The sequence below is a fragment of the Sphingobacterium sp. 1.A.4 genome (assembly GCF_002734245.1).
Classification (GTDB): Bacteria; Bacteroidota; Bacteroidia; order Sphingobacteriales; family Sphingobacteriaceae; genus Sphingobacterium; species Sphingobacterium tenebrionis.
Map to the genome: position 1 here is coordinate 1 of NZ_PEAZ01000053.1, position 41,881 is coordinate 41,881.

Here is a 41,881-nt window from a genome sequence, read left to right on the forward strand (position 1 = left end):
ATTCTGCGTGAACCGATATCGATCCCCGCAGCATGATCGTGAATGATTTTCATGGCACATCAATTAAAATGTGAAACCATTAAGCCCATAGAGGAAAAATAAACGGCAGGCTACCATACGGACAATCTAAAAGATGTACCAAACTCCAATGCCTCAATCTATGGAACCAAGCTCAGGGACAGGCAAGATGCACTATACGATAGTCCGGTCAAACTGCAGAATGGTCAATGAACTAAGTTACTAAATGTCATCACCTTCCGATAAATTTAGTTCAAATTTTTAATTCTCAGGATGACAAAGGCTGCTCAGGATGACAAAGTTCAAAGATTGCTTCGTCGTACCTCCTCGCAATGACGGGATGTCCTCCTCGCAATGACGGGGAAATCCAAATAAAACTCTTAATTTTAAAACAAAAAACATGTTATTCACTTCCCTTCCTCTTAAAAACCTAACCCTCCCCAACCGCATCGTTGTTTCCCCTATGTGTCAATACTCCGCGGAGAACGGCTATGCCAACCACTGGCATCTTACCCATCTCGGTCAATTTGCCATTGGGCGTGCTGGAGCGGTGATCCAAGAAGCAACGGCCATATCCCCTGAAGGAAGGATTTCCTATGGCGATTTAGGCATTTGGGAGGATGAACAAATAACCATGTACAAAAACATCACCCAATTCATCAAATCCCAAGGGTCCATCCCTGGAATCCAATTGGCACACGCCGGCCGAAAAGGCAGCACCGATAAACCATGGATCAGCCGAAAACAATTCCTTCCGAATGAAACACATGGTTGGCAAACCTTGGCACCATCCGCCATCCCCTACCATGAAGAGGAACATCCTCCAAAAGCACTCCACCTGGAAGAAATCAAAAGTTTAATAAAAGACTTCCGAAAAGCGGCAAAAAGAGCTGTAACTGCTGGATACCAGATCATCGAAATCCATGCCGCACATGGCTACCTGATTCACCAGTTCCTTTCTCCATTGGTCAATAAAAGAACAGATATCTACGGCGGCGCATTTGAAAATAGGATCCGGTTTCTTCTGGAGATCGTTCAAGAAATTCAACTGGAGCTTCATGAAAACCATTCCCTTTGGGTTCGGATTTCAGCGACCGACTGGGCGGAAAATGGCTGGGATCTGGAACAGAGCATTGCCTTATGCAAAGAATTGAAAAACTTAGGGGTGGAAGTAATCGATGTATCTTCTGGCGGGGCGGTTCGTGAACAACAGATCGATGTGCATGCAGGCTATCAAGTTCCCTTTGCCGAAAAAATAAAGGCAGAAACCGGGATGTTGACCGGTACGGTAGGATTGATCACATCAGCAACACAAGCAGAAGAAATTTTGGATAAGCAGCAGGCTGATTTTGTGTTGATCGGGCGGGCTTTCCTAAAAGACCCACATCTGGTTTATTCCTGGGCGGAAGAATTGAAAGAGCCCATTACCTGGGCTCCACAATATGCTCGGGCTAAATAATCCCTTCTAGAACAGGGATAGGTTTTTTATCATCGTCCAGAGCGACGAAGGTAAACCTTCCTTGGATAGCCAGTTCGCGGCCATCCTTATACATGCTTTCCAGAAAAATCTCTACAGCGATTTTCAGACTGGTACGGCCTACACTTTCTACCCTGGCGATGGCTTCCACAATACTTCCAGAAGGAATAGCCTTGTGGAAATCGATCTTATCGGTGGAGACGGTTACTAATTGCTTTCTACAGAAGCGCGTGCCGCACATAAAGGAAACCTCATCCATCATGGCCATGGCTTTACCGCCAAATAGGGTGTCATGGTGGTTGGTGAGGAAAGGAAACACCGTCATGGTAATTCGTGTTTCACTTTGGTCAATACGTTCTTGAATAGTCATTTTCTTAATAAAGCCGCAAAGTTAAGCAACTTTTTCACTTTCAACGACTACTCCGATCCCCTTTAATAGCAAAGAAGCATTGAAGATGGTACACGGACCATGCTTTAATTTATAATCAAAAAGCATTTCGGAACCCTGTACCTGAATATCAAAATGATAATTCTTAATTCTTTCTGGATATTGCTCCGCCAGTTCTGCGAGTTGAAGGTCATGGGTAGCCAACATCCCTCTTCCGTCCAAACCGATCAATTTTTTGATGATGGCTTTAGAACCTAGGTACTTATCTACCGAGTTTGTTCCTCTCAACATTTCATCGATCAGGAAAAAACTGGATTTATCCTGCTCTACCTGATCCAGGATAAATTTCATCCGGTCCAGTTCCGCCTTAAAGGTTGACGTACTTTCATTGAGGGAATCCTTGATCCGCATATAGGTCAATAAATGGTAAATTGGCAAGCGAAAGAGTTTTGCATTGACTACTGCTCCAGCATAAGCCAATACAGCATTGATCCCCACAGTTCTTAAAAAGGTGCTCTTACCCGCCATATTAGAACCTGTAATCAAGGCGATATCGTGGCTCTGGGCATTATAATCATTGGCAACAGCTCTTTCTTTGATGATCAACGGATGATTCAATTCCTCTGCATTGATCTTATCGAACCGGACATGATCCAGTATTTCCGGTTGCACCCAGTCCGGGTTGTTCTTAGAAAGAATAGCTAAAGAAACCAACGCTTCATAAGCCGATATGGCTTCAAATCCCTGCAGAATGGAATCCTGGTACTGCTCTTTCCACTTATTGATAGCCATTACCTGTTTAAAATCCCATAGGAACAACATGTTAAGAATTGCCCCTACAAACATATTATTTCGGGCATCCAACTTATCGATCAACTTACCGAGTTCAGCGATGATGGTCGATAGCTTTTTTTCTGAGCCTTTTACCTTAATCTGCTGTTGGATTTCCAGATTGAGCTTTGATGTGTATTTTTTATCTTCTATTAATTTAATGGCATCGGCCAAGCCCAATAGGGAGGCGCCCAGTTTATCGATCTTATTGGAAAATTGGGAAATCTTCCCGGCCTGAGAAAGTGTCCACAAAAGATGGACAACAGCCAAGATCAACAGATAAGGAACGATATTATAGTAAAATTGGGAAAAGGCCAATCCAAAGAAGAAAATATTAGGACTTGCTTCCACATAGAATGCTAACCATTTGTTCCCAAAATTCAGTTTTTTATCATTAAAAAAGCTGGCGATATATGCTCTCAGGTTAACTTTTGAGCCCAGATTGATCATCATTTTGGTCTGAAAGGTCTGTAGATGCGACGGATCTTCACGCAATTCGTTAACCGCCTGCTGTCTCGCCAAGATTTCTTCCTTGGTGGCTGCATGGGAGAACCAATCCTTCAATACGTTTACCCCATCCTTACTGGAACAGCGGTTAACCATAGCGAAGAGTGAATTGGCTCCGAAAACATCCAGATCAGAAGCATAAGGATGGGCTCCATCGTTAAACTCTTCTCCATGCTCATACATATTGCCCTTGCGGTTCATGATATTCAGTTCGTTCTCATTGATCCGAAGGAAAATCCTTGCCTCCTGTAGCTTTCGTTCAATCTTACTCTGCCGAAAGACCAAAAACAGAAAGATAACGACGACCAGAATGATGGTCCCCATCACCAAAATAATATTATTGGTATCGAATAGTTTGAACAGAATGATTCCTCCTAGAATCATAACCCCTAATCTGAGGAAGGAATTTTTATTGATTTTGGATTCTAACGCTTTGATATTGGTTGTGGCAGAGGCAACATTTTCCTCGTAATATGCTACACTCATTATTTCTTAACCTTTGTGATTTTAAATGGTTTTTTTATCGCTTTCCAAGCCGACTCTTTTGCAATCTTGGCTTGGATATCGGTTATTTTTTCCGGTTTATATTTATTTTTTCTTGGATCGAGATTGAACAATTTAGCATACCAGGTTGCTGCTGCCGTGAACCTTCCATAGTCCAAGTTCATGTGGTAGCCATCTCTTGTCATGTGATCACCGATAGAGCTAGTTCTCGCATTTTGAATAGCAGTACCAGCGGGTACCACAAACTCATAATCTCCTGTCTTGGCGATCTGGCTAGTCACATTCATGATGCTATCGTACATCACCAATTGTTGGCCATCATAATTTTTGAACCCCTCGTGCTTAGAGTCCTGTTGGTAAGCCCAAGTCTGGTGATAGACCATCTTGGAATCTGGATTCATATGGGCAAAAACATAGGTCCAAAGATCGGGCAGACCCCGCATGACCACATTATATTTTCCTGAAAGTGGACTTGCCTGCTGCAAACTGATATAGTCCCAATTATCATCTGCTAGGGCTTCTTCAATACTGACTTTGTCTGTTGTTTTTTTAATGCCATCCTCCCCTACTTTACGATAGCTATAGGCTTTTAGGTTATTATGGGCATTTTTCAGATGCAGTTCTATCGGTGCTCCACCTATATATAGATTTCCGATCACCATTTTCTTCCCGGCAGCCTTTGCTAAATCATAAAGGTAGTTTTCGATGCCATCTTCGGAAAAACTATTCCCGATAGCCAATACTTTCATCACGTCATCGTCTTTTGGAGATATCTGTTGCGCGAATAGAAAAGGTAACTGAAATGAAATGAATAGGATAAATACAAAAAGCTTTTTCATTTGATCATGATTTTAATAAAAATACGAAAAATAAGCTTATGAATAGGTTTAAACCTAAAAATTCCTCAGGTAATTGAGCATGAATGTTTTGCAATTAATCTTAGAAATATGGTAAAATAAGGGTAATTTTGGGGGATATGGCGTATAAGTTTGTTGACAATTACCGGGAACAGGGAGCGAGGAAACAGTTGGTTCGACATCTCGAAAAAAGGGGTATCGAAGACAAAAAAGTCCTTGCTGCCATTGGAAAAGTGCCAAGGCATTTCTTTTTCGATGAAACTTTCTGGAATCAAGCTTATCGGGACATTGCCTTCCCCATTGGCGATGGACAGACCATATCCCAACCCTATACCGTAGCTTACCAAAGCCAACTGCTACATATCAATAAAGGCGATAAAGTATTGGAAATAGGAACCGGATCAGGTTATCAGACTTGTATCCTAATGGAATTGGGTGCAGAGGTTTTTACGATTGAAAGGCAGGAAAACCTCTACAACAGAACCATTCAAGTATTGCCCTATATGGGTTATAAACCTCATTTTTTCTTGGGAGACGGCTCGATGGGCAAACCAGAACATGCGCCCTACGACCGCATCATCGTAACGGCAGGAGCTCCTTTCGTACCGGAAAAAATGTTGAAACAACTCAAGCTCGGCGGCTTGATGGTCATCCCGGTGGGAGATGAAAAAGCACAAAAGATGGTGACTATCCTACGTGTGGGCGAGAATGATTTTGAACGTATTGAATTGGACACCTTCCGATTTGTACCCTTGGTGGGTGATCAAGCCTGGTAATTTTTGACCTATAGCTTCGTATAGGTTTAATTAATACGGATCCACATCAATCTGTATCCTAACCCCTTTATTCTTTTTATCCAGGTCAAAGTGCAGGATAGACTGTTTGATCAGATCTTTGACCTTACTAATGGAAATGTCCTTTCTTTCGATCTTCAGGGTAATGGTCTGGATAAAGTTATTCCTCACTCTGGAAACCAATGGTGGTTCAGGACCCAGTACCCTGGCTCCCAATTGCTGTCTTAGTAAAGAAGCCAAGCGAATGGCTGAATCATTGACCAGATCTTGGTCTTTATGCTTCACATCCAATTTGATCAACCTATAAAAAGGAGGATACTGGTAATTCTTTCTTTCGGTTACTTCGATCATGAACATGCCTTCATAATCATGTTGTTGGACCTGCTCCAGAATTCGATGGTTCGGTGTATAGGTCTGGATGATGACCTGACCTGGATTCTGCCTTCTCCCCGCTCTTCCTGATACTTGAGAAAATAGAGAGAATGCCCGTTCATAGGCCCTGAAATCAGGGAAGTTGATCATCCCATCAGCATTGATGACACCGATGAGGCTCACATTCCCAAAATCAAGTCCCTTGGTGACCATCTGTGTTCCGATCAGCACATCAAATTCCTGGTTATCGAAAGCGGAGATCACGCGGTCGAACCCATGTTTTCCTTTGGTGGAATCGAGGTCCAGCCTACCGATCCGCAGATCAGGCAATAGCAGCTCCAATTCCTCTTCCACCCTTTCTGTTCCAAAACCTTTGCTCTGCATGTGGGGCAAACCACAAGCCGGACAGGTCTGGGGCATTTCTTCCGAAAAGCCACAATAATGACAATGTAAGAGATTGCTGGTTTTATGGTAGGTCAAACTGACATCACAGTTGACACATTTGGCCACATAACCACAGGTTCCACATTGCAGAAAGGGGGTATGGCCTCTCCTATTCTGAAACAGAATGACCTGTTCCTTATTGGCGATGGTGGTTTGGATAGCTTTCAATAATGTTCCGCTGAAGTAGGAAAACATCTCTTCCTTCCTTCCCGCTTCAGCGATATCGACAATCTGGATTTCCGGTAATTTGGCTTCGCCAAATCTCTGCAGGAGTTCCACTAAACCATACTTTCCCGCTTTGGCGTTGTAATAACTTTCTACGGAAGGTGTAGCCGAACCAAGTAATACTTTAGCCTGATGTTGGTGGCCTAAATAGATGGCGGTATCCCGCGCATGGTACCTTGGTGCCGGATCATATTGTTTATAGGAATTTTCATGTTCCTCATCCACAATGATCAATCCCAGATCGAAAAAGGGAAGAAAAACGGATGACCTTGCTCCGATGACCACTTGGAAATCGCCCTTCCTAACCCGATGCCACACCTCTGCACGCTCATTATCGTTGAACCGAGAATGATATACACCGAGCTTATCGCCAAAATGCAGTTTAAGGCGTTCGGTAATCTGAGCGGTCAATGCGATTTCTGGCAGTAGATATAAAGCTGATTTTCCTGTTGCCAGGCATTCCTCAATGAGGCGGATATAGAGTTGGGTTTTACCCGAGGCGGTAACCCCATGAAGCAACACGACATCTTTGGATTCAAAATTGAATTTGATCTGATCGAATGCTGTTTGCTGGGCTTCATTAAATGTAAAATCCGGGGATAATAGGACATCTGTTCCTTCGAAACGACTCACCACTTTTTCCTTCACATCGAATACGCCTTTATCGATCAAGGCAGTTATGGCACTTGCGGAAGCACCCGATGCTTCCATGACATCCTGCCTACTGATATCTGTTTTTGTTTTTTGCAATTGCATAAAGGCAAGGACCGCATCCTGTTGTTTAGGCGCTTTATTTAGGGAGTCCAATAGTTCTCTCTTCCCATCCGCATCATTAAAGATAGATGCCAATCGTAAGAAAGCTTTGGTCTTTGCTTTATATTTTTCCTTGATCTCCTCCGAGATCAGGATGTAACCTTTTTCAAAAAGGCTTCTCAATAAAGGGAATACGGTTTTCTGCCCCAGGATTTTTATGACATCATTGACGGTCAGTTCTCCGGCAAGGTCCAATGCTTCCAGGATCATGTATCCTTTATCGGAAATCTGGCTTCGATCTAAAGTAGGATCATCTGCTGCCATGATCTTGGTCTCGGAGGCCATTTTCAATGCGGCAGGCAGTGCAGCCTGCATGACATCCCCCGGAAAACACATGTAATATTCCGAAATCCAGTTCCATAGGACAATCTGATTAGGGAAGATGATGGGATCATCGTCTACCACATCCAGGATATACTTTGCCTCATATTGCAGCGGAGCCTCTTCGCTTAAAGCCACGATGATAGCCGAATAGATTTTGTTCTTTCCGAATTGTACGATCACCCTGCAACCGACTTTTACCTTTTCGTTGAGTTCGAGGGGAACCCGATAGGTATAGTTTTTGGCGATGGCCAGTGGCAAGATCACTTCAACAAATAAAGTCTTTCGATTTGAGGCTAATAATTCCGCTTGAGACATATAACAAAAATAGGGAATATTAGCCTCATTTTAGCATAAAAAAAAGCTGCAGACCAAGGCCTGCAGCTTCCATCAATTTAATTTTTAATATGCTTATGCTCTATTCTTCATAGCTGCGACAAATAAGGCGATCCATCCGACCATGAAGCATACGCCTCCCAATGGTGTGATGGGGCCAATAACCGAAATATTCTCTATCCCTAACAGGTTTCTGGTACTCAAAAGGTAAAGCGAACCGGAAAACAAGAAGATACCCAAGGTAAACATGATATAAGAAACCTTAATGGATTGACTTTTTGCCCTGGAAAAAGTGGATAAGAATAACAATGCCAATGTATGGTAAAAATGATATTGATTGGCTGTTCCCCATGTCTCTAACTGTTTCTCTGAAATTTTGCCTTCCAGGCCGTGAGCTCCAAAAGCGCCCAAGATCACTGCAAGCAAGCCAAAAAATGAGGCAGTTAGAATTATTTGCTTGTTCATATATGCCGTTAAAATAATTGTTGGTTATTTTTTCGTTTATAAATGTATAAAATAACTTCCTAAAAAACTCGTCTAATTTTGCAATTTTGTATATATTCAACATAAACTAATACCTCGGAAGGCTTTTCGAACATGAGAAATACAATAATTGTTTCTGTTCTTCTATTCATCGCTGTCATTGTAGCTTCGGTTTTCTACTTTGGTGGATTGGACTCAGAAAAAAAAGAAGCGGTAAAACCTATCGCATTTTTACCCAGTGACACTTACCTGGTCGCTTCCTTCGTGAACGACGAGACAACGGATAACATCTTTAAGGATTTTGAAATATTCCAGGCTATTCTTGGCAAGCAGGACCTGGAACAGCTGAACCTCCTCAAACAACAACTTTTAAGGAATAAAAATCTATCCGCTTATCTGGGTGGTTCAGATATTTTTATATCCTTACATCCAGGGAAGGATCAGACGGAAATGCTCTATAGCATTCCGGTTGTTGAAGAACCTGAAAAAGAAGCGATGGATCAATTGCTGGGTCAATTAAGCTCGCAGTTTAAATTCGGTAAATCCGATAGTTTGGGCCATACCATCTATAGTTTTCAACAGATATTGAAGGACTCTACCCAAAGTAAAATCTCCGATTCGAGTTTTTACGTGAGTTATCAGTCCAATATTTTCTTTGCCAGCTATAACAAAGAGCTGTTGTTGAAAGTACTCGACAAAAAGCAGGAAAAGCTTAAGGAGTCTCAAATAACCTATTTCAATGAACTCAGCAACCGTAATTCACCTTTTACGGTGTATGTTCCACAACAAAATCTTCCTGCCTTTTTTGCTGTTTTTAAGCGGAATAAGGCCGGCGATTTTCTACGTCAGTTCATCCAATTAAAAGGACAGACAGTTTGGAACATCAATTATAAACAGGATGCTTTGATGCTTTCGGGCGAGAGTGAACTGGAAGATAAGGACAGTCAGTATATCGCCTTGTTTGCCAACCAACGGAAAACAGTGCAACGCTTGTACAATTATTTCCCATCAAACACGATGATGTTTGTGGAATATTCCTTTTCCGATGCGAATAGCTGGTTTACCGACTTGGCTAAATGGCAACAGGGTCAGGATGGAGCCAAACAGTTAACTGATCAGGAAGTGGAAATCGCGAAGGATAGACCGAACCTGCTGGCTGATTTTAAATCGGTTATTGCTGGGGATTTTGCCGTTGTAGAACAGAGTAATTCGGATTATTTAGGTTTTATTGCCATCAAAGACAGCAGTAAATTGGAACAAATCTTACCGGAACTCGCCGAAACAGTTGGCGATAGCATCTATAGGTTCAGACATGCCCATATGCCCTATCGCTATTTCGGCGAAGGTTTAAAGGCCTTTTCGAGACCCTATTTTGTTCGTGTAAACAATCTTATCGTCCTAGCAAACCAACAATCCACGTTACAGGAGTATCTACGTACCTGGAAGCGTAAAGATCTATTGATCGGTGGAATTGGCTTTAAGAACTATGAGCAGATCCAAGGAAATGAGGCCAATGTCACCTTTTTCCTGAACACCAAAAATGCCAGCAACTTTTTGATCAATAACTTGAGCAATACCTACAGTAAGAACTTTAGGAATAAGGAAGATTATGGGTATCAGGAATTCTATTCCTGGTCGTTACAGTTGTCGGGCAATGCCGGTAATTTTATCAGCCGCCTTTATGGTATCTATAAAAGTAAGAACCGACTGGGGGTAAATGCAGATTGGACCTACAGCATGGGTAGCCGACTAATATCGGGGCCTTATGTTTTTGAACATTCGGATACCTCGCAGTTTATCCTGGCACAAGAGCAGGATCATACGGTTCATGCCATTCATCCTAGTGGAAATAAACTGTGGTCTACCGTATTTTCAGGTCGAATTGTTGGGAAGACCATCCAGTTGGAGGACCGCTCGCTCGTTCTGGTTACCGACCGAAGGAGACTCTATCGATTTGATCCTCATGGTAAAATGATGTCCGGCTTTTCCAGCAGTGTTTCTGCTGAGCCAAGCTTTCAACCTACTTATGTGGATTGGGGAAATCAGAAAATGCTGATCATTCCGGGTAAGAACAAGTTGATGGCCTATGACCTGGAAGGAGGTGCTGTAGTAGGATGGGATAATGTGACGGTGGAAGGCAGTTTAATGGGGCCTGCACAGTTTGTGGACAACCAGGTGGTTGTGGCTACAAGTTACGGTAGGGTTTATTTCTTTGATATGGGTGGAAATAAAACCCAAGAGATCGATGTCCCTGGGGATGTTAATTTTATTTCTAACCTGGGCATTGTACAACGGGAAAATGGCTATGTTTACTATGCCGCCGATGAGGACGGTAAAGTCTATGAAATGAATAAACAGGGCGAGAGCAAGGTGGTATATGAAGGAAAATGGGACGCAAAATACCATGCCGAATTTGAGAATATTGCAGGTACTTCTGCTCCAGAAATGATCGTTTTGGATGGTTCTGTGCTGCAAATACTGGAATTGGGGAATACGGTTAAACCGCTCTTTGACCATACCTTTACCAAGAAGATTGAAAACAAACCTTATTATTTCCCTGCGGGATCTGGTTTGCTGAAGATGGGTATAGCGCCACAAGGCACCAACCTGATCTATTTATTTACAGAGAACGGTGGAATAGCAGATGGCTATCCTGTAGAGGCCCAGCCCCTATTCTATGATGGAAAAATCAATTACAATTCGGGGAATTATCTGATTTGCACCCGTCGGGATTGGAAACTTTATGCATTTAGGCATTAAGGTTTTTTTTCATTGCCGATTTTTTTTCATTAGGTTTGCAATCACAAAATTCGTATGTTGACAGGAGAAGAATATTTAGTAGAACTATCCAGACCTAAAAAGATCATCATCACTACCCATCATAAACCTGATGGAGATGCCCTTGGCTCTTCCTTAGGCTTGTACTATTGGTTGAAGAAGAAAGGCCATGATGTGCACATCGTGCTATCATCGGATTTTCCAACCTTTTTGGATTGGATGCCTGGCCGTGAGGAATTGATCTTCTATACGGAAGATACAGCCTATGCACAATCTTTGTTCGATGCGGCAGAAATCATCTTTTGTTTGGATTATAGCGCATTATCTCGTACCAACATCTTGGAACCCGTTATCAGGGAAGCGAAAGGCCAGAAATGGATGATCGACCACCATCTGGATCCAGAGGATTTTGCTACTGTTTGCTATTGGGATTCCAATGCAGCAGCAACCGCTCAATTAGTATATAAATTTATCGTGGAGGAATTTCAGGATAAAGCACATATTGATGAGCAAATAGCCACCTGTTTGTATACAGGGATTATGACAGATACCGGTTCTTTCCGATTTAAATCGACCACTTCGGAAGTACACCTGATCATTGCAGGTTTATTGGAAGCTGGCGCTAGAAACTGGGAGATCCACGAACAGATCTATAACAGCAGTACAGAGAACAGGCTTAAGTTTTTAGGCTATGCCTTATTGAACTGTTTGGAGGTGATTCCGGAATATCATACAGCCTTATTCTCCTTGAGCAAGGATGATCTGGCAAAGTTCAATGTAACGACGGGCGATACGGAAGGATTGGTGAACTATGCCCTTTCGATCAAAGGCATTCGTTTGGCTGGATTATTTGTAGATAGAACTGAATTAATTAAATTATCTTTGCGTTCCATTGGAGAAATCCCATGTAATGCAATCTGTAAGAAGCATTTCAATGGCGGTGGCCATTTGAATGCTGCCGGCGGAAATTCTACAGAGGAATTAGGTGAAGTGGTAAGCAGATTCAAATCTATCTTGCCGGAGTATAAAGAATATTTAACATAGCATATTTTAAGAGTTATAAATAGAAAAATGAAAAAATCGATTGTAGTTTTAACGGCACTAGCAGGACTATTCTTTGCATCGTGTCAGAATTTTAAAAAAGGTGAAGGTGGCCTTGAATATAAGTATATCAAGGATGGCGGCGCTGAAAAAGCTGTAGGTGGTGATATCCTAGCGTTGGATATGATCGTTGAAACAGACCGTGACTCCCTTTTAGGAAGTACTTATGATTTAGGTATGTCCCAAATTGCACCTATCTACCCAGATTCATTGATGCAAGGTGGATACCCAGGTGATAACAATACCATGTTAAAAATGTTGGGTGAAGGCGATAGCGCCGTATTCAGATTGAACTTGGATACCATGGCAGCTAGAACTGGTCAACCAAAACCAGATATCGCTGATAAATACATCCAATTCACAGTAAAAGTTAAAAAACACTTCAAGAAAGGTAATTTAACTGACTCTGCTCTATTCGAACAAGTGAACAAATTCTACCTAGCTGAAACAGAAAACCTGAAAAAAGCAGAACAAGGTAAAATCACTAGCTACGTGGAGAAAAACAAATTGACACCTAAGAAAACAGCATCAGGATTACAATATGTTATCAAAGCAGAAGGTTCTGGCAACAGCCCTGTTGTAGGTGATACCGTAGTATTGAACTATACTGGTAGCTTGACTACTGGAAAAATGTTCGATACGAACAATCCAGAGACTGCGAAAAAAGAGAAAATCCACCAACCAATGAGACCTTACGAGCCATTGCGCGTACGTATCGGTCATACACCGGTTATTCCAGGATGGACTGAAGGTCTTCAATTATTGAAAAAAGGATCTAAAGCTACTTTCATCATTCCTTCATCTTTAGGATACGGTGAGCGTGCTCAAGGAAACATGATTCCAGCATATGCACCATTGGTATTTGATGTGGATGTATTGGAAATTATCCCAGGTCCAAAAGAAGAACCAACACCAGCACAGCCTACTATTCCGGTTCCAACACCATAATGTTATTGGCCTCTAGGTTAAAATATTGAAATATTAATAATGAATCGCAGTTATTTTTGAAATAACTGCGATTTTTTATTCTATAGGGGCACATTCAATAACAAAATATTAACTTTGGCTCCATGGAAGAAATAAGCAGTCCTCGCAAATATTCGCTAACAGATACGCATACCCATATCTATTACAGTACGGAACCCGACAAGTTGAAGCAACAGATGCAACGTTGTCTAGATCAGGGGGTAGATCGCTTATTCCTTCCGAATGTGGATCTCGAATCCATTCCCATGGTCTACCAGACCGTCGGCGAATATCCATCCCATTGCTTTCCTATGTTGGGCTTGCATCCCTGCAGTGTTAAGGAAGATTATGCACAGGTATTAGATCAGATTGAACAGGAGATCCAGGCTAGAAAGATCTATGCTATTGGCGAAATTGGCATCGACCTTTATTGGGAGCAGGACAGCCTTGCATGGCAACAAGCGGCCTTCCGAAAGCAGATCAATTGGGCGAAGGATATGGGCCTACCGATCAGCATACATTGTAGGGAGGCTTTTGATGAAGTGTTTGAGATCCTGAAAGAGGAACAGGATGGTCGTTTGTTTGGGATCTTTCATTGCTTTACGGGAAATCTCGACCAAGCTAAGTTGGCCATCGACCTGAATTTCATGTTGGGAATAGGTGGTGTGGTCACCTTTAAAAAGGCTGGATTGGACGCCGTGGTAAAGGATATCGACCTGAAGCATATTGTCCTTGAAACGGACGCCCCCTACTTGGCACCGGTTCCGTTCCGTGGCAAAGAAAACGAGAGCAGCTACTTGGTACATGTTGCCCAGAAAGTAGCGGATCTCCATGAAATATCGTTGGAGAAATTAGCTGAAATAACAACCAATAATTCTAAAAAAGTATTTAACATCTAGTCCATGTATAACATTTTTATCATTTATACAGGTGGAACCATCGGTATGGTTAAGGACCCTGAAACAGGAACATTTATTCCATTTGACTTTGAGTTGATCGAAAAAAACCTTCCGGATTTAAGTCGTTTGAACTATAAGCTGACGGTGCATTCCTTCGACCCTATCATCGACTCCTCTAACATGAGACCGAGTATATGGTTGGAGATGGCCAAGATCATCCGTGATAATTATGACCATTACGATGGTTTTGTGATCCTTCATGGATCGGATACCATGGCCTATTCGGCGTCGATGTTGAGTTTCCTGTTGGAAGGTCTTCAGAAACCGGTAGTCTTCTCCGGCTCTCAATTACCTATTGGGGAGATCCGTACAGATGCTCGGGAGAACCTGATGACGGCTTTGGAAATTGCATCGGCCAAAAAGGATGGTCGTGCGATCATTCAGGAAGTATGTATTCTTTTTGATAATAAACTGTTCCGTGGAAATAGGTCCTTCAAATACAATTCGGATAAATTTGAGGCATTCCGTTCGCCAAACTACCCGGTATTGGCAGAAGCTGGAATCCATATCCGATACAATGAGGAAGTACTATTGAATAATGAAGGCAAGGAATTCATCTGCCATTACCATATCGATACCCGCGTAGGCGTACTGAAACTATTCCCTGGTATCAGTAAAGAAACCATTGAAGCGGTATTGAACTCAGATGTTCGCAGTATTGTGATGGAGACTTTTGGATCCGGCAATACCATGACGGACGAATGGTTCTTGAACCTGCTGGCTGATGCTGTAAAATCGGGCAAGAATATCTTGGATATATCCCAATGTAAGGTAGGTTCAGTGGAACTGGGCCGTTACGAGACCTCTAATGGATTAAAATGCATTGGTATACTCAATGGCTACGACATGACATTTGAGACCGCTGTAACCAAGCTTATGTACCTCCAGGGTGAGATTGCATCCCAAGAGGAAGTAGCGCATTGGATACAGGAGCCTTTACGTGGAGAGTTGACTAAAAACGATTAGTCAACAACTCCGCTACGACGAAGGTACTCCCGCCTACAAAGATCAGATCATTTTCCTGATATTGTTGTAGGGCAGCATCAAATGCTTGTTCAATACTTTCGTAATGATTTCCTTTTAAATCAAATCCTGATGCCAATTGCTTTAGCTGATCCGCAGGCATTGCCCGAGGCATATCGGGAGCTGCAAAATAATATTGTGCATTTTTAGGCAACAGGGGCAGAATATGGCTCAGGTCCTTATCCTTCATCGCGCCAAAGATAATATGTAGTTTTTGGAAGTTTAAGATTTGAAGGTTCTTCAGTACTTCTTTTATCCCATCTTCATTATGACCGGTATCACAGATCACCCAAGGAGATTTTTGCAAGGTCTGCCATCTTCCACGGAGTCCGGTGCTTTCCTGCACATGGCTTAGGCCATAAGCAACTTTCTCATCTGGCAAGACATAGCCTAATTCCTTCAGCTTTTGGGTAGAAGTAAGCACACCCAAGATGTTTTTCTGCTGATAAGTACCTGTGAGGTCGCATAGCCATTGCTGCTTTTCTTGTGTCGCCTTATTCAACACCTCCACCTGCAATCCTTCAGTGGTACGATCTGCGCGAACCAATTCAAGCACATCCGTAGCAAAGGTCAGTTCCGCTTGCATAGCGGCTGCTTTTTCGATAAAAACATGCTGTAAATCCGCTTGTTTTTCTGAGATCACTACAGGCGTGTTGGCTTTGATGATTCCTGCTTTTTCTCCTGCTATTTCTTCCAGAGTATCCCCAAGGACGTTCATGTGGTCCATCCCAATGTTACTGATAAGACATAGCTCAGGCGAAATGATATTGGTGCTATCCAAACGCCCGCCCAATCCCACTTCGATCACAGCGATATCCACTTTTTCATTTGCGAAATAGTCAAACGCCAAAGCCACCGTCACCTCAAAAAAGGAAGGTTGGATCTCTTCGATCAATGCTTGGTGCTTATTCACAAAATCAACTACCTGCTGTTGAGGGATCATAGCGCCATCTAAGCGAATCCTTTCCCTAAAATCAACCAGGTGAGGCGAAGTGTATAATCCGGTCTTATAGCCCGATGCAGCAAGCACAGAAGCCAACATATGTGAACTGGATCCCTTACCATTGGTTCCGGCGATGTGTATAGATTTGAATTTTTTATGGGGGTTTCCCAATGCTTCACAAAGTAAAAGTGTTTTATCCACATCGGGATTAATGGCAGAAGCGCCATCACGGGTAAACATAGGTAATCGAGCATAAAGATACTCGATTACCTCTGTAAATGTTTTCATATTCTAGAAAGATTATCTTACTCTAAATCTGAAGGTAATTAATCCGGTTTGGGTATCCGGAGCATTGGCTAAAGAATTCAAACGTGCTCTGCGAACCGCATCCACACATTTCTGCACCAACCTATAGTCAGCGATCGTAGTTCCTTTAGCTTGACGGGCACGAATGATGTTCCCGCTTTTATCCACAGTAAATTCCACCTTGACAATACCGGTCTGTTGGCCATTATCTTCCACGTTCGGGCGAACCTCGAATCGACGATTCTCCAAAGAAAGCATGGTGTTTCCAAAACCAGATCCACCTTCACCATAATTAGATGCCAATGGGTCTCCTAGTTTGGATCCTTGGTTTCCGGCCGTACTTCCTGTACCATCACCTACGCCCTGTGCGTTGTTCTTCTTGCCTTTATACAAGGCATTCGGATTGACCGCAGGTGTAGCGTCTTTCTTCTCTGCTGTAGCCTGATCCGCATTGGCCTTTACCGGCTTCTCCGATTTAGGCACTACCGGCGCATCTTCCATATCCTGCGTTTGTACCGCTTTGTCGGTTACTTGCTGGGATGGAGTTGGAATAGGTGTGGTATTTGGATCGATCTTATCTGGTCTTACATTATTGGCATTTTCATCCATGGAAGGTTCATCCACACTCATGTAATCATCGCCCATACCTTCCGGGGAAGTACCGTAATTCACGATAATTCCGCCCATCCCGTATTCCGGTATGTCTTCTGAAAAGACAATAAAAAACCCGATGGCCGCCAAGGCGATCATCACCAAAGACGATATCCCAAACGCCTTTCCAAGGTTATTTTCTTCTTGATATTGATGGTAATACATATCCTAATTCCTAATCAATTCGACTACCTGCCGAAAGAAACGTTTAATTACCCAGGTAATTAGTCTCTTTTAGGCTCCGTAGCCAGAACAAGTTTCACTTTTAATTTATTGGCCACATCCATCACCGAAAGGATGTTTTTGATCGGCACTGTTTCATCTGCATATAGCATGATGGTCAACTCTTCTCCCGTAGCGATATTGGACTGGATATAACTTTCCAGGTTCTCCAAAGGCACGGCTTGTTTATCCACATGGTAGGTCAGATCACTGGTTACCGAAATGGTCATGGTCTTTTTTGCTACAGATTGCTCTCCAGCAGAAGATTTCGGTAATAGTAGTTTGACAACCTGTGGGTTGGCAACTGCAGAAGCCAAAAGGAAGAACAACATCAAAAAGAACATGATATCGTTCAACGCAGCGGTGTGTACCTCGGCAGCTGGTTTATTTCTTTTATTACGTAGATTCATAGTATGATATGTAAAGCTTTTGGAATGATTGCGCTATTAGCTATTATAAGCTAGGCTCATCCAATAGATCAATAAATTCGATAGCATCCGTCTCAATACGTAAGATCAAGCGTTCTACCATCATATTCAAAATATGGTAACCAATGTAAGCTAAGATACCGATGGTTAATCCGGAAGCCGATGCGATCATTTTCACATATAGACCACCCGATACCGAACCGATATCAATACCGCCTGCTACCTCTACATCACGGAAGATCTGGATTACCCCAAAGATCGTTCCTACGAAACCAAGCATCGGCGCAATACCTGCAATGATACCCAAGATATTGATGTTCTTCTCCAAACGGGAAACCTCTAATTTTCCTTGGTTTTCAATCGCTCCTTCAATGTCTTTGATCGGACGACCAACACGGGTCAATCCCTTTTGCAACATCCTGGATAATGCAGAATTGCTAGAGCGACATACCGCCATCGCAGAATCCAATTTTCCGGCAAGGACATTACTTTTAACCTGCGCTAATAATCCACCCTCTGTTTTACCTGCTTTGGAAATGGTGATGTAACGTTCGAAAAAGATGACTAATCCTAAGAAGAATAACAATAGGATTGGGATCATGATCCATCCACCCTTCATCAATAATTGAAGAAGATTAAGATCTTCCTGAACGACTACCGGTAATGCTTGTTGTTGAACTTGATTTAAGGTATCAACTGTTGCTTGTACTAATGACATAATGATTATTAAAAGTTATGCTTGTTTGTGATTGATTACTAATTCAGTTTTTGAACCCAGGCATCTGCTACGTGACGTTTCTGAACAACACGCAAAGCGGAATCCGCTTCAGCTTTCGTTACATACGTATCCCAGATAACTGTTTTCTTGTTGTGTGCCAATTTACTTGGAATTACCCGAACGGAGGTTACTCCCGCTTTATTGAATGATTCTGCCTGATCGAATGCCTGCGCCAAGGTAGCATGCTTGCCAATGACGATGGAATACTGATGACCGGCAGGGATCAATGGTTTTTTAGTCTCTTCGCTAGCTGCAGGTTTCACGGCTGCAGAATCTTTCGCAACTGTCGAATCAGCTCTACCTAAAGAATCCAAGGCTAAAGAGCTGCTGTCCGCAGTAGCCAAAGCGGTATTGTTCTGTTCTACTACCTGATTTTTGTTGCTATCCAAGGCCGTTGCCGAGGTATTTTTTTCAAAGAAACCTTTGTTATAAGCCAAGCCACCAATAACAGCAATGGCAAGGATGGCTGCTGCAATAAACCAAACTAATTTATTCGATGAGCGCGGAGCTTCTTCTTCATAAACAGGTTCTTCGACAATCGCTTCGGGTTCTTCGGCAAAGGCAACAGGCTCTTCGCTTGGTGCCTCCTCAGTGACTTCGGTTTCCTCGACTGTTTGCTCCTCCGCTGGCTCTGCTACCGTTTCCTCCACCTCTAGTTCCTCTTCAGGCGCTGTTACCACAGCGGTTGGTAGGATTTCTCCGGCTTCCACAGGTTCCAATTGGAATCCGCTTAGATCTTCCGCTTTAAAAACAAGGGAATTCCCATGTCTGATCAATTGGCCAAGATGGGTCAGGCTCGCCTGCCCATGGTCCTTGATTTCCTCAAACAGGTTGATGACAGCTTCCTGCACCGAGTCCTGCGCATCTGCGTGGGATACCTGCTTAGCCTGCTGTACATATTCTACGATATCCACCCCATCCACCGACTTCGGATCGAACTCCAAATAAGTCAATGGCGGTAAATAAACACCTTTACGTTCATCAAATACAGAAGAGGTATGGATGCGTTTAAAAACGCCCAATCCTTTTACAAACACTTCATTTCGGTGTTTTAATACTTGATAAATATATCTTCCTAAATCCATGAATCCGTTTTTCGGTGCAAATTTAAAGTTTGTCTACCTTAAAATGAAAAATTAATACCACCCAAAATATTAAACCCTAATTTAGGATAATATAGGTACTGTTGGTATTCTGTATTCAAAATGTTATTCGCTTTCACAAAAATCCCCAATTGCTTGGTTGCTTTGTACTCCGCACCAGCACTTAGGTCGAAGAATGAAGGAACCGTTGTTTTCTGGAAGGTCGCATCAGGTTGACCATTCTGGGTCGCGAATCTATATTCTTTTGCAAAGGAATTCCCATGGAATAACGCTTCGGCATCAATAAATAGTTTCTCCGAAATGTTAAATCGAGCATTGGCTGCTAAGCGCATTTTCGGCATGTGCCAAGCTTCATCCTCGACCACCATGGTATAATTGTCGATGTTCAAACGACCACCAAGGTTAACCAAGGCCGAAAGACGGACATTGATCTCCCCTTCTAAACCTACATGTTTAACTGCATCATCACCATCACCATCATAGATCAATCCGAAATTGAATGGTGTGGTCTGGTTGTTGACAAAGAGAGGTAAACCTTCTACTTTTCTGTAGAACGCCTTTACTTTATAGCCAAATGTGGCACCGGCATTCCCTTTGATACCCCCATAGATATTCATACGGTCTACTGTGTTCTGGATGTTCAGGTTTGGTCCCAAATAAGGATTCAACTTCGTGAAACTACGGAAAGATCCTTTTTCCACGCCACCTTTAACCCCTCCAAAAATATAGAAGTATTCCGGAACCAAAGCAAAGTCAATCTCTGCTTCTGGGAAGATGTTGAATCTGGAGCTATCGCCAAATTCAGAAACGATGTTTGCCCCTAAAGTAATGTTATAATTATCGCCTTTGAATTTGATATAAGGATTGATGTTCGCAATCGAGTTGTTCAAGGAACCATCAGGTGTATTCACGCCTTTGATGGAATTCAGATCCACGGCAAGGTTTGCACCTACATTGAAAGAATTCACCCTTTTGTTCAAGTATCCTGCAAGGGCGATGGAGTTTTCACCCGCATCGTACTTGTCCTTATAGATATATCCATCCGCTTTTAGTGAATAGCTCAGCGCATCCGCATTGTTAGGATCATAATTGCTGGTCAATTCTGCCGAAAGGAAGATATCGTTAAAACGTTGTGCCTCACGGGTTGGGTTTAAAGGTGTTTCGTCATCTGCCAATGGAATACCATAAAAGCGTGTTCCGAAGCCATTATATCCCACTAAACCATTCAGGGTAAACATCGGTAAGATCCGACGTCCGAAGATTCCGACTTCCTGTCTGGAGAATTTCTGGTCTTCCAAGTTTCCTTTTTGGCTCAAGTGCTTGGCATATCCTCCAAAACGGATATCCTCATAATCTTCCACCGCAAAATAGGCTTCACCTAAAATGGTATTAAAGTTTCCAATACCAAATTTGGCATAATTACTCTTTAGATCAAAGATCTGCGAAAATGGGGTTTCCATGATCTTCAGTTCCTTCAATCCGGTATTGATGTCCAATTTCTTATCCGGCACATTTCCGTAATTCAATTTCGGCATGTACTCTCTTTTATTGGACATATCAGGACTACGACGAATTTTTACTGCATCAGCAAGAATAGGGCGGTAATCACGTACGATATCTATAGAATCCAATGTTACTGGTTTTTCTGGCGTCTGCGCCGAAGCGGCATAGCCCATTCCCAATAAGCAGGTTAATATGGTAGATTTTTTAAAAAATGTGTTGACCTTCATCTTTTTCCTATTCTTATTTAATTTTTTCTAACAAATTTTTAGCCGTTTCCAGGATGCCATCATCCGTTGTTTCGTAATTCTCGATCACACTTTCCAACGTCGATTTCGCTTGGAAATTGTCGCCCTTCGCTTGGTAGGCTTCAGCCATCAGGATAAATCCTTTGGCCACCCAATAGTCATACGAAGAGAAGGAATCTGCGATATCCAAGGCCGACTTGATTGCCCCATCGTAGTTTTTGTTCTTCACTTGTTGTTCCGCCACCATATAACGTGCTTCAGCACCGGTTTCGGTTTTTGATTTCAAGGCAGCAAGGTTCAATTCCTTCATGCCCTCAGATCCCCTACTGGTCGACAAATAAGCCTTCGCCGCATATAGATGTGCTTTAGCGATATCCTCCTCCGAAGCCTTTTCATACTTCTTGATGATGTTCGCATAATTCAAGGTCTCGGTATAATCGCCGATATTGAAGTAACTCACCAATAGGTTGTTCACTGCCCAACCGTAGTTCTCTTTGTATTCCGAAGTCAGCTCCAATTTTTTCAATACTTGCGTCGCTTCGTTATAAGCCTTATTGCGCAAATGCAATTTCGCTACAGAAATCAAGGTCTTTTCGGTATAGGCCGAAGTCCAGTCATTCATGATGATATTGAAATCGTGCAATGCCTCTTTGTCCTTACCCAGGTTAGCATTACTTTCCCCACGTAAGAAACGCGCATGTTTCTCATTGATCGGTTTCGGGAACTTATCAAAATAAGCATTCACCGCCTCCACGGTAGCTTGCCAGTTTCCACGATCGAATAAGGTACGGGCGATGGAGAAGGTGTGTGCATCCTGCTCTGCCGTGCTTAAGTCACCGATATTGGTACCTGTCGCATAGCGGATATATCCCGAAGCATCCCCTTTATCCAAGTAGATGTTTTCGATGGATCCCAAAGCCTGTTTCGCTTCATCCGTTGTAGGGTATTGGTTTACTACGCGTTGGAAGGTAGCCAAAGCCGCATCGTTCTGATCTTTGTTGTACTGTACCAAACCAATGGTAACCAAAGCTCTCGGTACATAAGAACTACGTGGATATTGCTCCACCATTTTCTGCAAACCGGTTATCGCTTCGTCATGGTTGCCCATCAAGAAATAGGTATAAGGTACCTCGAACGCCACATCATCCGCATAATTGGATTTAGGGTATTTCGACATCACGGTATTCAAGGTCGCAATCTTTCCATTGTTATCGCCTTGAAGGCCTAATAATATCCCTTTTTGGAATAAGGCATAATCTTGACTCTGCGCGCCCGAAGCGATCAGACGGTCGTAATAATTAGCGGCCTTACTGTAGTTTTTAATCGCAAGGTACGAATCTGCTGCACGGGCAAAAGCATCGTTGCGGGTATTCAGATCGATACCATCCTTACCTCCGCCTGCTAAGAATCTCTCGAAATAATTGGCAGCGGTGCTGTAATTGTCCGCACGGAAGGCGGCATAGGCCAAAGCATAGTTCGCATAGTTATACACATCCGTTTTACGGGCTGCTGGCAAGGCCAGAAATTTATTGAAATTGGCAACCGCCTCTTTGTATTTACGAACCTCATACATGGCTTCAGCTTTCCAATAGGTCGCTAAAGCATGAATCTCCTCATCATGACGGTTTTCTTCCGAACGCATGAACATGGAAATCGCGTTCTCAAAAGCACGTTCATTGTAATATTCCAACCCACGGTAATACGTTACTTTCTGGTAAGCCGCATTCGCTTCTTTACCTCTATTTTTCAAGGCTTCCAACACATCTACTGCCTGGCGGTAATTCTTGGTACTCAACAATACCTCCGCCTGCAATGTCCTCGCCTCTTCGTTTCTTTTGGTTCTAGGATAGGTTTTGATGTATTCCTGGATCGCATCCAGCGCAACCTGGTGGAATTCCAGGTCGTAGGAAAGCTTGGCATAATTGAACAAACCTTCTTCTTTCAATTCTGGATCAAACTCCAGTTTCGAAGCTTTGAAGAATGCATTTCTAGCGCCTTGTTTGTTGCCAGTTTTTAGGTAGGCATCCCCCAAGGTGATCATGGCACTTTGGTAATAAGCATCCGGTTCTTCCAGTTTGCTCAATTCCTCAATCGCCTTTTCGTAATGTCCTAATTTGTAATTGATATAACCAATCTGGTAACTATCCTGATTGTTCTGTGTTTTTCCTTGATCCTGCGCCTGGAATTTATCGTAGTACTCTTTGGATTTGTCCAAATCACCTTTGATAAAATAGGTGGCAGCAATGATGCGGAACATGTCGGTCTCACTCTCCTGCTTGGTGGTTTCCAGTTTTGGCAAGGCGTAGCTTAATACTTCGTCATAGCGTTTATCCAAGAAATATAGGGCAGTGATATAATAAGGGTAACTGTTCTCGTAGGTTTTTGAACCTTCTAAGCGTTCAAATTCATTCAATGCGGTTTTATATTCTTGATCAAGGTAGCTTAGGTAAGCCGAATAATAGATGGCTGCTTCCTGGTATGGGCTTCTTTGATCTTTCAACTCCAAAAACACCGGTTTTGAAGCTTCATAATCGCCGGTCATGAATTTAGCGTAGGCCAGTTTGAAGCGGTATTCTAAGTTCTCCGCACCAGCAAGGTTTTTGCTATCGATTTTCTCGAACCATTCGATCGCTTTTGGATAGTCTTTCTTTGCGTAGTAGGATTTACCGATCTGGAAATAGGCAGCTTTGGAATTGGCACTTGCCGGATAATCGCGGATGAATTTCAGGAATTGATTTTCCGCATCAGATTCGCCAAGTTCAATCGCACATACCGCTTGATAATAACGGACATTCTCTTTCAGTAAACTGATCTCTTGGGTTTCATCCAATTGTAGGGTCGACTTGGTCCTCAACTGCTCCACCAGATCAAACTGCTTGGATGCAGAACTAAATTTTCCCCTTTCAAATAACTCTAAGCCTTCTTTATAAGCCTTATTTACCTCTTGCCAAGCTGAATGTTGTGCCAATGCTGGTGTACTCATTAAGCTCAAAGCCACACCTACCTGGTAAATTTTTTTATACATACGATTGAATACTCCTTTAATAGATTGCCTGTCAAATAATTAATATGGAAGGTAGTTTCACTGTGAAAATGACACAAATCCTTCAACCTACGAAATTAATGGATAAGTTGTATGTTTTCCTCAAAAGTTGTTAACACCTGTTAATAACCTAGGGCATTTAACTTTATTTAACAGAAATGGGATGAGGGGGGGTTGGGGGAGTTGGGTGGTGGGGATTGGGGGAGGTTGGGTGGTTGGTGGGTGGGGTCTACTTTACGCGTCATTGCGAGGAACGAAGCAATCTTTACACAAGTCGAAAGATTGCTTCGTCGTGCCTCCTCGCAATGACGAAGTGCCTCCTCGCAATGACGAATCTACCCCCTCTGCCCAGCCAGCAAATAAAGCACGGCCATTCTCACCGCTACTCCATTTTCCACCTGGTCCAAAATAATCGAATGACTACTATCCGCCACATCCGACGTAATCTCCACTCCCCTATTAATAGGGCCCGGGTGCATAATCACAATCTCCTTATCCAACGAATCCAGGATCTGCTTATTCAAACCATACAACATCGAATACTCCCGTAAAGAAGGAAAGTAAGCAATATCCTGACGCTCCAACTGGATCCGAAGCATATTCGCCACATCACACCAATTCAACGCCTTCATCAGATCATGCTCAATCTTCACTCCTAAGGAAGAAATATATTTGGGGATCAAGGTAGTTGGTCCACAGACCATCACCTCAGCACCCTGCTTCTGCAAACATAAAATATTTGAAAGAGCTACCCTCGAGTGTAAAATATCCCCAATGATAGCCACTTTTTTACCAGCCACATCGCCCAGTCTTTCCCTGATGGAAAAAGAATCCAACAAAGCCTGCGTAGGGTGCTCATGCGCACCATCACCGGCATTCACGATCTGTGCATCTACATGCCTGCTCAAGAAAACCCCAGCTCCCGCATAAGGATGGCGCATCACGATCATATCCACCTTCATCGCCAGAATATTGTTCACCGTATCGATCAAGGTCTCCCCTTTGCTCACCGAAGAAGAAGAAGCCGCGAAGTTCACGATATCCGCCGAAAGGCGCTTCTCCGCCAATTCAAAGGATAACCTCGTTCGGGTAGAGTTTTCGAAAAAAACATTGGCAATGGTGATATCACGTAAGGAAGGCACTTTCTTGATCGGTCTGTTCAAAACCTCTTTAAAATTTGCCGCTGTATCCAAGATCAATTGGATATCATTGCTGTTCAAATCTTTTATGCCTAATAAATGACGGGTACTAAGTTGTTCAGATGCTGACATTTGTAAAACAATATAAAATCACTACTTCTTATCGGTGATTAACACAATACTATCGTTATCATCTACCTCTTTCCAGCTGACAATAACCTTTTGGGAATCGATGGAATCCACCTGGATACCAATATAATCCGGTTGGATCGGGATCTGTCTGGAAAAACGACGATCCACCAACACCATAAGCTCAATCTGATTCGGACGACCAAAAGCCTGAAGCGCATCCATGGCCGAACGAATGGTTCTTCCGGTCCATAACACATCATCTACCAAGATCACATCCTTGCCATCAATGATAAAATCGATCACCGTACTATTCGCTGCCAATGGACTCGCCCCTTTCATCCGGAAATCATCCCGATAAAAGGTAATATCAAGAATTCCCATAGGCACTTCTACCCCGGTCATTTCTTTGATTTCTTTCACTAAACGTTCTGCTAAATAGGTTCCGCGTGGCTGAATTCCGATGATCACGGCATTACTGAAATCACCATGATTTTCAATTAATTGTTGAGACAATCGCTTGAGCGTAATCTGAAACTTAGGACCATCTAATAATTTCGATTGTTTCATCTATGGATTTATTTAGGCAAAAATAAGGCATTTTTTCCAAAATTCGTAATGCAATCCCGGATTCCCTGAACATAAAAAAAGCAGCTTACGAAATAAGCTGCTTTTTTTCAATTATTTAATGCTTGATGCTCCGCATCAATTCCTTACTCTCCTGTTTGGAAAAGTCCTTTATACTGATCAAAGATCTGATTGGCTTCCGCCAACAGTTCTTTCTGGTTCGCTGTCGTCAGGATCTGTTGGTAATGCTGTAAGGAAGCCATGGCATAACGCATATTCCGCATCTCCAGATTAGGTTTTGTTTCCGCTATCGCCATGTAATAAGCCATGTTCTCGCGGATGAATTTCAGATTGCGTTTCACGATTTCCGTTGCTTTGCTAGGTTCGCCTGCTTTGTACATCGCATCGATCAAGCTCGAATAACCGTAGATCTCCGACATCAGGTAGGTCCGTTTCGGAAGATTCTCATAGGCATTGTTCACCAATTTCTTGGCTTCTGCCTGATGTCCGCTTGCCAATAAACCTTGTGCGGTCTCCCCAAAGATACTTCCCGCATATATGCTGATGTAACGGTAGGAATCCGGATCCAGATATTTCGAATGCGCAATGTTACCCCATTTGTATTTATTGATGATGTTATTGTAAGTACCCTCCACATCAGCGATCGGAGTGCTCATTTCACCTTCCATCGCCGAAGCTACCGGCATCAATCGTAAGGCAAAACCTTCAGATACCAGGTATTTACCCAATCCGATGTAGTTTTCTTCAGGTGTTGTTGTGGTAAAATAAACCGGGCGCTTCCAATTATTGTTCGCCAGAATGGCCATGATCGAAAGGTCAGCACGGCTAACGATATTCCCTGGGTAAGTCCATTGCATTGTATCGACAATCACATCTTCCCATTCCTTAGGCACCACCTTATTGGCAATTACCGCGGCTTTATCCACCTTATATTGCATATTCTTCGTTGGAAGCAGGTTTCCGAATTCACCACTCTGCAATTGAACTTTTGCCTGTGGATCATCAGAAAGCATCACTGCCAATAATTCCTCAATGTTTACATGTCCAGGAATCTTGAAATCATTGTAATAGATCACATCCCTCACCCCATCCTTAATCTGCTCCGGATCGATGTTCAATGGCAATGCATCCGCATCGTTCACTTTCTCCATCATCTGTTTCATGTACCAATCCGAGCTCAATAAACTCAAGTTCACTACGCGCACATCCGTACGGAAACCTTCCACCTCCTGCACGTACCATAACGGATAGGTATCATTATCCCCATAGGTGAATAGGATGGCATTCGGCGCACAAGACTCCAAGTAGTTTTTCGCCATGTCCCTTGCCAGGAATTTCTCCGAGCGATCGTGATCATCCCAGTTCTGGCTGGCTAATAGCACAGGTCCACACAGCACGGATACCCCTGTTGCCGCCATGGCCGCCGTTTTGGCGTTCATCTTCCTGCTCAGCATATCCGAAATCCAAAGGGCACCCATACCCACCCAAATACAGAAAGCGTAGAAAGAACCTGCAAAAGCATAATCCCGCTCCCTTGGCTGCATCGGTGTTTGGTTAAGATAAAGTACAATGGCCAATCCGGTAAAGAAGAACAAGAGTGCCACCACCGTAGCATCTTTCTGGTCCTTTTTGAAGTGCCATACAGCACCCAAAATCCCCAATATCAACGGTAAGAAGAAATAGGTGTTTCTTCCCGCATTTTCTTTTTCTGATTCAGGCAGGGCATATTGTCCGCCAACCAGCATATTATCGATCGGTTTGATTCCCGAAATCCAATTTCCTTCGGTAAATTGACCATGCCCCTGGGCATCGTTCTGTCTACCGACAAAATTCCACATAAAATAGCGGCTGTACATATGGCCGATCTGGTAACCGAAGAAGAACTTCAGGTTATCCCCCATGGTAGGGGCAGTTCCTTCCGGCAGGTTCAGGAAGTCGCGGTAGTAGGCTTCATGTTTTTCCGAATAGATACGTGGAAAAAGCGTAGTTCTATCGAAAGTATAATCGTATTTTTTTCTGGCTACATTATAACGGTTGGCATCCTTCCGGTATACTTTGCCCGTTTCATGCATATCCGTAGGTTTAGCATCGAAATAGCGTCCGTTGAACAAAGGTTCATCGCCGTATTGCTCCCGGTTCAGGTAGCTCAAGAAAGAGAAAGCATTGTCCGGATCGGAGTTGTTCAGGGTTGGATTTGCCTTCGCACGGATCAAGATCATCGAGAACGAACTGTACCCGAAAATAATAAAAGCCACACTCAGGAAAGCGATGTTCATGATCGGCTTAATCTTTTTATGCGAATACCATAATCCCCAAATCAGTACACCCAATACCAATAGCGCAAAGAACGTAACACCCGAACCGAATCCCAGGCCAAAGGAATTGACAAAGATCCTATCGAAATGCGCCGCCAATTTGATCAGGTATTGAATAATTCCCCAAAGGACAAAACCCAGGATCACCACCCCTAACAATAAGGTTTTTACTACTCCAGAAGTGGTCACTTTTTTGGTTTTGCGGAAATACACCACCAAAGCCAAGGCCGGAATGGCCAATAAGTTCAATAAGTGCACCCCAATGGAAAGCCCCATGACATAAGCAATCAACAGCAACCATTTATTGGATTGCGGCTCGTCGGCATGTGCATCCCATTTCAGGATAGCCCAGAAGACCACCGCCGTACAAAGGGAAGACATGGCGTATACTTCAGACTCTACTGCCGAAAACCAGAACGTATCGGTAAAGGTATAGGCCAAGGCCCCAACCGCAGCAGAACCCATGATATTGATGATTGCGGTATTGGATAGTTCCCCAGAGGTATTGATTCTTCCATATACTTTCTTAGCCAAGGCTGTAATGGTCCAGAACAGGAAGGTAATGGTCAGACCACTACATACGGCCGAACCCACGTTCATCCAATAAGCAATTTTGGTATTATCACCAAAGGCGAAATTCGAGAATATGTTTTGCAACATCAGGAATAAAGGTGCACCAGGTTGGTGTACAATCTGCATTTTGTAGGCAGAGGCAATAAACTCACCTGTATCCCACCAGCTTGTTGTTTTTTCTAACGTCAACACATAAACCAGTGTAGCAATGATACCACAGGCCCATCCCAACAGGTTATTGATTTTTTTATAATTCATAGTTGTACCAGCAGGTTTTCTAATAATTCTGCTTCGAAAATAAGGATTCCTACGAATAAACGAACAAATAGTTTCGAATTTAATACAGTTCTAATAGGCAAAACAACATAAAATGCACACAGAGCCATTTAAAGCCAAAAAATATTGCATTGAAAATCAGTATATTTAACAATTAACCTAATTTTTTATTTGCGAATTAGAAAACTCGACGTATATTTGCATCGTCAAAAGGGAACAACCTGAGACAAAAAACTAAAAGGATTGCCCGATAGTATAATGGTAGTACGACGGTTTTTGGTGCCGTTTGTCTTGGTTCGAATCCAGGTCGGGCAACATCAAAAGAGAAGGCTTGAAACAATGTTTCAAGCCTTCTCTTTTATTCTACCACATTGAACCAAAGTGGGGTCAACAATCGGTATTTCTCCGAATTATCACCTACCTCTTCCGGATTCCTGTTCTGCTCATTACTTTCATAAAGCATCGCTTGTATCCATTGGGAATTATTGTTCGGATCAAAAATAGTCGTGTTCAGGTTGGCCGGTCTTTTCAGACTCGGACCATAGATCGCCGAACTGTAATCCATCCTACGCATATCCACCCAAGTTTCTGGGTTTAGGCACAAGGAAATATATTTTTGACGCATGATGTGGGAAAGACCTGTATTCAATTGGTCAAAATGTCCAGTCAGGTTATCGGCTACTTGCGCTGCCCAATAGGCATTGATATCCGCCGCAGACACCCCCAATTTACGCATATTGGCCTTCACACCCTCTTCATAGGCGGCTAATGCGCCCGGCTTATCCCCTTTCCGCAATCGTGCCTCGGCCTCGATCAGTTTCACCTCCGAATAGGTAATGAAACCAAAAGGAGAAGTGGTGTTGGTGTAGAAGCCGCTCTTGCTGAACCTGCCGTAATCCTCTGGCTTGGTCTTGCTTGCATCGCCCGGCGAACCATCTGCCAGAACACCTTGTCCATTGGCAATAAATGCCCCCGCCGCTGGTCCACGGTATTTCCCATCGGAAGCAGCAGGCTGCATGATCTTACTGATCCGTGGATCCTGGTATAATTTATTGGTCACCGGAAAAGAGCTCAGCATGTTCACAAAAAACTGCGACCAAGCAAAATACCTAGGGTTGGTTAAGGATTCAAAACCACCCCAGCTCGACCATGGGTTTTCATCCACCAACAATCCGCCCGATAAATAAGGGAACTCGGCATCCATTCCATCGCCATTGAACGCATTCTGACAGGCTTTGATGATCTCATCCGCATTGTACAGCCCCGATTTCTTACTCAAATGGTTCATGTACCTTGCCTTTAAGGCCCAAGCGAACTTCTTCCATTTGGAAATATCCCCTTGGTACAGCAGGTCTCCGTTTTTCACGTGCAAGCCCCGCTTGTTGTCCGTTCTTTCAAAAGCGGCAATAGCCTCATCAAGTATGGTCTGCAAACGCTCGTAGACCTCTTTTTGGGTATTGAATTTTGGGACCAAGGAAATCATATCCTTACCATTATAAAAATCATCGACTACGATATCACCATATTGAGCGGTCAGCAATCCGAAATTCAGTGCCAATAAGGTTTTTCCTACTCCAACAAAATGTGGATTTCCTTCTTCCTCTCCCAATACAATAATATCCACGGCATTTGGCATCGTGATCACATAGGCATTCTGCCAAGCAAAATAACCCGAAGTAAATCGCCAATTTGTTGCCGAATATCCTCCTGAAGAGGCACTCTGTATGGCCCCATATTGCGTTACTCCGGCTACCTCCCGCGAAGCACGCCACTGTGCCGCCCCACTTGAAGTCGTGATTGCTCCAGCAATCCTGCTCGCAGCCTCTACCTTCGAGGGATTGTTCGGATCTTCATTTACATCCAGGAATTTCTGGCATGATCCCAATCCCAAACTCGTTGCTGCTAGTGCTATATATAAACTGTTTTTAATAAAATTCTTCATGGCCTATTAAAATGAAAATTTCAAACCTAAATCAAATCCCCTGGTCGCTGGAACCCCTAGGTTGTCAAACCCGAAGGACCCCGCTCCTGCTACTCCTGCTCCAGATCCGGAAACTTCCGGATCAACTCCCGAATAATCCGTGAACAACAACAAGTTTCTTCCGGTCAGTGTGAACTGGAGATTCGATAATTTCAACCTCTCTGTAAACGAAGCCGGTGCCTTATACGAAAGACTCACATAACGCAATCGGATCCAGCTTCCATCTTCCACGAAATTATACCCATTGTTCGCAAACCTGCTGGTATAATAATCTTGGTTCAACGGAATAGCGGTGGTATTGGTCGCTCCGGTGGATTCGATGATACCCGGAATCACAGCCGTTCCGCGATCCAGCGTCAATGGACTCAAACCCGACAACACCAAGGTATAGGCCGTTGCATTGAATACATCGCCACCCTGGCGAACATCCCACATAAAGGATAATCCAAGGTTTTTATATTGGAAATTGTTGGTGATACCGCCGATCCAGTCCGGATTACGGTCGCCGATATTGGACAAGGTCGAAACTACTTGTGGCATACCGTTATTATCCAATAAATATTGTCCGGCATCATTGGTTTTCCAGGTTTTTCCATTTATCCCAAACAGGGTAGAATTCAAGAAGGCAGCTCCTTGTGCAGCATCGCCCTTTACCCAAGCATCCGACAGTTCCACCCGATCCAAGAAACCAGGAAGATTAAGCACAGTGGCCTTATTTTTACTGAAATTCACATCGAAGGACCATGAAAAATCGTGCTTTTTAACTGCTTGCACGTTCAAAATCCCTTCCCAACCAACATTCTCGATCTCTCCACCGTTCAGCACGGCCAAGAACGAGCCTGAAGACGGCGGAGTCCTGGTGCTCAGGATCTGATTATCCGAATTTGTCTTATACCAGGTCACATCCAATCCGATACGGTTATTGAACATTTTAAGATCCGCGCCAAATTCCAACGAATTCGTGAATTCCGGAACCAGGTTTGGATTTCCATAGGTATCATTCATATTGGAAATAAATCCACGTGGATTGATGGTGAAATCATTGATATAGGTCCCTAAGGTTGTGGCCAATTTATGCGCTGGTGCATCTTTACCTACCTGCGCCCAGGCTGCCCTTAATTTTGCATACGACAGAAAACCGGTACTACTGTTTCCAGAAAGTTCCTTCATCAGGTCCGTAAGGATAATGGAGGTGCTCACTGCTGGATAGAAAAAGGAATTTTGACCTGCTCGGAGGGTGGATGTCCAATCGTTTCTTCCTTTTAGGTTCAGGTAGATGATGTTTTTCCAATCTGCCGTAAAATCACCGAACACCCCAACAATTCTCCTTCTGGAGATGCTGGTGGATACGGTACGGTCTTCCGCCAACGCATTATTGATGGAAGCAAAATCCGGATCAATGAAATTCCTTGCTGTGGCGGTATTGGTTTCTCTAAATATCGTCTCTATGTTATGACCAACGGTAAAATCAAAATTAAAGTCCGACACTGATTGCTTGGCATTGGCCAAGAACGTCGAAGTGGTCAGTTGGTTATTGGCCTTTGATTCAGTCATATAACCCGTTAATCCAGTTTGTGATGTCGGAGCCGTGATACTTTGAAAATTCTCCCCATAATAATCTGTTCCCAATCGATAGGTCAAGGTCAACCATTCATAGGGGTTATAATTCACATCCCCCATCGCGATCACCCTGTTAACCCTATTGGTTATCGGTTTTTTATTGATGGTCCAATACGGGTTATCAATGGCATTTTCCCCATTTTCACTCAGGGTTTTCTGCGTTCCATCCTCATTCAGGAAATCGGTCATCTGCACGTTCCTCGGCCAATAGATGGCACCCATTACCCCATTTTCAGAACCCTGCGGGAAATAGGTACGACCTGTATTCATATAGGTCATATTGGCGCCGATCTTTAGGTTGTCGAATATCTTATGGTCTGCGTTCAACCGAAAGGACCTTCTGGAAAAGTCGTTGTTCTTTGCGATACCTCCCTGTTCCATGAGGTTTCCAGAAACATAGAAGGTAGAACGTTCCGAACCACCACTCGCCGAGAGGTCGTGGTTCTGGGCAAAGCCAGTTTTGAAGAATCCGCCCAGATTATCGTAGATCACCTCATTTGATGCAAACTCTGGCCCCCAAGAGAGGTAACTTTCATTTTCGAAAATCCCGTTTCGTCCCTGTTTAAAGACCCCTTGCAATTCTGGCAATTTATTCGCCTTATCCCAGGAGAAGGTATTTCCGTAGCTGATGCTTCCTTTTCCGGAATTCCCCCGCTTGGTCGTGATGATGACTGCTCCAGAGGCTGCCCGCAATCCATAAAGGGCAGATGCGGCAGGACCTTTCAATACCGAAATACTTGCGATGTCTTCGGGATTGATGTCGATGGCCCGGTTGGATGCCGGGGCCAACCCTGCTGTTAAACCCCCTTGGGAGATGGGCGTGCTGTTATCGATCGGAATACCATCCACAACAAATAGCGGTTGGTTATTCCCACTCAGGGAACTTCCACCTCGGATGTAGATAGAGGCAGAGGTACCGGGTGAACCTCCAGAATTGGTTACCTGTACACCAGCCACCTTACCTTGTAGGGTGTTCACTAAGTTGGGCTGATTACTTTCGGTCAGCTCTTTGGAAGAAACATTCTGGGCGGAATAACCCAAGCTTCTTGCCTGTTGCTTGATACCCATGGCGGTCACTACCACTTCGTCGATCGCTTCATCGGACGATTGCAGCGTGATGTTGTATACATTTCCAGCACCGACCACCTGGTTCCTTTCATCGGAACCGATCATGCGAAACACCAAGGTCTCGCCTGGAGCAGCTTGAATCGAGAAGGTTCCGTCCGCATTGGTCTGCACCATCCGGTCGGTCCCTTTCACGAGCACCGTAACATTTGAAAGCACCTCTCCATTGGAAGAAACAACTTTCCCTGTTACCGCTTTTTGCTGCGCCATCAAACAGGATGCATACAACGCTACCCCGAAAAAAGTAAGTAAAAATCTTCTTTTCATGTGTTTGATTTTAATTTAGGATTTATGTTTATAAGTTTTTTAGGCGATCATATCGTGATATGATAGTACAAGTCTACAAAAAAAAGTAGTTCATGCAACGCTCTTCCCGATTAAATGAAAAAGCAATCCCTGAGAATGATTAAATTTCACGCCCAGGGATTAAATTAAAGGTTAATATCAGTTTAAATTGCTTTTATTTTCCGTAACATCCGTTGGATCTCCAGATCCTGTTTATGGTGCCCATTTTTCAAGATAGCATTTCCTTTGCATTCCTTCTTAAGCTCATGTGCAGCGACTTTATAATCCTCCAATATTTCATCCAATTTATTTAGGATGTGGCAGTACTCCCGATGTGCTTCGCGCAGGAATTGATGCTTCTCGCGCAGGGAAGAAAGTTCCTCCTCAAAACCATGGAGCTGGTAAAGGATTTCCAATCCGTAGATCCTACGCATGAGTTCCTGATGCTGATGGGTGTTGATGCCTTTCATGGAGCCGGATTAAAATCTTTCCAAAACACTAAAAAAATTATTGACAGTAAATCCACCATCTTTATTATTATTGTAGGTATTATAATCTTCCTTAGAAAACGGTGTTACTTTACGAGGGTTTAGCCAAATTGTGTAAATATGCCTTCTTGAGGTTTTTTCCAAAAAATAATAAGCCCTAAATAAATCTTGAGAATTTCTACCCTTTATTTTTAATTCTTCTTTTTGATTATTCAATAATTTTAATTTTATAGCAACATATTTTTCATAATGTTTTACTTTAAAATATTCTTTTGGAAATTTAGATGAGATATTGAATATGGTATCTAACGGTTTTTCGGTATATTCAACATGCACCCAAGGTCTTGATTTTTCTTCTATTATGCCATAAACTGCGAGATGAAAAGGTTTCTTATCCGGGAATAAGTCTGTATTCTGTCCAAAAAACTTCACATACATATATCCTTTTTCGGTTTTAAAATCATCTAAAGGGTGTTTGTCACTTACAGTCAAGGTAGAATCGGCAAAATCTGAAACGTAATACACCTGGTTGATTTCTCTTTTATGGTTTGGAATTTGGTGCCATCCTGATAATTTAGCGTTATTGAAATTCAATTTAATTTTAATGCTGTCTTTGCCCGCTTCATAAGGTATTAGATATCGTCCTCGTTCCATTTTGTATTCATTCTCTTGATAGGTAATACTTTTCAAGGATAAATTCCCTATAGCATTCAATTTTATTTGGGTAACTGGCAGGATATTTTCATCAACTACGGATTTACTGCAGGCTTGGACAAATAAAAACCCCAGAACCAATCCAATCTGTACCCATAACATTTTCTTTCTCATGATTTAAAAATTATATGAAATATTTAGACCAAAGCGGCGACCATCCCTAAATCTGTAAAGGATAGCATCCCCATCGTCATAATTATATCTTAGATCCCCAACACTAGGTCTCTCTGCATTTTTAGGATCTAATTTAATCGCTTCTTCCATTTCTCCTGGAGACTTGTACTTTTCATTTCTATAAAATACAGCCCAATCATTCAACAGATTGGCAGCATTGAATTTTACCTCCATCTTTTTCTTCATAAAACGTGCATACACTTGGAGATCCAATTGTCTTGGGGCATTCTCAAACTCCACAAGGTTCATCTGCACATGGGTTAGCGAAGTCCGATGCCCCCTATGGTTGAAGCTACCTGTAATTCCATAATTTTCACCCCAATAAGCTATCCCGAGGTTCAACAACCAAGGCGATTGTCCTATTAATGGCCGATCCTGACCCGGCAATCTTTCTTTCGTTCTTACCACCTCCTCATCCACTCTTGTCGTTTTATAGATATCCAACACCTCTACCCTGGACCGCAATAGCGTTCCATTGCCAAACAGATATAGGTTCTTCAGCCAATTGGATTTCCCAAGGAATCCCATGTTTTTCCGGAATTCCAATTCTAGCCCTTTGTTATAGGCAGAAAGCATATTGTTATAATAGTAGGTTTTGGAATTTTCTGATCGACTCCGCATCAATTCTACCGGGGCATCCAGGTATTTATAATAGGCCGTAATGGAGAGCAGTTCCTCCGCACTCGGGTACCACTCCAAACGGACGTCGGTATTTTCTACTCCCGTGGTAAAAACATGTTCCCCATATACGTTGGCATTCAATTCCGGGATATTACCCCCTACCATTGCGGTTTCCCTGAAATCTGGCCGGATGGCTGTCCGTGAAAAAGAGCTTCTAAAATTGATGTTATGGGTGAGGTTTAACGTGGCGTTTACAGAAGGCATCCAGCGCACATCCTTGTCAAACACTCCCTTTTGATGCCGGTACAATGGATTATCAATTACAGTAGGATTAAATTCACTCCGTCTGGCAAATGCGGCATCCTGCTGGTTCTTGAGATCGTAATATTCTACACGGACCCCATATACCAACCTTAGGAAACGCCATAAACGTTGATCCATCATGGCATATAGGGAATGGTTCTTCATCCTTCCTTCAAACATGTTTCCATTGGTATAGCTGGGAAAATAATAAACTTGGTTATCCTGATCCCCCACGTTGGCATGGTCGGCAAAAATATCATGGTAGGAAAGGAAGGGAACCGTGCTTGATTCATTTCCTTTTACATAAGAACGCATCATAAACATTACCCTTTCCTGATCATAGCTCTTACGTTTGTCCCAACCTTGATAACCCACTTTGATGATATTTTGGTATTTATCCCCAAAATCGAAACTCTTCGACAAAGCGGTTGCCCAATTGTAGTCCACACCATCCGCTAAGGACCATAACCTTCCTTCCCGACCCAATTCACCCGACCCAGTCTGTGAGGTGGTATATACCGCTGGCGTCTGATACCGCATTTTCCCTTCATGTTCTAAAGTTGGGTTATACCGCAGCCTACGCTCATCCAAAATCCGCATCTTGCTGTTATTCACGGTGAACATCCCTTCCAATTTTATGCGCCATGGAAAATGGTAGTCACCATTGATCTGATGCTGTAAAATGGAAAGGGATTCCGGCAATTGATATTGTTCCCTGGCCGGATGAAGATCATCCGACTCCACCGCATCCGAATAGTTCATTCGGTAATATTCCGAGAAATCATCGGCGTAGGTTCTCGAGTAGACATTTTTTATGGCCAGCTTAAATTTTGGACCTTGGATACCAATGTTCCCGATCAAACCGCTGCTGCTATTAAATCGATAGGTCACTCCAGGACCATTATAGCCAAATTTATCGCTATCCATCCATCTCCCAGTTACCTTTCCATCAGGCGAATAATGGATAAAAGTGGCACCGCGTACATTATTGGATTGCCTTAGGTTCTGTTCATTCCGGAAATTCGCACTGGCCACAAATCCCAAACGGATATCCTCCGGGAGATCAAATACCCGGCCCAAGGAAAACCTAAAATTCTGGTTGGGGCTTCCGATATACCTATTCCTTCTAAGAGGTTCAACCGTAAATCGTTTACTCTGCTCGATCGCATCCAAATCCCCATAGGTTCGAGGGTCGGTATGGATGATCAGAAACTTATCCTTAATGGATGGATCGGTTTGTTTCCCTCTTGGGATCACCTCCTTCTGCCGGGCTTCCATATGGATATACCATGGGGTAATCCCCGCCGGAATTTCGGCACTTTTATCATAGAACCCCAGGTACTCATTTGTTTTCCGCTCACCCAATCGATAGAAATCTTTACCTAGGCTCTGGCTATTTCCTCCGGTACCTAGGCTGATACTGGTAAAGTTGCGATCGGGGATGTCCAGGGTATTCACGGAGATCTGTCCTCCGGCAAATTCCGAAGAGACATCCGGCGTAGCAGTCTTGTTCACCACCACTGAGCTCACCAATTCCGTAGGGATGACATCAAAAGCGAAATCGCGTTTAAAGATGGAGGTACTTGGTAAATTCACCCCATCGATCTGGGCCTGATTATACCTGTCCGACATCCCCCGAACCACCACCGATCGGTTGTTCACCGTGGTTAAGCCGGTCACCCTTTTCAGTACCTGTCCCATATCGTTGTCGGGTGTCCTCGCGATCTCCTCCGCAGAGATCCCATCGGTTACCGAGGCCGCATTCTTCCTGGCGGCCAATAGCCCGGAAATTGTGGCTTTCTTAAAGGTTGTGGTGACCACCACCTCCTTGATCTTGGAACTGGTTTCCCTCATGGCGAGATCCATCCGTACCATTTCGCCTGCGCGAACCAGTACATCCACGACCTTTTGTGTCTGGTAGGACACGTGGCTGACCATGATGGTATACGTTCCGATAGGGACATCCATGCTGAAGGATCCATCGGCAGCCGTTCGGGTACTATAGCCGTTCTCCTGCAGTTTGATGCTCACCCGATAGATTCCCTTTCCCCTACTGTCCACAATCTTGCCGATGATCTTTCCCATCTGTTGCTTTGAAGCCTTAGCAGCAGATTTTGTATCGGCTACCTTATGGATGACCACGATATTGTTCTTGATGCTATAGCGGTAAGGCAGGTGGGAAAAACAGGCATTCAAGGCTTCTTCCAGCGTGGCGCTGGCCAGTTTAACGGTTACCTTGGACGTTCCGGCGAAGATATTGGCGTCATAAAAGAAATCGTAGCCCGATTGCTTTCTGGCTTCCAAGAGTACTTCCGGAATGCTGGCATTGGATTTAACCATACTGATTCGTTGTCCGTAGGTTTTTGCGGAAACCTGGATCAAACAACAGCAAATGAGGAGCATGCATAATTTCATAATGCGCATGCCTTGATAAAAATTCATACTTTTGTTCTTGTATTAAGTTATCTAAAATTTGAGATTCAGATTTTATGAAGCGTTTACCAGGCGATGTTGTTACGAGCAGCATCGCCTATTTACTTCTTTAAGGGTATTATTTTCGCACTAACAACCTCCTTTCCGATAAGCTGATCTGGAATTGACCCGTGCTGTTCAGCATGTCTATGATGGCCGACAGGAGTTGTTTCCGGGATATGATACCGGAAAACCGTAGGTTTTCCAGCTCCGCCGGGCAGGATGCTTTCACATCATACCAGCGTTCGATCTCTTTTAATATATGGCCTAAAGAATGGTCCTGGAACTGGAAATCCCCATGACGCCAGGCGATGGCCTCGTCGGTTTTCCCGCTTCTGATATGTATCTGCTCACTTAGATAGGCCGTTTCGCCAGGATGCAGAATGGCCTGCCCTGCTGTTTGCTTACTGCGCACCAGCAATTTTCCGCTTGCCAAACTGGTGGTTTCCATTTCGCCCGCATAGGCCCGGATGTTAAAGGTGGTACCCAGCACCTCCACTTGTTGATGCTCAGTTTCTACAATAAATGGGACTTTTTTCCATTGCGGATTGCTCGAGCGTGAAGGAGATGAGGCTACCTCGAAGAAGACTTCACCGCTTACCTGGACTTTTCTTTCCTGCTCCTCAAAAAGGCTAGGAAAACGGATGCTGGAACCTGCATTCAGGTAGGCGATACTGCCATCGGAAAGCTCTACACGGTACTGCTGCGCATTGCTGGTCGAGATCCGATGGATGCTGGATTTCCTGGAAGGGCCTGCTGTTTGGAAATCTTGATAATGCGGCAATTTTTTGGGGATATAGACCACGCCATTGGCGGTATAACGTATTTAGACCGCTTGATCTTCGAATGCAATCCATCCTTCCTTTTTGTCCTGAAGCTCTTTGCTGCCTGTTTTCGAGAAGGATAATAGGGCTTTTGTTTGGGCAGCCGGCACATCCTGCTGAACCATTTGCTCTTGGTTTTCTTGCCTATTCCCTATCCCATAGAATTTCCAAATCCAAAAGCTGAATGCCATCAATAGGAAAATCACGGCTGCCCAGGAAATCCATCGCTTATGGATGTTATAGACCTTGGTAGGTTTTGCATTATCGGAATTCATTTTGTTGCGGATGTGTGCATAGACCCGGGCAAGCAGTTCGGCTTCCTCGCCGTGCATAGGAATTTCTTTTCCCTCGATTTCAATCGGAATTTCTTTACCTTCTTCCCGATCTGTCAGCCTCAGAAAACAGATCTCCAATCGATCGATTTCCTCTGCTGTACAGGCGGAATGGCTGTATCTTTCCAATAACTTATCAAATTCCTTTTGGGTCATTTCTAACAAATACCTTGATGCGTCTATTAGAAAGGAACGAAATATTAAAAAATGGCTATTGGGAAAATCCGATTTAATAATTTGATAATATTAGATGAATATAAAACGGGTGGTTTTTAAGGTTTTGACGAAGCGTTTTCGGATCTCTTTTAATTGGTTGTTGACGGTGTGGGGCGAGGTCTGAAGTTCGGAGGCGATCTGCGCGATGGATTTCTTGTCCTCGAAACGGAGGGTATAGACCTGCCGCATGCGTTTGGGCAATTGGGAAATGGCTATTTCCAGGAGGGTTTCCAGTTCCTGGGTATGGGCCTGCTTGAAGGCCAGGGAAAGTTCTTCCAAGCCCAATAGACTTTCGAGCAGATTTTCCCAAATTTCATAGAGTATGGGCTGTTTTTTGTTTTTGCGGTAATAATTGAGGACCCGGTTGATGGCCATCCCATAGAGGTAGGGATAGATCTCGCCCTGGGGCTGGTATTTCTTCCTTCTTTCCCAAAGGCAGAGGAAAATATCCTGCAGGATATCCTGCGCAGCATCCCGGTCGCTGATCCGCTTGGTTATTTCTTGGAATAATCGGAGAGAATAAGCTTGATAGACTTCCTCAAAAGCCGCCTGGTTATCTTGCTGAATGGCTTCCCAACGCTTTTTATCCAGAGCTTTCATGGATGATTTTACCATAATTTTACTGTAATATTAAATTATATTCATAAAAATTAAAAATTTAGAAGTTGTAATCAAGATTATTTTTTTATGAATAAATTTGGGAGGAAGGGGGTTGGGGAGGGGGGTGGGTGTGAGGATCGGGTTGTAGGTTGCGGTGATGGTGATGTTGATGGTGGAGTGATATTATTACTAAAATATTGCGTTTTCTGTATGTAAATGATATGTTTTCGCTGTAAAATCAAGGTTTAAGTATGGTTAAAGCAGGTTTTTAGTATGTTAGGTTACTAAATACATACTTTCAGGTTACTTTCAGTATGGTTTCAGTACGAACTAAACTTGTTACTTCCCACCCCGCGTGATGGCACTCTCCCACGTCATTGCCCACCCCGCGTCATCGTAAGTTTGTAGGGAAGTTATAGGAATTAAAGAAACAGAATATAATTTTGTATTTCATTTAGGATACAGCGAGAGAGGGAGTAAGATTTTTAATCGTCATTGGTCCTTGAGAGACCCTTCGCAATGTTAATCCCCCTCTCTTATTCCTATCATAAACTTGGACAGTTCATTAGGCCAGGAGCCTGTTTTTACGATTGATAAGTTATGATAAGAGCTGCTGTAATCCACAAAAATGGTATACAAAGATGGTAACAGGTATTGATTGTTCAAAGGATTATTTTGACATTTCTG

General features: G+C 43.3%; 30 protein-coding genes and 1 tRNA gene. 8 read left to right on the top strand and 23 right to left on the bottom strand.

The features are described from left to right. Positions 1–418: 418 nt before the first annotated feature. Positions 419–1,477 carry an NADH:flavin oxidoreductase/NADH oxidase gene (locus CRJ00_RS08940; RefSeq protein WP_099366535.1) on the top strand — a complete coding sequence of 353 codons (1,059 nt, stop codon included), beginning with the start codon at positions 419–421 and terminating at the stop codon, positions 1,475–1,477. Here CRJ00_RS08940 and CRJ00_RS08945 read toward each other — a convergent pair. From CRJ00_RS08945 to CRJ00_RS08955, 3 genes are read right to left on the bottom strand one after another with little or no spacing between them, the layout of a single operon-like run. Further along, positions 1,470–1,865 (bottom strand): acyl-CoA thioesterase, encoded by a 396-nt coding sequence (locus CRJ00_RS08945; RefSeq protein ID WP_099366536.1) that lies wholly within the window; start codon positions 1,863–1,865, stop codon positions 1,470–1,472. The two genes, CRJ00_RS08940 and CRJ00_RS08945, sit on opposite strands and share 8 nt — an antisense overlap. A 21-nt stretch (positions 1,866–1,886) precedes the next feature. Continuing rightward, entirely contained in the window at positions 1,887–3,707 is a 1,821-nt protein-coding gene (locus tag CRJ00_RS08950) for a MutS-related protein (protein ID WP_099366537.1), read from the bottom strand. Beyond that, complete coding sequence (locus CRJ00_RS08955) at positions 3,707–4,564, bottom strand: DUF4886 domain-containing protein (protein WP_099366538.1); 858 nt, start codon at positions 4,562–4,564, stop codon at positions 3,707–3,709. The genes CRJ00_RS08950 and CRJ00_RS08955 overlap by 1 nt, the downstream gene beginning before the upstream one ends. Before the next feature lie 137 nt (positions 4,565–4,701). Between CRJ00_RS08955 and CRJ00_RS08960 the strand changes: the two genes are divergently transcribed. Next, on the top strand, positions 4,702–5,358 hold the full coding sequence (locus CRJ00_RS08960) for a protein-L-isoaspartate(D-aspartate) O-methyltransferase (RefSeq protein ID WP_099366539.1): 657 nt from the start codon (positions 4,702–4,704) through the stop codon (positions 5,356–5,358). A gap of 30 nt (positions 5,359–5,388) precedes the next feature. Here CRJ00_RS08960 and priA read toward each other — a convergent pair whose 3' ends face one another. Together priA and CRJ00_RS08970 are read right to left on the bottom strand one after the other, a co-directional pair. Further along, positions 5,389–7,869 carry a replication restart helicase PriA gene (gene priA / locus CRJ00_RS08965; protein ID WP_099366540.1) on the bottom strand — a complete coding sequence of 827 codons (2,481 nt, stop codon included), beginning with the start codon at positions 7,867–7,869 and terminating at the stop codon, positions 5,389–5,391. A 93-nt stretch (positions 7,870–7,962) separates the two neighbouring features. Next, positions 7,963–8,352 carry a DUF423 domain-containing protein gene (locus CRJ00_RS08970; protein WP_099366541.1) on the bottom strand — a complete coding sequence of 130 codons (390 nt, stop codon included), beginning with the start codon at positions 8,350–8,352 and terminating at the stop codon, positions 7,963–7,965. A gap of 132 nt (positions 8,353–8,484) precedes the next feature. On the opposite strand from CRJ00_RS08970, the gene CRJ00_RS08975 reads away from it, so the two are divergent. The 5 genes from CRJ00_RS08975 (at position 8,485) to CRJ00_RS08995 (ending at position 15,140) form a co-directional block, all read left to right on the top strand. Further along, positions 8,485–11,130: a hypothetical protein gene (locus tag CRJ00_RS08975; RefSeq protein ID WP_099366542.1), complete on the top strand. Its 2,646-nt coding sequence runs from the start codon at positions 8,485–8,487 to the stop codon at positions 11,128–11,130. A gap of 54 nt (positions 11,131–11,184) precedes the next feature. Then, positions 11,185–12,192, top strand: a complete 1,008-nt coding sequence (locus tag CRJ00_RS08980; protein ID WP_099366543.1) for a DHH family phosphoesterase — start codon at positions 11,185–11,187, stop codon at positions 12,190–12,192. 27 nt (positions 12,193–12,219) lie between these two features. Next, positions 12,220–13,197 (top strand): FKBP-type peptidyl-prolyl cis-trans isomerase, encoded by a 978-nt coding sequence (locus CRJ00_RS08985; RefSeq protein WP_099366544.1) that lies wholly within the window; start codon positions 12,220–12,222, stop codon positions 13,195–13,197. 122 nt (positions 13,198–13,319) lie between these two features. Beyond that, complete coding sequence (locus CRJ00_RS08990; RefSeq protein ID WP_099366545.1) at positions 13,320–14,114, top strand: TatD family hydrolase; 795 nt, start codon at positions 13,320–13,322, stop codon at positions 14,112–14,114. Positions 14,115–14,117: 3 nt separating this feature from the next. After that, entirely contained in the window at positions 14,118–15,140 is a 1,023-nt protein-coding gene (locus tag CRJ00_RS08995) for an asparaginase (RefSeq protein ID WP_099366546.1), read from the top strand. On the opposite strand, the gene CRJ00_RS09000 is transcribed toward CRJ00_RS08995, so the two are convergent. The 10 genes from CRJ00_RS09000 to CRJ00_RS09045 form a co-directional block, all read right to left on the bottom strand. Then, entirely contained in the window at positions 15,127–16,428 is a 1,302-nt protein-coding gene (locus CRJ00_RS09000; protein ID WP_099366547.1) for a bifunctional folylpolyglutamate synthase/dihydrofolate synthase, read from the bottom strand. The genes CRJ00_RS08995 and CRJ00_RS09000 overlap by 14 nt on opposite strands. A 12-nt stretch (positions 16,429–16,440) precedes the next feature. Then, entirely contained in the window at positions 16,441–17,262 is an 822-nt protein-coding gene (locus CRJ00_RS09005; protein WP_099366548.1) for an energy transducer TonB family protein, read from the bottom strand. 59 nt (positions 17,263–17,321) lie between these two features. Then, complete coding sequence (locus CRJ00_RS09010) at positions 17,322–17,729, bottom strand: ExbD/TolR family protein (RefSeq protein ID WP_099366549.1); 408 nt, start codon at positions 17,727–17,729, stop codon at positions 17,322–17,324. A gap of 43 nt (positions 17,730–17,772) precedes the next feature. Continuing rightward, the gene (locus CRJ00_RS09015) at positions 17,773–18,465 is read right to left on the bottom strand and encodes a MotA/TolQ/ExbB proton channel family protein (RefSeq protein WP_099366550.1); all 693 of its coding nucleotides are present in this window, start codon (positions 18,463–18,465) and stop codon (positions 17,773–17,775) included. A 38-nt stretch (positions 18,466–18,503) separates the two neighbouring features. Beyond that, positions 18,504–19,610 (bottom strand): hypothetical protein, encoded by a 1,107-nt coding sequence (locus tag CRJ00_RS09020; RefSeq protein WP_099366551.1) that lies wholly within the window; start codon positions 19,608–19,610, stop codon positions 18,504–18,506. A gap of 38 nt (positions 19,611–19,648) precedes the next feature. After that, the gene (locus CRJ00_RS09025) at positions 19,649–21,358 is read right to left on the bottom strand and encodes a TonB-dependent receptor (protein ID WP_099366552.1); all 1,710 of its coding nucleotides are present in this window, start codon (positions 21,356–21,358) and stop codon (positions 19,649–19,651) included. Positions 21,359–21,371: 13 nt separating this feature from the next. Next, positions 21,372–24,401 (bottom strand): tetratricopeptide repeat protein, encoded by a 3,030-nt coding sequence (locus tag CRJ00_RS09030; RefSeq protein WP_099366553.1) that lies wholly within the window; start codon positions 24,399–24,401, stop codon positions 21,372–21,374. A 353-nt stretch (positions 24,402–24,754) separates the two neighbouring features. Continuing rightward, positions 24,755–25,690: an aspartate carbamoyltransferase catalytic subunit gene (locus tag CRJ00_RS09035; protein ID WP_099366554.1), complete on the bottom strand. Its 936-nt coding sequence runs from the start codon at positions 25,688–25,690 to the stop codon at positions 24,755–24,757. A gap of 21 nt (positions 25,691–25,711) precedes the next feature. Further along, a complete protein-coding gene (pyrR, locus tag CRJ00_RS09040; RefSeq protein WP_099366555.1) occupies positions 25,712–26,257 on the bottom strand; it encodes a bifunctional pyr operon transcriptional regulator/uracil phosphoribosyltransferase PyrR in 546 nt (181 codons plus the stop codon). Between the two features lie 143 nt (positions 26,258–26,400). Then, complete coding sequence (locus CRJ00_RS09045; RefSeq protein WP_099366556.1) at positions 26,401–29,421, bottom strand: glycosyltransferase family 117 protein; 3,021 nt, start codon at positions 29,419–29,421, stop codon at positions 26,401–26,403. A 262-nt stretch (positions 29,422–29,683) separates the two neighbouring features. Here CRJ00_RS09045 and CRJ00_RS09050 point away from each other — a divergent pair. After that, positions 29,684–29,754, top strand: a tRNA-Gln gene (locus tag CRJ00_RS09050). Positions 29,755–29,797: 43 nt separating this feature from the next. Here CRJ00_RS09050 and CRJ00_RS09055 read toward each other — a convergent pair. The 8 genes from CRJ00_RS09055 to CRJ00_RS09090 all read right to left on the bottom strand — a co-directional run bounded on the left by CRJ00_RS09055 (position 29,798) and on the right by CRJ00_RS09090 (position 41,209). Beyond that, entirely contained in the window at positions 29,798–31,381 is a 1,584-nt protein-coding gene (locus CRJ00_RS09055) for a SusD/RagB family nutrient-binding outer membrane lipoprotein (protein WP_099366557.1), read from the bottom strand. A gap of 6 nt (positions 31,382–31,387) precedes the next feature. Continuing rightward, positions 31,388–34,432, bottom strand: a complete 3,045-nt coding sequence (locus CRJ00_RS09060) for a SusC/RagA family TonB-linked outer membrane protein (RefSeq protein ID WP_099366558.1) — start codon at positions 34,430–34,432, stop codon at positions 31,388–31,390. 182 nt (positions 34,433–34,614) lie between these two features. Next, on the bottom strand, positions 34,615–34,920 hold the full coding sequence (locus CRJ00_RS09065) for a hypothetical protein (protein ID WP_099366559.1): 306 nt from the start codon (positions 34,918–34,920) through the stop codon (positions 34,615–34,617). Positions 34,921–34,929: 9 nt separating this feature from the next. Then, positions 34,930–35,766, bottom strand: coding sequence for a hypothetical protein (locus CRJ00_RS09070; RefSeq protein ID WP_099366560.1), 837 nt, complete (start codon positions 35,764–35,766; stop codon positions 34,930–34,932). A 3-nt stretch (positions 35,767–35,769) separates the two neighbouring features. Beyond that, the gene (locus CRJ00_RS09075) at positions 35,770–39,165 is read right to left on the bottom strand and encodes a carboxypeptidase regulatory-like domain-containing protein (protein ID WP_167554210.1); all 3,396 of its coding nucleotides are present in this window, start codon (positions 39,163–39,165) and stop codon (positions 35,770–35,772) included. Between the two features lie 136 nt (positions 39,166–39,301). After that, positions 39,302–40,006, bottom strand: coding sequence for a FecR family protein (locus CRJ00_RS09080; RefSeq protein ID WP_180268464.1), 705 nt, complete (start codon positions 40,004–40,006; stop codon positions 39,302–39,304). Positions 40,007–40,048: 42 nt separating this feature from the next. Beyond that, complete coding sequence (locus CRJ00_RS09085; protein ID WP_099366563.1) at positions 40,049–40,534, bottom strand: hypothetical protein; 486 nt, start codon at positions 40,532–40,534, stop codon at positions 40,049–40,051. 90 nt (positions 40,535–40,624) lie between these two features. After that, entirely contained in the window at positions 40,625–41,209 is a 585-nt protein-coding gene (locus CRJ00_RS09090; protein ID WP_099366564.1) for an RNA polymerase sigma factor, read from the bottom strand. Between the last annotated feature and the right edge of the window lie 672 nt (positions 41,210–41,881).

Coding starts and splice junctions, on each gene's coding strand:
- CRJ00_RS09060 (WP_099366558.1), bottom strand. CDS start 34,432: ATGAAAAGAAGATTTTTACTTACTTTTTTCGGGGTAGCGTTGTATGCA.
- CRJ00_RS09005 (WP_099366548.1), bottom strand. CDS start 17,262: ATGTATTACCATCAATATCAAGAAGAAAATAACCTTGGAAAGGCGTTT.
- CRJ00_RS08980 (WP_099366543.1), top strand. CDS start 11,185: ATGTTGACAGGAGAAGAATATTTAGTAGAACTATCCAGACCTAAAAAG.
- CRJ00_RS08950 (WP_099366537.1), bottom strand. CDS start 3,707: ATGAGTGTAGCATATTACGAGGAAAATGTTGCCTCTGCCACAACCAAT.
- CRJ00_RS09035 (WP_099366554.1), bottom strand. CDS start 25,690: ATGTCAGCATCTGAACAACTTAGTACCCGTCATTTATTAGGCATAAAA.
- CRJ00_RS09010 (WP_099366549.1), bottom strand. CDS start 17,729: ATGAATCTACGTAATAAAAGAAATAAACCAGCTGCCGAGGTACACACC.
- priA (WP_099366540.1), bottom strand. CDS start 7,869: ATGTCTCAAGCGGAATTATTAGCCTCAAATCGAAAGACTTTATTTGTT.
- CRJ00_RS08960 (WP_099366539.1), top strand. CDS start 4,702: ATGGCGTATAAGTTTGTTGACAATTACCGGGAACAGGGAGCGAGGAAA.
- CRJ00_RS08945 (WP_099366536.1), bottom strand. CDS start 1,865: ATGACTATTCAAGAACGTATTGACCAAAGTGAAACACGAATTACCATG.
- CRJ00_RS08990 (WP_099366545.1), top strand. CDS start 13,320: ATGGAAGAAATAAGCAGTCCTCGCAAATATTCGCTAACAGATACGCAT.
- CRJ00_RS09090 (WP_099366564.1), bottom strand. CDS start 41,209: ATGGTAAAATCATCCATGAAAGCTCTGGATAAAAAGCGTTGGGAAGCC.
- CRJ00_RS09075 (WP_167554210.1), bottom strand. CDS start 39,165: ATGAAATTATGCATGCTCCTCATTTGCTGTTGTTTGATCCAGGTTTCC.
- CRJ00_RS08940 (WP_099366535.1), top strand. CDS start 419: ATGTTATTCACTTCCCTTCCTCTTAAAAACCTAACCCTCCCCAACCGC.
- CRJ00_RS09045 (WP_099366556.1), bottom strand. CDS start 29,421: ATGAATTATAAAAAAATCAATAACCTGTTGGGATGGGCCTGTGGTATC.
- CRJ00_RS09085 (WP_099366563.1), bottom strand. CDS start 40,534: ATGACCCAAAAGGAATTTGATAAGTTATTGGAAAGATACAGCCATTCC.
- CRJ00_RS08970 (WP_099366541.1), bottom strand. CDS start 8,352: ATGAACAAGCAAATAATTCTAACTGCCTCATTTTTTGGCTTGCTTGCA.
- CRJ00_RS09015 (WP_099366550.1), bottom strand. CDS start 18,465: ATGTCATTAGTACAAGCAACAGTTGATACCTTAAATCAAGTTCAACAA.
- CRJ00_RS08985 (WP_099366544.1), top strand. CDS start 12,220: ATGAAAAAATCGATTGTAGTTTTAACGGCACTAGCAGGACTATTCTTT.
- CRJ00_RS09020 (WP_099366551.1), bottom strand. CDS start 19,610: ATGGATTTAGGAAGATATATTTATCAAGTATTAAAACACCGAAATGAA.
- CRJ00_RS09070 (WP_099366560.1), bottom strand. CDS start 35,766: ATGAGAAAGAAAATGTTATGGGTACAGATTGGATTGGTTCTGGGGTTT.
- CRJ00_RS09025 (WP_099366552.1), bottom strand. CDS start 21,358: ATGAAGGTCAACACATTTTTTAAAAAATCTACCATATTAACCTGCTTA.
- CRJ00_RS09055 (WP_099366557.1), bottom strand. CDS start 31,381: ATGAAGAATTTTATTAAAAACAGTTTATATATAGCACTAGCAGCAACG.
- CRJ00_RS09030 (WP_099366553.1), bottom strand. CDS start 24,401: ATGTATAAAAAAATTTACCAGGTAGGTGTGGCTTTGAGCTTAATGAGT.
- CRJ00_RS08955 (WP_099366538.1), bottom strand. CDS start 4,564: ATGAAAAAGCTTTTTGTATTTATCCTATTCATTTCATTTCAGTTACCT.
- CRJ00_RS09065 (WP_099366559.1), bottom strand. CDS start 34,920: ATGAAAGGCATCAACACCCATCAGCATCAGGAACTCATGCGTAGGATC.
- CRJ00_RS08975 (WP_099366542.1), top strand. CDS start 8,485: ATGAGAAATACAATAATTGTTTCTGTTCTTCTATTCATCGCTGTCATT.
- CRJ00_RS08995 (WP_099366546.1), top strand. CDS start 14,118: ATGTATAACATTTTTATCATTTATACAGGTGGAACCATCGGTATGGTT.
- pyrR (WP_099366555.1), bottom strand. CDS start 26,257: ATGAAACAATCGAAATTATTAGATGGTCCTAAGTTTCAGATTACGCTC.
- CRJ00_RS09000 (WP_099366547.1), bottom strand. CDS start 16,428: ATGAAAACATTTACAGAGGTAATCGAGTATCTTTATGCTCGATTACCT.